General features: G+C 39.6%; 65 protein-coding genes and 1 riboswitch (2 of these 66 only partly in view). Of the genes, 14 read left to right on the top strand and 51 right to left on the bottom strand.

The features are described 5' to 3' along the window. From IHV12_RS18800 to IHV12_RS18830, 7 genes are all read right to left on the bottom strand, one after another. Positions 1-424 carry the 5' end (the start) of an ABC transporter ATP-binding protein gene (locus IHV12_RS18800; RefSeq protein WP_197191870.1) on the bottom strand. The gene continues 1,376 nt to the left of window position 1, outside the view, so only the first 424 of its 1,800 coding nucleotides appear in the window; the start codon lies at positions 422-424; its stop codon lies off the left edge, out of view. Further along, entirely contained in the window at positions 390-2,147 is a 1,758-nt protein-coding gene (locus IHV12_RS18805) for an ABC transporter ATP-binding protein (RefSeq protein WP_197191871.1), read from the bottom strand. The genes IHV12_RS18800 and IHV12_RS18805 overlap by 35 nt, the downstream gene beginning before the upstream one ends. A 134-nt stretch (positions 2,148-2,281) precedes the next feature. Next, complete coding sequence (locus IHV12_RS18810; protein WP_197191872.1) at positions 2,282-3,280, bottom strand: cation diffusion facilitator family transporter; 999 nt, start codon at positions 3,278-3,280, stop codon at positions 2,282-2,284. Positions 3,281-3,731: 451 nt separating this feature from the next. Further along, positions 3,732-5,153, bottom strand: a complete 1,422-nt coding sequence (locus IHV12_RS18815; RefSeq protein ID WP_197132714.1) for an alanine/glycine:cation symporter family protein — start codon at positions 5,151-5,153, stop codon at positions 3,732-3,734. Between the two features lie 365 nt (positions 5,154-5,518). Beyond that, entirely contained in the window at positions 5,519-5,974 is a 456-nt protein-coding gene (locus IHV12_RS18820) for a threonine/serine exporter family protein (RefSeq protein ID WP_137791495.1), read from the bottom strand. Positions 5,975-5,989: 15 nt separating this feature from the next. Beyond that, positions 5,990-6,751 (bottom strand): threonine/serine exporter family protein, encoded by a 762-nt coding sequence (locus tag IHV12_RS18825; protein WP_191754508.1) that lies wholly within the window; start codon positions 6,749-6,751, stop codon positions 5,990-5,992. A 142-nt stretch (positions 6,752-6,893) separates the two neighbouring features. After that, positions 6,894-7,055, bottom strand: a complete 162-nt coding sequence (locus IHV12_RS18830) for a hypothetical protein (RefSeq protein ID WP_197132532.1) — start codon at positions 7,053-7,055, stop codon at positions 6,894-6,896. Positions 7,056-7,146: 91 nt separating this feature from the next. Between IHV12_RS18830 and IHV12_RS18835 the strand changes: the two genes are divergently transcribed. Further along, positions 7,147-8,109 (top strand): LacI family DNA-binding transcriptional regulator, encoded by a 963-nt coding sequence (locus IHV12_RS18835; protein ID WP_197132529.1) that lies wholly within the window; start codon positions 7,147-7,149, stop codon positions 8,107-8,109. A 252-nt stretch (positions 8,110-8,361) separates the two neighbouring features. On the opposite strand, the gene IHV12_RS18840 is transcribed toward IHV12_RS18835, so the two are convergent. The 5 genes from IHV12_RS18840 to IHV12_RS18860 are packed head-to-tail and all read right to left on the bottom strand — an operon-like array spanning position 8,362 to position 11,921. Continuing rightward, the gene (locus IHV12_RS18840) at positions 8,362-8,784 is read right to left on the bottom strand and encodes a DUF6526 family protein (RefSeq protein ID WP_197191873.1); all 423 of its coding nucleotides are present in this window, start codon (positions 8,782-8,784) and stop codon (positions 8,362-8,364) included. Positions 8,785-8,810: 26 nt separating this feature from the next. Continuing rightward, positions 8,811-9,908, bottom strand: a complete 1,098-nt coding sequence (locus IHV12_RS18845) for an ABC transporter permease (RefSeq protein ID WP_197191874.1) — start codon at positions 9,906-9,908, stop codon at positions 8,811-8,813. Beyond that, a complete protein-coding gene (locus tag IHV12_RS18850) occupies positions 9,905-10,831 on the bottom strand; it encodes an ABC transporter ATP-binding protein (protein WP_197191875.1) in 927 nt (308 codons plus the stop codon). The genes IHV12_RS18845 and IHV12_RS18850 overlap by 4 nt, the downstream gene beginning before the upstream one ends. A gap of 23 nt (positions 10,832-10,854) precedes the next feature. Next, positions 10,855-11,184, bottom strand: a complete 330-nt coding sequence (locus IHV12_RS18855) for an ArsR/SmtB family transcription factor (protein ID WP_197191876.1) — start codon at positions 11,182-11,184, stop codon at positions 10,855-10,857. 53 nt (positions 11,185-11,237) lie between these two features. Further along, positions 11,238-11,921 (bottom strand): SIMPL domain-containing protein, encoded by a 684-nt coding sequence (locus tag IHV12_RS18860; RefSeq protein ID WP_197191877.1) that lies wholly within the window; start codon positions 11,919-11,921, stop codon positions 11,238-11,240. A 67-nt stretch (positions 11,922-11,988) separates the two neighbouring features. Between IHV12_RS18860 and IHV12_RS18865 the strand changes: the two genes are divergently transcribed. After that, complete coding sequence (locus IHV12_RS18865; RefSeq protein WP_197191878.1) at positions 11,989-12,201, top strand: hypothetical protein; 213 nt, start codon at positions 11,989-11,991, stop codon at positions 12,199-12,201. A 65-nt stretch (positions 12,202-12,266) separates the two neighbouring features. Here IHV12_RS18865 and IHV12_RS18870 read toward each other — a convergent pair whose 3' ends face one another. Further along, on the bottom strand, positions 12,267-13,196 hold the full coding sequence (locus IHV12_RS18870) for a dipeptidase (protein ID WP_197191879.1): 930 nt from the start codon (positions 13,194-13,196) through the stop codon (positions 12,267-12,269). A gap of 126 nt (positions 13,197-13,322) precedes the next feature. On the opposite strand from IHV12_RS18870, the gene IHV12_RS18875 reads away from it, so the two are divergent. Next, positions 13,323-14,984, top strand: a complete 1,662-nt coding sequence (locus IHV12_RS18875) for a glutamine--tRNA ligase/YqeY domain fusion protein (protein ID WP_197191880.1) — start codon at positions 13,323-13,325, stop codon at positions 14,982-14,984. Positions 14,985-15,188: 204 nt separating this feature from the next. Here IHV12_RS18875 and IHV12_RS18880 read toward each other — a convergent pair whose 3' ends face one another. From IHV12_RS18880 to IHV12_RS18960, 17 genes are all read right to left on the bottom strand, one after another. Further along, positions 15,189-15,725, bottom strand: a complete 537-nt coding sequence (locus IHV12_RS18880) for a M15 family metallopeptidase (protein WP_197191881.1) — start codon at positions 15,723-15,725, stop codon at positions 15,189-15,191. A 46-nt stretch (positions 15,726-15,771) separates the two neighbouring features. Beyond that, complete coding sequence (locus IHV12_RS18885) at positions 15,772-17,112, bottom strand: FAD-dependent oxidoreductase (protein ID WP_197191882.1); 1,341 nt, start codon at positions 17,110-17,112, stop codon at positions 15,772-15,774. 126 nt (positions 17,113-17,238) lie between these two features. Continuing rightward, on the bottom strand, positions 17,239-18,072 hold the full coding sequence (locus tag IHV12_RS18890) for an STAS domain-containing protein (protein WP_197132476.1): 834 nt from the start codon (positions 18,070-18,072) through the stop codon (positions 17,239-17,241). 41 nt (positions 18,073-18,113) lie between these two features. Continuing rightward, positions 18,114-18,344, bottom strand: coding sequence for an excisionase family DNA-binding protein (locus IHV12_RS18895; RefSeq protein WP_197132473.1), 231 nt, complete (start codon positions 18,342-18,344; stop codon positions 18,114-18,116). Positions 18,345-18,434: 90 nt separating this feature from the next. Beyond that, a complete protein-coding gene (locus IHV12_RS18900) occupies positions 18,435-19,607 on the bottom strand; it encodes an MFS transporter (RefSeq protein ID WP_197191883.1) in 1,173 nt (390 codons plus the stop codon). Positions 19,608-19,730: 123 nt separating this feature from the next. After that, positions 19,731-20,906 (bottom strand): hypothetical protein, encoded by a 1,176-nt coding sequence (locus IHV12_RS18905; protein WP_197191884.1) that lies wholly within the window; start codon positions 20,904-20,906, stop codon positions 19,731-19,733. A 14-nt stretch (positions 20,907-20,920) separates the two neighbouring features. Continuing rightward, entirely contained in the window at positions 20,921-21,880 is a 960-nt protein-coding gene (locus IHV12_RS18910) for a PDR/VanB family oxidoreductase (RefSeq protein WP_197191885.1), read from the bottom strand. 12 nt (positions 21,881-21,892) lie between these two features. After that, positions 21,893-22,348 (bottom strand): dimethylamine monooxygenase subunit DmmA family protein, encoded by a 456-nt coding sequence (locus IHV12_RS18915; protein WP_197191886.1) that lies wholly within the window; start codon positions 22,346-22,348, stop codon positions 21,893-21,895. Then, a complete protein-coding gene (locus IHV12_RS18920; RefSeq protein WP_197191887.1) occupies positions 22,345-23,301 on the bottom strand; it encodes a heme-dependent oxidative N-demethylase family protein in 957 nt (318 codons plus the stop codon). The genes IHV12_RS18915 and IHV12_RS18920 overlap by 4 nt, the downstream gene beginning before the upstream one ends. 91 nt (positions 23,302-23,392) lie before the next feature. Continuing rightward, positions 23,393-23,812: a VOC family protein gene (locus IHV12_RS18925; protein WP_153238175.1), complete on the bottom strand. Its 420-nt coding sequence runs from the start codon at positions 23,810-23,812 to the stop codon at positions 23,393-23,395. An 89-nt stretch (positions 23,813-23,901) separates the two neighbouring features. Beyond that, positions 23,902-25,212 carry a DUF4179 domain-containing protein gene (locus IHV12_RS18930; protein WP_197191888.1) on the bottom strand — a complete coding sequence of 437 codons (1,311 nt, stop codon included), beginning with the start codon at positions 25,210-25,212 and terminating at the stop codon, positions 23,902-23,904. After that, positions 25,205-25,726, bottom strand: a complete 522-nt coding sequence (locus tag IHV12_RS18935; protein WP_197191889.1) for a sigma-70 family RNA polymerase sigma factor — start codon at positions 25,724-25,726, stop codon at positions 25,205-25,207. Before IHV12_RS18935 ends, IHV12_RS18930 begins: the two co-directional genes overlap by 8 nt. Before the next feature lie 105 nt (positions 25,727-25,831). Further along, on the bottom strand, positions 25,832-26,839 hold the full coding sequence (locus IHV12_RS18940; RefSeq protein WP_197132451.1) for a FecCD family ABC transporter permease: 1,008 nt from the start codon (positions 26,837-26,839) through the stop codon (positions 25,832-25,834). Then, positions 26,836-27,879 carry a FecCD family ABC transporter permease gene (locus tag IHV12_RS18945; RefSeq protein WP_197191890.1) on the bottom strand — a complete coding sequence of 348 codons (1,044 nt, stop codon included), beginning with the start codon at positions 27,877-27,879 and terminating at the stop codon, positions 26,836-26,838. Before IHV12_RS18945 ends, IHV12_RS18940 begins: the two co-directional genes overlap by 4 nt. A gap of 29 nt (positions 27,880-27,908) precedes the next feature. Further along, positions 27,909-28,859: an iron-hydroxamate ABC transporter substrate-binding protein gene (locus tag IHV12_RS18950; RefSeq protein ID WP_197132447.1), complete on the bottom strand. Its 951-nt coding sequence runs from the start codon at positions 28,857-28,859 to the stop codon at positions 27,909-27,911. A 66-nt stretch (positions 28,860-28,925) separates the two neighbouring features. Beyond that, a complete protein-coding gene (locus IHV12_RS18955; protein ID WP_197191891.1) occupies positions 28,926-29,738 on the bottom strand; it encodes an ABC transporter ATP-binding protein in 813 nt (270 codons plus the stop codon). A gap of 173 nt (positions 29,739-29,911) precedes the next feature. Continuing rightward, complete coding sequence (locus tag IHV12_RS18960; RefSeq protein ID WP_197191892.1) at positions 29,912-30,658, bottom strand: L,D-transpeptidase family protein; 747 nt, start codon at positions 30,656-30,658, stop codon at positions 29,912-29,914. A gap of 144 nt (positions 30,659-30,802) precedes the next feature. Here IHV12_RS18960 and IHV12_RS18965 point away from each other — a divergent pair, with 144 nt between their 5' ends. Next, positions 30,803-31,372, top strand: a complete 570-nt coding sequence (locus tag IHV12_RS18965) for a GNAT family N-acetyltransferase (RefSeq protein ID WP_231620806.1) — start codon at positions 30,803-30,805, stop codon at positions 31,370-31,372. A gap of 38 nt (positions 31,373-31,410) precedes the next feature. On the opposite strand, the gene IHV12_RS18970 is transcribed toward IHV12_RS18965, so the two are convergent. From IHV12_RS18970 to IHV12_RS18980, 3 genes are all read right to left on the bottom strand, one after another. Then, complete coding sequence (locus IHV12_RS18970; RefSeq protein WP_197132441.1) at positions 31,411-32,583, bottom strand: toxic anion resistance protein; 1,173 nt, start codon at positions 32,581-32,583, stop codon at positions 31,411-31,413. Beyond that, positions 32,570-33,235: a 5-bromo-4-chloroindolyl phosphate hydrolysis family protein gene (locus IHV12_RS18975; RefSeq protein WP_197132439.1), complete on the bottom strand. Its 666-nt coding sequence runs from the start codon at positions 33,233-33,235 to the stop codon at positions 32,570-32,572. Before IHV12_RS18975 ends, IHV12_RS18970 begins: the two co-directional genes overlap by 14 nt. Positions 33,236-33,463: 228 nt before the next feature. Beyond that, complete coding sequence (locus tag IHV12_RS18980) at positions 33,464-34,255, bottom strand: DUF4240 domain-containing protein (RefSeq protein ID WP_197191893.1); 792 nt, start codon at positions 34,253-34,255, stop codon at positions 33,464-33,466. Positions 34,256-35,009: 754 nt separating this feature from the next. Between IHV12_RS18980 and IHV12_RS18985 the strand changes: the two genes are divergently transcribed. Together IHV12_RS18985 and IHV12_RS18990 are read left to right on the top strand one after the other, a co-directional pair. Further along, positions 35,010-36,113, top strand: coding sequence for a PRK06851 family protein (locus tag IHV12_RS18985; RefSeq protein WP_197191894.1), 1,104 nt, complete (start codon positions 35,010-35,012; stop codon positions 36,111-36,113). An 88-nt stretch (positions 36,114-36,201) separates the two neighbouring features. Then, positions 36,202-36,654, top strand: a complete 453-nt coding sequence (locus tag IHV12_RS18990; protein ID WP_197191964.1) for an SgcJ/EcaC family oxidoreductase — start codon at positions 36,202-36,204, stop codon at positions 36,652-36,654. 42 nt (positions 36,655-36,696) lie between these two features. Here IHV12_RS18990 and IHV12_RS18995 read toward each other — a convergent pair whose 3' ends face one another. The 5 genes from IHV12_RS18995 to recQ form a co-directional block, all read right to left on the bottom strand. Beyond that, positions 36,697-36,885: a hypothetical protein gene (locus IHV12_RS18995; RefSeq protein ID WP_066390930.1), complete on the bottom strand. Its 189-nt coding sequence runs from the start codon at positions 36,883-36,885 to the stop codon at positions 36,697-36,699. 211 nt (positions 36,886-37,096) lie between these two features. After that, complete coding sequence (locus IHV12_RS19000; RefSeq protein ID WP_197191965.1) at positions 37,097-37,936, bottom strand: 1,4-dihydroxy-6-naphthoate synthase; 840 nt, start codon at positions 37,934-37,936, stop codon at positions 37,097-37,099. A gap of 5 nt (positions 37,937-37,941) precedes the next feature. Beyond that, positions 37,942-38,604 carry a futalosine hydrolase gene (locus IHV12_RS19005; protein ID WP_197191895.1) on the bottom strand — a complete coding sequence of 221 codons (663 nt, stop codon included), beginning with the start codon at positions 38,602-38,604 and terminating at the stop codon, positions 37,942-37,944. A 19-nt stretch (positions 38,605-38,623) separates the two neighbouring features. Further along, on the bottom strand, positions 38,624-39,820 hold the full coding sequence (locus tag IHV12_RS19010; protein WP_197191896.1) for a class I SAM-dependent rRNA methyltransferase: 1,197 nt from the start codon (positions 39,818-39,820) through the stop codon (positions 38,624-38,626). Then, positions 39,817-41,958: a DNA helicase RecQ gene (gene recQ / locus IHV12_RS19015; protein WP_197191897.1), complete on the bottom strand. Its 2,142-nt coding sequence runs from the start codon at positions 41,956-41,958 to the stop codon at positions 39,817-39,819. Before recQ ends, IHV12_RS19010 begins: the two co-directional genes overlap by 4 nt. A gap of 165 nt (positions 41,959-42,123) precedes the next feature. On the opposite strand from recQ, the gene IHV12_RS19020 reads away from it, so the two are divergent. The 3 genes from IHV12_RS19020 (at position 42,124) to IHV12_RS19030 (ending at position 43,659) form a co-directional block, all read left to right on the top strand. After that, the gene (locus IHV12_RS19020) at positions 42,124-42,471 is read left to right on the top strand and encodes an ASCH domain-containing protein (RefSeq protein ID WP_197191898.1); all 348 of its coding nucleotides are present in this window, start codon (positions 42,124-42,126) and stop codon (positions 42,469-42,471) included. Positions 42,472-42,482: 11 nt separating this feature from the next. Next, a complete protein-coding gene (locus tag IHV12_RS19025; RefSeq protein WP_197191899.1) occupies positions 42,483-42,929 on the top strand; it encodes a DUF2269 family protein in 447 nt (148 codons plus the stop codon). Positions 42,930-43,230: 301 nt separating this feature from the next. Next, positions 43,231-43,659 (top strand): hypothetical protein, encoded by a 429-nt coding sequence (locus tag IHV12_RS19030; protein WP_197191900.1) that lies wholly within the window; start codon positions 43,231-43,233, stop codon positions 43,657-43,659. A 37-nt stretch (positions 43,660-43,696) separates the two neighbouring features. Here the strand turns inward: IHV12_RS19030 and IHV12_RS19035 are convergent, their stop codons facing one another. After that, a complete protein-coding gene (locus IHV12_RS19035; RefSeq protein ID WP_197191901.1) occupies positions 43,697-44,404 on the bottom strand; it encodes a proprotein convertase P-domain-containing protein in 708 nt (235 codons plus the stop codon). 225 nt (positions 44,405-44,629) lie between these two features. On the opposite strand from IHV12_RS19035, the gene IHV12_RS19040 reads away from it, so the two are divergent. Continuing rightward, positions 44,630-44,830: a DUF3311 domain-containing protein gene (locus IHV12_RS19040; RefSeq protein WP_137791444.1), complete on the top strand. Its 201-nt coding sequence runs from the start codon at positions 44,630-44,632 to the stop codon at positions 44,828-44,830. Continuing rightward, positions 44,831-46,333 carry a sodium:solute symporter family protein gene (locus IHV12_RS19045; RefSeq protein ID WP_197132414.1) on the top strand — a complete coding sequence of 501 codons (1,503 nt, stop codon included), beginning with the start codon at positions 44,831-44,833 and terminating at the stop codon, positions 46,331-46,333. It abuts the gene before it with no gap. A 45-nt stretch (positions 46,334-46,378) separates the two neighbouring features. Here the strand turns inward: IHV12_RS19045 and IHV12_RS19050 are convergent, their stop codons facing one another. The 8 genes from IHV12_RS19050 to IHV12_RS19085 form a co-directional block, all read right to left on the bottom strand. After that, positions 46,379-46,720, bottom strand: a complete 342-nt coding sequence (locus IHV12_RS19050; protein ID WP_197191902.1) for a DUF1801 domain-containing protein — start codon at positions 46,718-46,720, stop codon at positions 46,379-46,381. Next, the gene (locus IHV12_RS19055; RefSeq protein ID WP_197191903.1) at positions 46,713-46,883 is read right to left on the bottom strand and encodes a hypothetical protein; all 171 of its coding nucleotides are present in this window, start codon (positions 46,881-46,883) and stop codon (positions 46,713-46,715) included. The genes IHV12_RS19050 and IHV12_RS19055 overlap by 8 nt, the downstream gene beginning before the upstream one ends. A gap of 91 nt (positions 46,884-46,974) precedes the next feature. Further along, positions 46,975-48,222 carry an RNA polymerase sigma factor gene (locus IHV12_RS19060; RefSeq protein WP_231620807.1) on the bottom strand — a complete coding sequence of 416 codons (1,248 nt, stop codon included), beginning with the start codon at positions 48,220-48,222 and terminating at the stop codon, positions 46,975-46,977. A 2-nt stretch (positions 48,223-48,224) separates the two neighbouring features. Next, the gene (locus IHV12_RS19065) at positions 48,225-48,659 is read right to left on the bottom strand and encodes a YciI family protein (RefSeq protein ID WP_197191905.1); all 435 of its coding nucleotides are present in this window, start codon (positions 48,657-48,659) and stop codon (positions 48,225-48,227) included. Positions 48,660-48,767: 108 nt separating this feature from the next. Then, complete coding sequence (locus IHV12_RS19070; protein ID WP_197191906.1) at positions 48,768-49,577, bottom strand: alpha/beta fold hydrolase; 810 nt, start codon at positions 49,575-49,577, stop codon at positions 48,768-48,770. Positions 49,578-49,760: 183 nt separating this feature from the next. Then, positions 49,761-50,204 carry a hypothetical protein gene (locus IHV12_RS19075; protein WP_197132397.1) on the bottom strand — a complete coding sequence of 148 codons (444 nt, stop codon included), beginning with the start codon at positions 50,202-50,204 and terminating at the stop codon, positions 49,761-49,763. Between the two features lie 18 nt (positions 50,205-50,222). Continuing rightward, positions 50,223-50,660: a LytTR family DNA-binding domain-containing protein gene (locus IHV12_RS19080; protein ID WP_197132394.1), complete on the bottom strand. Its 438-nt coding sequence runs from the start codon at positions 50,658-50,660 to the stop codon at positions 50,223-50,225. A gap of 230 nt (positions 50,661-50,890) precedes the next feature. Then, a complete protein-coding gene (locus IHV12_RS19085) occupies positions 50,891-51,871 on the bottom strand; it encodes a spermidine synthase (RefSeq protein WP_197191907.1) in 981 nt (326 codons plus the stop codon). 144 nt (positions 51,872-52,015) lie between these two features. Here IHV12_RS19085 and IHV12_RS19090 point away from each other — a divergent pair, with 144 nt between their 5' ends. Continuing rightward, entirely contained in the window at positions 52,016-52,777 is a 762-nt protein-coding gene (locus IHV12_RS19090) for a ferritin-like domain-containing protein (RefSeq protein WP_197191908.1), read from the top strand. Between the two features lie 12 nt (positions 52,778-52,789). Continuing rightward, complete coding sequence (locus IHV12_RS19095; protein ID WP_197132385.1) at positions 52,790-53,467, top strand: peroxiredoxin; 678 nt, start codon at positions 52,790-52,792, stop codon at positions 53,465-53,467. Between the two features lie 47 nt (positions 53,468-53,514). On the opposite strand, the gene IHV12_RS19100 is transcribed toward IHV12_RS19095, so the two are convergent. Next, complete coding sequence (locus tag IHV12_RS19100) at positions 53,515-53,880, bottom strand: YbaN family protein (protein WP_197191909.1); 366 nt, start codon at positions 53,878-53,880, stop codon at positions 53,515-53,517. Between the two features lie 323 nt (positions 53,881-54,203). Beyond that, positions 54,204-54,683, bottom strand: coding sequence for an acyl-CoA thioesterase (locus tag IHV12_RS19105; protein WP_144704267.1), 480 nt, complete (start codon positions 54,681-54,683; stop codon positions 54,204-54,206). Between the two features lie 160 nt (positions 54,684-54,843). Beyond that, positions 54,844-55,023: riboswitch (cobalamin riboswitch) on the bottom strand. Between the two features lie 126 nt (positions 55,024-55,149). On the opposite strand from IHV12_RS19105, the gene IHV12_RS19110 reads away from it, so the two are divergent. Beyond that, positions 55,150-56,277, top strand: coding sequence for an MGDG synthase family glycosyltransferase (locus IHV12_RS19110; protein WP_197191910.1), 1,128 nt, complete (start codon positions 55,150-55,152; stop codon positions 56,275-56,277). Positions 56,278-56,541: 264 nt separating this feature from the next. Here the strand turns inward: IHV12_RS19110 and IHV12_RS19115 are convergent, their stop codons facing one another. After that, positions 56,542-56,754, bottom strand: a complete 213-nt coding sequence (locus tag IHV12_RS19115; protein ID WP_197191911.1) for a hypothetical protein — start codon at positions 56,752-56,754, stop codon at positions 56,542-56,544. Between the two features lie 114 nt (positions 56,755-56,868). Further along, on the bottom strand, positions 56,869-57,178 hold the 3' portion of the coding sequence (locus tag IHV12_RS19120; RefSeq protein ID WP_197191912.1) for a GH1 family beta-glucosidase. It continues 1,058 nt past the right edge of the window; the window shows 310 of its 1,368 coding nt (coding positions 1,059-1,368); its start codon lies beyond the right edge, outside the window; the stop codon is at positions 56,869-56,871.

Raw genomic sequence — 57,178 nt, forward strand, 5'->3', positions numbered from 1 at the left:
GGCTCATCAGTTCACCATGTTGCCGTTTATCAAAAAAGGAAATCGATAATCGGTGAAACTGGTTAAACAGATCGTTTCTCATTCTTAATACGGTATCTTGTGCGATGCCGATCATCCAATAGTTTTGCAGCCAAGTCGAAAGAGATTGACCTACAAATACAAAGATAAGACCGAATAAAAGTTTGTTTAATCCATCTATATTTTCTTTTACGATATACGAATCTATAGCCATCCCGATCAAAAAAGGACCGAGTAAGCTTAAAGCCGAGCTTATGATGACCATGAGCAACACTAGACTCAGAAGGAATTTTTGATCAGAAAAATAACTTCCGATCCGTTTGATCGTACTTGCCCAATTTTTAGGTTTTACTTTTTTTCCAAATAAATGATTATGTGGATGAGGTCTGTTTGAATCCTTTGACATGCTGAAAGTCCTCCTCCCCAAACTGTGATTGAACGATTTTTACATACAATGGTGAGGTATTCATCAATTCTGTATGTGTTCCCCATGCCTCAACTGCTCCATCGTCTAAGAGCAGAATATGATCCGCTTCCATCGCAGTACTGATTTTTTGCGTAATAATAAACGTTGTGCAAGAATACGTTTTTAGCGCTCTTAACAGCTTTGCTTCCGTTTTCAAATCCAATGCACTCGTACTATCATCCAGCATGAGTATCTTAGGTTTGCGAAGTAGTGCTCTTGCAATAGACAAACGCTGTTTCTGTCCGCCAGAGAGGTTGACACCGCGCTGCCCCACTCGAGTATCATAGTGATTCGGCAATTTTTGTACAGTCTCATGAATTTGTGCATCGACTGCCGCTGATACAACTTCATCAGAAGTGGCTCCCTCTTTTCCCCATCCAATATTCTCTGAGATGGACCCAGTAAAAAGAACGGCTTCTTGTGGGACAACACCGATTGCTTTTCGAAGCGTTTCAATCGGATAGTTCTTTACATTTATCCCATCAACAAGTACTTCACCTTCTGTTACATCATAAAGCCTAGGTACGAGTTGAAAGAGTGAAGTCTTACCAGAACCTGTTGAACCAAGAATCGCTAACGTCTGTCCTGGATTTACAGAAAAAGTGAGATTTCGAAGAACAGGTATATCACTTTCTGGATAGTGGAAAGAAACATTCTTAAATTCGACTGCTCCGTTACCTATCTTCAGAGAGTGATCTGTATCTTGAGATTCAACGAGGTCTATCTCTGTATCTAGGACTTCTCCAATTCGCTGTGCAGATGCTTTTGCACGGGAGAAAGCCATAATAATAAACGATATAATCGTCAGTACAGAGGAAATACGGAATGAGTAGTTTACGATTGCTACCACTTCTCCTACCTCAATTGACCCCATACTAACCTGTCTGCTGCCGAACCAAAGGATGAACAAAATTCCAATATTCATGACAAACAATAAGACAGGAATTGATACCTCAATTAAGCGAAGAGATGAGACTGTCTTTTCCTTCAATTCTCCGCTCACTTGTTCAAAGCGATTTTTCTCGAAATCTCTTCGTAAAAAGGCTTTAATCAGACGCATTCCCATCAGATTTTCACGCATCACACGATTCACGCCATCTAGCTTGTCTTGAACATCCCTAAACATACTGCCCGCAGTCTGGAGAACCCATTTTAAGAAAAATAACAAGAACGGTAATAAAACGACTAGCACTAGAGCCAGTTTCCAGTTCACGATTAAAGACATGATCACGCCACCTGCTAGTAACAGAGGTGCTCTAAGCATGATCCGCAAACTCATAAATACTGTATTCTGAAGCTGCGTCACATCATTTGTCATTCGTGTTATTAACGACGAGGCAGGGAACTTATTGAAATTCACAAAAGAAAAAGACTGCACCTTCTCAAAAACACGCCTTCTAATATCAAAACCATAGTTCTGACTAACATGTGCTGAGAAGAACGAATTCGCAATACCAGCTGCAAATGCGACTAGAGCAAGCCCAAACATGACTGCTCCCCAATACTTAACAACGCTTAAATCACTTTTTAAAATACCGTCATCAATAATTTTCGCCATAATTAACGGCTGCAGAAGTTCAACTCCAAGTTCAGTTAACGTTAAAAAAAGAGCAACACCTATCGCTACACGGTACGCTTTTAAATACGAAAATACTTTCCACATAATTTATCCCCCGAACATTACCGATGTTTAACAAACTTAACCATCTATCATTATATTATCCTTTTTCTTAAAAATATTTAACTATTTCGACTTCTTATCCTATTTTTTTCTAAATGAAAAACCCGCCAATATGCTTAGCGAGTCTTCTCCACCTTATCTTCTTTTCCGTTCACTTCAATTTCTGCTTTCTTTGGCCATGTTTTTACATGATCAGTTTCTAAGATCCCCATTGTAACATCACCAATGTCGGTATCTTCTAAAAGCTTATCTCTCACCCGATACTTAATATCATCAGCATCAGCCAGAGTAAATCCTTCTTTTAATTCAATATAGCTTTCTACGTGATACCTTCTACCTTCTTGTAGGATTCTTAGCTCTTTTATATCCACGACATCTTGGTCTGAAAGAATCACATTCGCAATTCGATCTTCAACTACTTTTGGTGCAGCAACACCAATCAGCCCTCGTGTGTTTTCAATTCCTAACTTAAATGCTACAACGACCAAAAGGATTCCGATCAATAACGTACCGATACCATCTAATATGTACGCTCCGGTTAGGTCGGCTAATACGATAGATATGAGAGCTAACAAAGCACCAGAAGTTGCGATTAAATCTTCGTAAAAGACTAAGCGTGTTGGTGGTGCAGCTAAAGCAACATTCTTAAAAGACTCCTTTACGATCCCGAATCCTTTTGCATCACTTCTAGTCTCGTGAACAATCTCCTTCATCGCCTTTATGAGGATAAAGCCATCAACTAAGATCGCAAGTATCATGATAGATATATTTAATAATAGATTCGTTGAAGATTGTGGATCCTGTATGAGTTTCCACCCTTTTAATATCGTTTCGTAAGCCATGATCGAAACTACGATTACAGCCACTAGAACGAACAGATTCACCACGCGGCCAAAACCTGCCGGAAAGCGTTTAGTCGGTTCTTTTTCAGAAAGAGCACTTCCGAAAAATACAAACGCCTGGTTTAATGCATCTGCAGCCGAGTGCAGAGTTGTTGCAAACATAGCACCACTTCCGCTGACTGCGGCAGCAATTCCTTTAGCAATAGCAAGTACTGTGTTTCCTAATGCGGCAATGCCAGACGACTTATTTCCTTTTTTAAGTAGTTCAATCAAAGGTCTGCCTCCACTCTTGTTTTGTTTTTTTAAGAATAAAAATAGCTTGTTAATCTTATTCTTTATGATTCCGTTATTGAAGCTTAGATTGCTTAGCCATACAACAGCTAATTTGGGTAAATAGCTTGAATGACTCTCCTTGGAAAGAAAGTGTAACGAAACATGGATATAAATTAATTACTTCCAAAAGCAAAAAAGAAGAAGAAAAGACTTGTTACGCACTTTTCTAAAAATTTTTCCTTCAGCTCATTGACTCCCTTGAAGTTTATTGGAGTGGAAGGTGTGAGACTCCTGCCCCGCGGAAAGCGAGTACTTGGAAAGGAAATGAACTACTTTCATAAAACATCAATGAACATGAAAACATCTTTTTAATAAGAATTCCTGTAATGCTTCTTATTTAAACCACAATAAAAAAACAGGCTGCTATAAACAGCCTGTTCATAATTGTTCACTATGATACTTTCTCTTCGTTATTACCTTGTGACTCTTTATATCCGCCTTCCCAATACTCAGCATTCTTAATGCCCAGTTTGGTTGAATCAAAAACTGGATCAAGCCCAGCTTTCTTTTGCTCCTCGTAATCTTTTAATACACGAAGTGCTGGCTTAGCTAAAATCAGGATAGCGATCAAGTTCAGCCAAACCATGATACCTAAGCCGAGGTCTCCTAGTGCCCAAGCTAAGTCTGCTGTTTTCACTGCTCCGTAATACGTCGTTCCTAACATTACAATCTTAAGCAAGAACATAGGAATTTTGTTGTTACGGCCTCTCATAAGGTATGCGATATTCGTTTCTGCAATATAGTAGTACGCCATAATCGTTGTGAATGCAAAGAAGAATAATGATATAGCAACAAATCCAGAACCGAACCCAGGAAGAACAGATTCAATCGCCTCTTGAGTAAAAGCAGTTCCCGCTTCTACGTTAGGAAGGTTCTCAACAATAAACGACTTGTCTGCTTCATTTTGAACATTGTACATTCCTGTAAAAAGAATCATGAAAGCTGTTGCTGTACATACAAGCCATGTATCAATATATACAGAGAACGCTTGTACAAGTCCTTGTTTAGCAGGATGAGATACTTCAGCTGCTGCAGCTGGATGAGGCCCTGTACCTTGCCCCGCTTCGTTTGAATAGATTCCTCGCTTAACGCCCCACATGATCGCAGAACCTACAATTCCACCAAATGCAGAATCAAAAGAGAACGCACTCCTAAAAATTAAAGAAAGTACTTCAGGAATCTGAGGGATATGGAAAGCAACAATGATTAATGAAACAAGCACATAGCCAATTGCCATAAATGGAACCACATATTGCGCTACATTGGCAATCCTTTTAACACCACCAAAAATGATAGCGGCTAAAATAACAATTAAGAAAATACCCGTTACGGACGGATTGATGTTAAAAGCATTATCAAGTCCAGCAGCAATCGAGTTAGACTGGATACCCGGCATCAGTAGTGCCATAGCAGCTAAAGCTGATATGGCGAAAATAATCCCGTACCATTTCCAACCTATACCCTTTTCAATATAATACGCAGGGCCACCACGATATTCCCCGTCCTGTTTCACTTTATACACTTGAGCAAGTGCTGATTCAACAAAAGCACTAGAAGCACCGATAAATGCGATCATCCACATCCAGAAAACCGCACCAGGGCCACCAAATCCGATCGCAGTTGCTGTTCCTGCGATGTTACCCGTTCCTACTCGGCCTGATAACGCAATCGCCAAAGCTTGGAAAGAGGAAACTCCCGCTTTCGAACTTTTTCCTTCTAACATGAGTTTGATCATTTCTTTAAAATGACGAACTTGCAAAAATCTCGTTAAAATTGAGAATAATAGCCCTACGCCTAAACAAAAATAAATCATCGGCTGACTCCACAGAATCGCCACTGCATCTCCTACAAACGTTTCAAAGCTGTTCAAAAACTTTACCCCCTTGTATTTGACTGAAAATTTTCTCTATTTGTAATTATATGATAAATCATATATGATTACAAATTGTGACCAGAAACGCCAAAATTATTTACGGTTTTTTACCTATTATGAAGTTAGTCATGGTAAGAAAACAAGATAAAATTCTTTCCAGTATGGACATTTGTATCTTTTGTCGTGTACAGTTCCTAGTTGAATCTCAAATATTCAGAAAAAAATAGTAGAATATAAGCATAAATAAATGTGCAATAAAAAAAACCACCTGATCATCAGATGGTTTTACATAACTATTATTAGGGTTAGTGTGTTTTGTTTACAATCGTCTTAAGCTTTGATTTCCGAATAATCTGGTTGATGACTTCAGAGAAAACAAGACCGATCGCAATAGAACCTGAAATCATAAAGGCTTTAGCAGCTAGATTAATTGCAAGATTATAATCATTCTCCACGAAGCTTCTCATTGCATTGTATGCAATACCGCCTGGTACTAAAGGAATGATGCCAGCTACGCTATATATGATAACGGGTGTCTTGTACTTTTTGGCAAAGTATTGTGAAGCGATAGCGATCGTAAACGATGCGATAACCGTTGCTAATACCATATCTACACCATTTGTTTCTAATAAAAAATAGAAAATCCATCCGATCATTCCTACTAATCCACAGTGAAACAGGGAGCGCTTCGGACCGTTAAAAATGATAACAAACGCTGCTGACGCTATAAAACTTGTAATGATCTGTTCAACAATTGTCATCGTGAACGCTCCTTCTTAAAAAAATGAAAAGATAACAGCGATTCCTGCACCTATTGCAAAAGCTGTTAAAAAAGCATCTGCGCCTTTAGCCAGGCCCGAGATAAGGTGTCCTGCCATTAAATCACGAACAGCATTCGTAATCAGCAAACCCGGTACCAAAGGCATAACGGACCCAATAATAATTTTGTCCAACTCACCACCAATTCCTGTCGAAACAAAGAAGAGAGCTTGTAATCCAATTAAAAGGGAAGCAGAAAACTCCGAGAAAAATTTTATAGGAACTAGCTGGTGAAAATAAAGCAGGGACAAGAACCCTAGTCCACCTGTGATAAAAGCGGGCAAAAAGTCTCTCCATTCCCCTTGAAACATGATTAGAAAACAGCCTGAAGAGACAGCTGCTGCTAATACGTGAATCCACAAAGAATAAGGAGAACCTGATGCACTAATCATTTTTAGCTCTTTATATGCTTCTTCGATCGTAAATTCACCAGCGCTGATTCTACGCGATATACCATTCACTTGTGCGACCTTCTCTAGATCTGTTGTTCGTTCGACAATTCGAATCAGCTTCGTCTTTGTAGGCTCATCACCTTCTACAGAAAAAAGAATTCCTGTTGGTGTTACGTAAGGGTGCGACTGATAAGCACCAAAAGAAGAAGCGATACGCATCATCGTATCCTCCACACGGTACGTTTCAGCTCCGCTTTGCAGCATAATTTTGCCTGCTAGTAGACAAACTGCCATTATGTCGTAGGTTTCTTGTTTCTCCATTTCCATTTAGCATACTCTCCAATTAATTACTTACCTTCATTCTACCCAAAAGTAGAGCGTTAATATTTTTACAGTTTAACTGATTGTGACTAATTTCGGCAATGGAGTTGAACAAGTTTACAGATGTTACTACAATAAATTTAATAGGTTAGTCACCATACACATCAAACAAATAACTGAACTGATCCTTTTTATCCCTTTTCTTTTGGGGCAGTCCGCTTTTTTCCTGAAGTGAAACTGTAAATGAAGACAGGGACAGGACTGAGAAGCACATAAAACTAAGACTAACGATGCCAGTTAAAATCACCATACGGCATACCTCCTTTTGGATATATACAAAGGGTATGGTATGAAACGCGTTTCAGAGCAAGAAAAACTTTTTTAAAAGAAAAGGTGAAGGCATGACCAACATAAGAGATATAGCAAAGATGGCCGGTGTTTCTGTTACGACAGTCTCCCGCGTGATCAATAATCATCCGTATGTAAGTGAGGAAAAAGTATCAGCCGTTAAAGCTGCTATGAAAAAGTTCAATTATCACCGTAACATCAACGCCGTTCATCTGAGCAGAGGAAAGACGCACTTGATAGGTGTAGTCGTCCCTTTCTCTAACCACCCTTATTTTGGTTTATTGATCGAGGGAATCGCGAACGCAGCATTGAACCACAACTATAAGCTTGCTCTTATTCAAACCAATTATGAAGAAGCGAAAGAAATGGAAGCTTTAAGGATGCTTGAAGATAAGCAGATTGATGCACTGATCATCTGCTCTAGGATCTGTGAGTGGGACGTCATTGAAAGTTACAGAAAGTATGGACCAATCGTCCTTTGTGAAGATTCAAGAAACGATAAGATCTCTACTACATTTATTGATCACTATAAAACATTTACAATGGCTCTAGATTATCTGTACAAAAAAGGGCATCACCATATTGGCTACACGATTGGGAGACAGACTGGAACTAACAGCAAGCAACGAGATGCTGCTTATAAAGAATTTCTAACAAGGTATTCCTTACGTTATGAACCAAATTATATTTTCACAAGCCGTTTCGATGTAGAAGATGGGGTCAGTGTGGTAGAGAATTTATTGGATATGAAAAATCGTCCGACCGCTTTACTTGTCACGAGTGATCAAGTAGCTGCAGGAATCTTAACAGCATGCAGAGAAAACGGTTTGTTTGTACCTGACGACGTCGCAATCATGAGCTTTGATAATCAACCCATCTCAAAAGTAATGCATATTACAACACTTGAAATACCTTTTGTTGAAGTCGGCAAAAAACTTTTTCAGCAAGCATTGAACGGTCAGGAAGTTTCGCATGAAGAGATCCAGGTACGATTGATCGAGAGGAAGACGGTTTAAAGGGAATAATTCTCCATGCTTTTATTCTTTCTATTGTAATAGTACTTTTATCGGTGAAAGATCAGTTCGATTTTCTCTATTCATTGAAACAACTTCTGGATATACCATTTAGTAGTTTACATCATCGGCAATTTTTCCTAACTGTAATTCTCTATATTGCTAAACGTCTTCTGAGTGTTCAATCCTATTCACTACACCATTACTCAAATAGAAAAACCTGCAGAAGTTATACAACTTCTGCAGGTTTTTCTACTAGATTCTATAATAATCGGCTTTCCAGTTCGAAATCGCTTCTTTTATTTCCTTTGGTTTCATGTTCTCAGCTGCTGCTTTCTCAGCCAGAAGTGGAAGTTCCTCGTCTGGTGCGAATCGAAGGGCTACGATCTGCCCTGCAGTAAGTCTTACATCCAACAACTTTCCTGTTAAAACATAATAGCGCAAGTTCTCTTCTGCACGGATTGCTCGATCTTGAGCTTTTAATGGGTACATGCGAAGTAAAGCAAACGTCACTAACAGGCTGAGAGACATCACGATTAATATTACGCCTAGGAACTTATCTTCTGCTTTAACCAGATAAACAATGCTTGTAATTAGTCCTCCAAGCACAAGCAATGAAAGTACATAATGATAGATGGGATGCATCCGTGCATGATTGTTATAATTTTGTGTATTCATTTCGTTCTCCTCTTTCTGTTATTTATCTATTCCCACTTAAACGTAAAACTTGCTACGATAAACGCTCCGATTAACCAGCCTCCTAGAATCAGCGCTTCCATACCGAGATCTAAGAACGAAGCTCCAACGTTCATCGTCTCACGAAGAGCATGGCTTAAGTGAGCGATCGGTAGAATTTGTACAAACGGCTGCAAAAACTCGGGCATGTCTCGTATCGGAAAGAATACTCCTCCTAAAAACAGCATCGGAAACGATAGAAAACCAGCAATCGGTCCAGCACTCTCAGGAGTCTTGGCAATACCTGCGATGATAAAACCGATTGCCATAAAGGCTAACGTCCCAAGGGTTACAAACGCAATTACGGTTAACCACGAACCTCTCACTTCAATGCCGAACGCCGCCCAAGCGACAGCTAATACAATCATCGCTTGCAAACCGTTCAGCATAAAACGAGCGGTAATTTGCGCCGCAATAAATGTAGATGCTTTTAGTGTTGTTCCTTGCATACGCCGTAAGATTCCTCGTTCACGCCATGACGAGATCTGGCCTGCCACACCATTCATGTTGTTGCTCATGATCATCATCGCCACGATTCCCGGTACTAGGAAGTCGATGTAACGAAGGTTCAGTGCTTCTACACCTTTTGACTCTGTTACAACAACAGGCTCGTAATTCAAAGATTTTTTACTGATCGTATCAACTGCATTATCAACAAGCTGAAGTCCGACTTGGGACATCGCCATGTTCGTTTCATTATAGTAAACAGGCAGTTTGAACGGATCTGCTTTATTTTCTGCAGAAAGATTTTCACCATAGCCTTTTGGAATAGTAACTACGAGCGTTAGGTCACCTTGTTTTAGCTGACTTAACACATCTTTTTCGTTTGAACTTTTTTCAAGAGATACCGCTTCGTTTTTTTCTATTTCTTTCACTAAGTTCTTTGATTGTTCACTCTTATCCTGATCAACAACAGCTGCCGTAATGGAAACGCCATTACCGTTTCCTAAGAATGAACCTAACATAACCATCAGTACGATCGGAAAGGCAAGGGTCCAGAACAGTACTTGTCTGTTTCTAAGGAAGATGCGAAGCTGCGCGAGTGTTAGTAAGTAGTATGATTTCATCCTTCTCTTAACCTTCTTCCTGTCATGTGGATAAACACATCTTCAAGTGTTGCCGTTCTCGTTTGGAGATCGACAAGCTTCAACTGTTTTTCAGAAGCAATAGCGATTAAACTCGTTAAAGTCTTCTGTAGATCATCTGTATAGAGAACGTGTACATCTTTCTGACTGCCCACCTGCTTCACTCCATCAATCTCTGATAAAACAATATCTACTTCATCGTTAAACTTAAATTCAACTGCGCTATCCGACTGAAGATTTCTCACAAGTTCACTAGGCGTATCGAGAGCTATTAGCTTTCCTTGGTCCATAATGGCGATACGATCGCATAGCACGTGTGCCTCATCCATGTAATGAGTCGTCAGTACAACGGTTTTGCCACGTTCCTTCAATCGTAAAATAATGTCCCATAACGTACGGCGTGCTTGTGGGTCGAGTCCAGTCGTAGGTTCGTCCAAGAAAATAATCTGCGGATCGTGCACGAGTGCAAGCGCGATCGCAAGTCTCTGCTTTTGGCCACCAGACAAACCTTTTATTCTGCTATTCTTTTTCTCTGTTAAAAGCATGTCATCAATTAGTTCAGGAATCGAAATATGTTCGCGGTAAAAACTGCCGTAAAGATGAAGAATCTCATCTACGGTCAATAGCTCAAAAAGAGTTGTAGATTGAAGCTGTACACCGATTACTTCTTTTACTTTATCAAGCTCTTTTGTAATATCGAATCCACCAACGATCGCTGTTCCTTCATCTGGTTTACGAAGACCTACTAACATCTCAAGTGTTGTCGTCTTCCCCGCTCCGTTCGGGCCCAGCAAACCAAACACCTCTCCATTATGTACAGAGAATTCACTTCCATCCACGGCAGTGAAATCTCCATATCGTTTCACAATCTTTTGCACCTTTATTATTTCATCCTGCGTTTCCATTGTTCACTCTCCAAGCATACGTTTCACTGCTTTTTTTGCTTGCTGCAGCAAAACATACCTTCAAATTTTGTCCAAAGCTCTTTAAGCGTAGAAATCCATTCACATGCTTCATCCATTGAATCCGGTTTTATCGCGTAATAGCGAAAACGTCCCTCTTTTCGGTGTGTGACAAGACCTGCATTCTCTAAAACTTTCAAATGCTTTGAGATCGCAGGCAGCGACATATCAAAAGGCTGGGCTAACTCTTGCACACTCCTTTCTCCTTTTGATAGCTGCTCGATGATCGTACGCCGAGTCGAATCAGATAGAACTGAAAATACATCATTTAAATTATCCGCGTTATATTTAACCATTTGGTTAAGTATAATGTGACACATATTCACCTGTCAATTTACACCTGTCCTTCCTAACTATACGTGTATTGGATCTTGACAGAGGCTGTGATCTTATTCTCGCCTGGCTGTATAGGGGTTTCCGTACTTTGTGCATACATTACGGCTTGAAACGGAACAGGTCTAGGAGGTAAGGATTGAGATACCTCTTGAACGTTGAGCGGTACCGGCCGAAGTGTAACTTGTAATGCCCTTGCCATCGAAATAGCTTTTTGTTGAGCATTCTGAATTGCTAGTGACATCGCTTGATTATAAAAGGCATCTGGGTTTGAAACGGTGAATTGAATGGACGATACAGAGTTAGCTCCGTTCGCTACCGCTTGATCGATTGCCTGACCTGTTTGCCGAATATCTTTTACCGTGACCTGCAGCTGGTGCTCTACACGATATCCTCTAAATTGTTGCTGTCCATTTTCATAGTTATATTGAGGTTCAATTCGAAAACTAGAGGTTTGAATATCGCTTTGAGAAATACCTAGTGATATTAGTGTTCGAATAACAGAAGACGTTTTATCAGCGTTATCCTTTTGAGCCACACTTAAATTTTGGTTTTCTGTAATGACTCCTATTGTAAGCAGAGCTCGATCTGGCACAGCAGAAACAGAGCCTTCACCCGATACAATTAGGCGATTCATCATTGTGAGGTCGTCTTGGTGCCTCATTCCTGTATTTTGAAAACCTGGATGATTGTAATACATATACAGACTCCTTCCGCTTACTTGTTCTATATAAGCTATGAGAGTTTATAGGAGAAAAGAAGAGCATATGAAGTGGGCTTTTGTGGGAGTTTTGCTAGGTAAAGATGACTTATGCTCGGTCGTGTGGTTTTATGATCGTTCACGGGACGGTTATGCTCGTTCACGTGGTTTTATGATCGTTCGTGAAGATTTATGCTCGGTGACGGACTTTTATAATCGTTCCCGAAGACTTATGCTCGCTTATAAATCGTTCGCGGCAATTACGCTCGTTCGCAGCTAGCACTACTATCCTTCTCCATAGAAAAAAGCTGACATCCCAGGAGAAAGCCAGCCTTACCTTACAAACTATATTTTAGAAATAAAATTCAAGAAGTTTTGAGACGCAAATCCACGGACTTCTTCTTCAGAATAATGCTTCAATAACTCATTGATTAAGTTTTGAGTCATAGATGCATCTTCTAAACCTGTAATAAGTTGCGAGATGCCGTCAAAATCAGAGCCGAGCCCAATTTGTCTTACCCCGCCAAGTCCACAAAAATGGTCGATGTGCTTAATTAAGTCAACAATACTTGCTGATCCTTCATTGTTCGTAAATGGCGGGTTATACACAACGTGCACCACTCCACCTTTACCAAACATCTCTTTTGCCATCTCATCCGTCATGTTACGCGGATGGTCACACAATACGCGTGAATTAGAATGGCTGGCAAGCGGATAATCGGCAATTTCCATCACATCCCAAAAAGCGCGATCACATAAATGAGATACATCGGTTAAAATTTTATTTTTATTATTGAACGCTACAATTTCTTTTCCAAACACCGTCAGACCAGCTCCACGCGGTTCTTGTGCACCATCAGCTGCAAGATTTGCGTGATTCCATGTTAGACCGATCAAAAGAACACCGAGTTGATGCAGGATGCTTAACTTCGTGAGATCGTCCCCAATCGCGTCCACTCCTTCAAGCGTAAGCACTGCTCCAATTTCTCCATCCTTCAATGCTTGAAAGTCATTCCAGTTCTTCAAATGCTTCATCTCTGGATTTTTACCAAGAACCTCTTTATAAAAATAATCCACTTGTTGAAGAGCAGATTGGAACTTTTGATCACTAGGAATAAAAGGCTCAATAAAAATCGCAAAGAACTGAACGTTCACTTTTCCTTTTTGCAGTCGTTTCTTATTTGTCGCAAGCTGTGGCGCATCTGCATAACTCAGCCTGCCGTCCGTTTCCCATAGTTTTAATAATGCATCGCAATGCAAGTCAATGACATTCATGTTGATCCCACCATTTCTTTGTTAAATAATCTCCATATCCCTAAAAGAATACGTTTAGTTAAAATTTATTTTTGTTATAATGTAAAGTATATCTTAGTTTACATATAAGGAAAGGCTTGATACGGGATGGAGAATAGTTCTTCTAATTTTATTAAAACAATCATCCAAAACGATCTGGAATCCGGAAAGCATAAGAAAATCATTACTCGTTTTCCTCCAGAACCAAATGGATATCTTCATATTGGACATGCAAAATCAATCGTAATCAATTTTGGACTTGCGGACGAGTTTGGCGGAGAAACAAATCTGCGCTTTGATGATACGAACCCATTAAAAGAAGACCAAGAATACGTTGATGCGATTAAGAACGACGTCGAGTGGCTTGGGTTTGAATGGGAGAACCTTCGCTTTGCTTCTGATTACTTTGAAGAAATGTATGCGCGTGCTGTGCTTTTAATTAAAAAAGGAAAAGCATATGTTGATGACCTTACTGCTGATGAGATTCGTGAGTACCGCGGAACGTTGACAGAGCCAGGTAAAGAAAGTCCTTATCGCAACCGTTCTGTTGAAGAGAACTTAGATCTATTCGATCGCATGCGTAAAGGCGAGTTCGAGAACGGTCAAAAAGTACTTCGTGCGAAGATCGACATGAGTTCACCTAATATTAACTTACGTGACCCAGTCATTTATCGTGTCTCTCACGCAACTCATCACAATACAGGTGATACGTGGTGCATCTATCCAATGTATGCATTTGCTCATCCGATTGAGGATGCGATCGAAGGCGTTACACATTCGCTTTGTACAACAGAATTTGAAGATCAACGCCCTCTTTACAACTGGGTTGTGGAAGAGTGTGAGATGAATAGCCAGCCACAGCAGATCGAATTCGGCCGCCTAGGATTGACGAATACGGTAATGAGTAAACGTAAGCTTAAGCAGCTGGTAGACGAAGGCTATGTAGATGGATGGGATGATCCACGTATGCCGACAATCTCTGGATTACGCCGTAAAGGCTACACGCCTGAGTCAATTGTTGAGTTTGTAAAAGCAGCTGGTGTTTCTAAAGGGTCTGGTGTAACCGACACAGCGATGCTTGAACACTTTATCCGCGAAGATCTTAAAGTAAAAGCACCTCGTACGATGGGTATTGTTGATCCATTAAAAGTGGTCATCACAAACTACCCTGAAGGACAGGTTGAAATGTTAGATGCTGAGATCAACCCAGAGAATCCTGAAATGGGATCACGTCAGATTCCGTTCTCGCGTGAAATCTATATCGAGCGTGAAGACTTTATGGAAGATCCTCCGAAAAAGTATTTCCGTCTCTTCCCTGGTAACGAAGTACGCTTAAAGCATGCTTACTTCATTAAATGCGAAGATTTCATAAAAGATGAAAACGGTCATGTCGTTGAACTACATTGTACGTATGATGTGGAGACGAAATCCGGCTCAGGTTTTACAGGCCGTAAAGTAAAAGGTACACTTCACTGGGTTGAAGCGACACAAGCCGTACCTGCAGAATTCCGTATTTATGAGCCACTCATCTCTGATGAAGATATGGAAAAGGAAGAAGATAGCGAGGGCAAGACATTCTTGGATTACGTGAACAAAGATTCTCTTATCGTAAAACAAGGATTTATTGAAGCAAACATGAAGGACGCGAAACCTCAAGATAAGTTCCAGTTCTTCCGTCATGGCTACTTCAATGTTGATCCGAAGCATACAACTGATGAAAAAATTGTGTTTAACGAAATTGTTTCACTGAAGAGTTCGTTTAAGCTTTAAATCATAATAATGAAAGAAGGGCTTCCAGCTGTGGAGACCCTTCTTTTCTTATTAGGCCCTAAAAATGAGTTTATAGGCCCTTCAAATCCATTTATAGGCCTTCATAAATTTTTATAGACCGTTACAAGATATTTATAGTCCTTGAAATTAATTTATAGGCTTTTCGACAAATAACCTCAATTATTACTTAATTCCCAGCTTAGCTCATTGAACTTTTTTATTGTTGGGTGGTCTTTCCCCATACCGCAACTCCCGAATACTCAACCCAAAGTCCATCTCGAGGTGCGGGTAATCCTTAAAACCAGCCCAATCTCCACCCCACTCGAAACCTAAATCTTTGGCAATCGCAACCACTTCCATCCAATCCGACTGTCCATTCCCATTGTCATCTCGTTCAAGATCCCAGACGACAGAATCATCATCCAGTTTAAGAGCAAAATCAATCGCTAGACCGTAGTTATGATAAGATTCGCCACCTTCTACATGAGTCACAATGGTTCCTTCTCTTGAACGGCCTTGTTCATACAGCCGATCCTGTTCTGCTGCGGATCGAAAATCATCTGTTATTACAATATTAATTCCTTTTTCGGACGCTTTTTGTATTAAAAGATCACGGTTCTCTGCCACGATCGGATGCAATTCAGTAGGCAGTGGTGTGTTCCTCTTTTTCCATTCCAATGTGATCAGATAAAAGATAGATGCAAGGATCGCGAGAAACAGTATACTTTTGAATATTTTCAATGAAACAAACTCCTTTTGTCATGCAGCACTCTACCTACATTTTATATCAACGAATGGATTGCGGAAAAGCAAACACTCTTTTAGGATCGTATTTTTGATTGATCCGCTGAAGTTTCTCCACATTTCTGCCAAAGTACTCTATTTCATAGTCTTTCAATTCGTTGTATGGAAAATTAACAAATGACCCTTTCGTGATCGTCTTCAAATATCTGAACCTTTTTTCCACCCATCTTCTATTTTCTTCTGCGACGGCCGGATCTTCCCATACGGATTGAATGCCTAAGATATAACGTGCTTTTCGGTAATAAAAAGCAGACTCTGTTTTACCAACATTTCGAATCTGACCTCCCATCGCATACACAGTGAGTGCTGCAAACACGGAACCTTCCGCACGCTTTTTCACAAGATTCACGATTGCTTCCACTTCTTCTCGATCGTATTCCTTGTATACGAAGCGTCCGGTCGATTTAAACTTTTCATATGGCGGATAGGTAGACTGTACCTCCGTGACAGCTTCTAAAAATGTTAAAGATTTAGCATTGATTTGAAATCCGTCTATTTTTCTATATACATCTAACAGTTTCAATGCTTCTTCCTTCGTTCCATAAAAAAATCCCCTACCAAAGATAGCAAGTCCCTCAGACACAGCGTTATACATGCTAGCATTCAAACACATTCGTTCATCTAAATTTACAAGCCACTTCTGCCATATTCGCAAGAACTTGCCTAGCTCTTTTGTTGTGGCACTGGGCTTATATAGCTCAAACAATGTCACTTGTTCAATTTTAGGTGGCAGTTTGAACGTCATAGAAACGACAACTCCAAAGTTACCTCCTCCTGCACCTTTGCATGCCCAAAACAGATCACTATTTTCTGTTTCATTCACTTTTAAAATTTCACCTCTGTAGTTGATTAACTCTAGTTCCACCAAGCTGTCACAACCTAAACCGAATAATCGACTAGAAAAACCCCATCCTGCACCAAGTACAAAACCACTTACGCCTACAGTCGGACACGTTCCTCCTGGAAAAGGGTATCCTCTAGAACCTACCGCTTGATAGAGATCTTTGTTCTGAATCCCTCCTTGAACGGTAACAGTTCCTTCCTCTTCATTAAAAGCCACACCATTTAATCGACTGATATCTATGACCAAAACACCATTACCCGTCGAATAACCTTCATAGTGATGACCTCCTGATCGGATTCGAATATCTTTACAATACTTTTGTGCCCAAAGAATGGCAGAGCTCACATCTCCATATTCAGAACAATAGACAATAACACTAGGGAATTTTTGAATGGCTCTGTTCCATTCTTGACGTGCAGTGTCATATTGCGGATCATTCGGTAAAATTATTTCCCCCGTTAAACCTTGAAAGATATCCATCCTCAACACCCTTTTAAGAAAATGAATTACATTTTTAAGTTTATGAGAAGGTGGCATGGCCCAATTCTGATATACGAAAATAATAAAAGACCAGGTTCCCCTGGTCTTCATTCACTCATGTATTCGTTATTGTTGTGAACCGATCGCTTGAGCGAGGTTCGATTTAATGGAAACTTTCTCAAAGGATAAACCTAATTGAATAGCGGTCATTGCAATTTCAGGTCGGATGCCAGACAAGGTTGACTTTACTCCGATCAGACCAAGCGTTTCAATAAGAGAGAAAATCTGCTGAGCGACCATCGTATCAATAATTAGTACACCAGAGAGATCGATAAAAAGATGTGTGATCTCTTTTTCGGTACACTGCTCGAGCGTATTTTCAACAATGTACTTTGCTCTTTGTGTATCGATCACACCAATTAAAGGCAACAGGCCCATATGATTATTCAGTGCGATGACAGGTGAGCTTAGCTCGTTGATCATCTCTTGCTGCGCGATTAATTTCTCTTCGCTATACTTTTGGTTTTCTTCAACAAACCATGTCACAATTTTATTAAATGTTTCAATAATAATCTCGTTCCAAGCATCGATGATGGTTTGAGGATATTCACCTTGATGAATATTAACAAATTCTTGAACCAGATTTAAATACTGTTTTTGTACATTGAAGAATTCTTTCATGATCACTGTAACAGGTGTGTTTAAATGCTCATCATCTTGAGCAATCATAAGCACCCATCTTTCAAAGTCTTTTAGAAATTTACTTTCTTCTGTAACAAAAACCTCACAAAAATGTTCATGAAATTCATGATTTTGCTGTTTAAGCGTTTCGATCGTCTTGGGATTTGTGGAAGCGTATACCCCCGTGGCCTTTGATTTATCAATTGATTGGTACCAATCTTCCGTCAACTGCCATGTTTTTTCAATTAAAAAAGAATGCAGTGCCTTATCTCTATGCATCTCTTTTCCACTCTCCCCATCTACCCTAATTTATCATTGCTCTAATCTTCGTCTTTTGCATCCCAATCTTCTGGAATGGGTTCACTCAAGTACTCCTCAACCATTTTCTTATATTTTTCTAACTGTTCAAAATGAGTATTGAACTGTTCTTTGTTAATAAGATGCTGGTTACCGTCAAAAATGGTACGGATTTTATTCTGCTGAACTAAGCTTTCAACTGCCGCTTCAGGCATCGATAAGTATTCAGCCGTTTCTTTTATTGTAAGATACATACTCATACATCCTGTCTAACTTTTGTTTAATCTTAGCTTACAGCAAGTACGGTATGGATTCAATATACCCTAAATAATAGCTTCTAAAATCTAATTGAAGGATTTTTTATTTTGTATTAAATGTTTTCTCATTAAAATGATAAAAAGGAGTAGGAGTACATCTACAAATCCATATACCAAACCGTAACTACCAAGATGATAGAGAAAACTGCCTAACAGGGGTCCGATCGACATCCCCATGTATCTGAAAAAGTTATAAGCACCAATTGCTGTAGCACGATTGGCTTGGAACTCTTGTGTAAGGAGAGCTGTCTGTACGGGTAATGACATACCTAAGAATAGACCAAAGAATGAGATCGAAATGATCAATAAGATGAGCGAGACGTTTGAGACTAGGATAAACAACAATAAAGAAATGACGTTTAAAAAGGCAGAGTATACGATCACTTTTCGTTCATTGTATTTTCTCATTTTGCCGCCAATAAAGCTGCCCACTACGATGCCGAGAGATAATGGTAGAAATACTAGACCTTTTTGTTCTACAGACAATTCGTACCTTTCACTCATAATAGCAGGTAGGAACACTAGGAAGTTATACAGAGCGTAATACTGAATGAATCCTAAGCCGATCACAGTGTAACCGATACGGTTTTGCAAAATAGTAAGGAAATCTGAAAACCTAAAGTTCTGTTTCTTCGATGTACTTGGTTTTGTTTCGTGCAAAAAGATAAAATTTCCTGCAAAGATAATAAATCCAACACACATTAACGCAATAAAAATCATATGAAAATCGAACGAAGCACTTAAAAAGCCACCAACTACAGGACCTAAAACAGGGCCAAGCGAAACCATCATCTGAAATGTTCCCATCGGCTGAATCCGATCTTTCCCTTCGAACAGATCCCCAATAACAGTTACTGCTACAACAGAACCCGCAGCAATTCCGATGGCTTGCATAGAGCGAAACACTAAAAGAAATTCAATGGATGAAGAAAAATAACATCCGATCGTAGCCGCTAAGTAAATCAGGATACCTGTTAGCATCACTTTACGCCGTCCGATCGAATCCGTAAGTGGTCCATAGACCATCTGCATCAAAGCCAGGAAAATCGTATAGATCGAGATCGAAAAATTAACCAAGAAAGATGTTGTATGAAGTTCTTTCGTCACTTCAGGAATAAGAGGTACGTAGATCGTTTGAGAAAAAGGACCGAGAAACGCAGCAAGTGCAACAAGGTAGACTAACAATCTGCGGTGCTTCACAAATAAAAACTCCTAACATTTATAAAATAAAAAAGTCTGCTGAAAAAATTCAGTCAGACTTCCCTTACATTAACTTTTTAAATTATACACCTTGTGAAGCACTTTTAATAAGATTTAGCTTATTCAGGGTGTTAGCGTATCTTGTTCTTCCGATTCATTCATCTTTTCAATATCTTTTCGGTGTTTTTCATGATAAATGGCCGGTTTAAGTTCTCTAAGAATTACTGGCAAGAAGATAAGTACCGGTGACAGAAAACTGAAAAAGAAAATTTCAAACGATAAAGCCAGTGTAAACTTCTCTGAAACCTTACTAATAAGACCATCTACTGTATATGTTGCCACTATCCATGAAAAGATTGTAACAAACGCATATTGAATACAATGCTTAATATTGATGTGAGAAATCATGTAGATATAAATTGAGAAAAACAGTATGAATCCTGTGTAGAAATAAATACGAGAAGTTAATGTCAACATTTCATCCGATGTATATTCATTATGTAAGAAATAAATAAATAACGTCATCGCTAGAAATTGAACACTATAGATTGCCACTATGGGGATTCTAAATTTCACCAATTTGTTAGAAGCTAGTTTTTCCTTTGTTTCTGGTAAAGTATAATCATTAGGTTTTTCCCTAGTTACCCCTACATTTAAATCTTCTATAGAATATCTATAAAAATACGGTCTTCTATCTACTTCATCCATAACAACACTAAGATAGTCTTTTTGAGATACATACCTTAAATCATAATCCGTGATTTCAAGGGGAATTTCGTTCTCCCTCAAAGTTCTAAGCCATAAATGTATTTCCTCTTCGTCATGATGCGTAAATTTCATCACTTCCAACTTGCCCTTACCCGTTCGAAACAAAATATTAAAAGTTATATGCTTATTGTAAATCGTTTCAAATGATTCTATTGCAGACGGGCGAATGATGGAATGAGGCGAAAGTAAACACTTTTCCATATCTGAATATAGAATTTCTACTTTTAATGATTTTAGTGTATTGGTGTCGATAAAAGTTGTCACATACCCTGTGTCTGTAAGCTCTGAATCACTAACAATACTGGTTTGTGACTTTGTTTCCTTAATAATAAAAACTATGAGTGCAGTTAATATGACAACTGGTACAAGCATTACAAACGATACGACAGGATCTTCTTTTAAATTACGAATTACAAAATACAAACAAATGATTAAAAAGAAGGAAAGAAATACCGTTAGATGGATAGTCGTTTCTTTCCCCGCCTGACTCAATCTTGTCGTATATTTCCCATTCTTACCGTTAACCTCCATTGCTACCTCCTATACTATTTAATCTCAATGACCAGTTTATCTGATTTCGCACGTGATACACAGGGAATCAAACAATTATTTGCGACTTTTTGTTCATCACTGAGAAATGAATCATAATGATGAACTTCTCCCTCTATCATAGAGAGTTCACAAGTGCCACAACGACCAATTTGGCAGGAATATGGAGCATTGATACCATGTTTATGGAGCGCTTCTAGTATCGTTTCCGTTTTGGATACGTTTATCGTAGCTCCATTAAGAACCTTAACTTGAAATGCATTTAAGACCTTAGGCTTTGGCGGGCTAAAACGTTCAAAATGAACACATGAATGCGGATAGCCCATCTCTATTGCGGATGTCCTAAACTGCTCAATAAAGCCTTCAGGTCCACAAAGATAAACATGCGTTCCGATCGGATGGTTTTCTAAGGAGGCGGTTTGCAAACGTTGTTGTTGATCGGAAAAATAAAAGTGGCTTTGATTAGGATAGTGTTTTTTTATGTATGTATAAAATGCACAGTTATCCTCAGATTTAAAGGCGTAATGAAGTTCAAAGGTTTGTCCGTTAACTGAGAAATCCTGCATCATAGAAAGGAATGGGGTAATCCCGATGCCTGCCGCGTAAAATACGTGATGTCTCGCTTTAAAGCTAAGAGAAAAATGATTCTTGGGGTAACTGATTTGAAGTCGATCACCGACTTTCATTCCCTGATGCCAGTAGAGTGAACCACCTTTAGAATCCTCACATAATCGCACAGCAATTTCATATTTCGTACGATCGTCGGGATGACTCACTAAAGAGTATTGCCTTACAACAAGTCCTGACGGTGTTTTTAAGTAAGTAGAAACATGTGCACCTCCACTAAATCTTGGAAGTCCCTTTCCCGTTTCTTGGGACAGCGTAAACTTCTTAACCTGCTTCGTTATCTTTTCTATAGATGAAACCCGTACAAATAAATTAGGTTCAATAGACAAATAGACTCCCTCCTAACTTGTAGCTGGATAGCCTAAAAATGCATGGTGTAGTTCAGAATAGTGGTCTGACACTTCAAGCTTTAATTCACATTGATGGCAAGTTAATTCGGTAAGTTGTTCTTCTGCTCTGTTCAGTTCATGACAACGGCAACAGAAAACGCGAATCCACTTCTCGCCATAACCAATAAATTGTGACTCATCCCTCGAAAAACCGATACGAGCTGCCATCGTTTGTACGATATGAAGTTCAGAATACGGTAACACTACATAAAGGAAGGTTCCCATTTTTTGCTTTCTTAGAAAATCTTCTAGGAACGGCCAAGTTTTAGTAGAAAGGTGATACCACTCATAAGCCAACTTCTCTTTCTTCACATGTTCGAACACACTGCTTAAAACTCTTAATCCATGTTCATCTGAACAAAATATATATTTTCTTTTTCCTTCAATGAAGACCGCATCCATACTCATAACGTCTTCAGCTGTTGGAGCTGACCTTGTAAATACTCCAACACAGCTTTTTTATAAGTAGAGATTCCTTTGTATTCAACAATATGTGTGGGAAGTTCGGACAGGATTTCGTAAAATTGCTGCAGCCATTCTCTGTTTGTTGATAGTTGTTCAAGGGACAGCAAATGTGTGTGAATGGAAAAGAGAATGCTATTCGTTCTTGGCAGTCTGAATAACTTCTGCACCTCTACGCGTATATGAACAAGCTCACCTGCGTTCTCACTTGTGACCTGTTTACGGAGACGCCCCCACTGATCAAAGGTTTCAAGAGATGTATCAAGTCGATCACCTGCCATAAGCGACCAATTCAAACGTTCCCAAGGTGTTCCGGCTTCAAGCCTCATTAGAAATTGTAGAATTCGTTGATCTAGCCCCTCTTCCTTAAACCGAGGGATGGGATGATGAATGTTTTTAAATTTCATTCCTATGTTAAAAGCGAGAGACCAGTTAGCAGGAAAACAAAGCTGTCCTGCATCCAAATACAGATCATCGTCACGCTGTCTCATATAAATAAGATCTTCTTGCACATGATGACTAATAAAGAATAACGGTTCACATGAAAGAGAGTTTTCATCACCAAAGATAAATTCTACTTTTTCGTCCAATATCTTATTGAAAAAAATCCAACTATTATTCTCTTTCTCTACTGAAAAATGTTGTGGGTATTGTGAAACTAAGTGATCGATCACGAGCTCAACAATCTCCCACTGCCCTATAATAGAATGTGGCAGCGATTGATAACAACGCTCGGGGTGATCACTTAATAATTTCCGCTTTAATAGCATCTCTTTTTTGTAGCTCGGGGTAACTTCTATGCAAAAAGGCTGTTTCATGGGGATTGAATTGTTGGAATAACGATACGTTGAATCTTTAAACGGATAAGGAAAATGTGCAAGATCACCTGTCCATTTCATACCTTCACCCTTTACAGAATATTCTTATAATTAATTGTAAAGAAAATCTATTGTTTTGGAAAGACAAAAAAGAGAACCGACTTTTAACAAGTCAGCTCTCCTTCTTCTTGTCCGGATAATCACACAGCTCAATAATCTGCCCTTGTGAATGTGCGGGGTTCATATAAATTAACCTTCTGCCAAAAGGATTTGTCCGATACGTATCTTTTAAAAAGGTATACCCTCTAGCTTCAAAGTCATCAATCGTTTGAAGAAGATCGTCCACTTCATAAGCCAGGTGATGCACACCCTTTCCCTTCTGCCTAATGAACCGCTCGATTGGAGATGTCTTACTCGTAGGTTCAAGAAGTTCAATTACCTGATTTTCAAGCTCAATCACGGCAATGTGGGTCTCTACTCCAGGCTTTTCACTTGTATATCGTTCAGTTAGCTTTCCGCCTAGTACATTCGTATAAAATTCAATGGCTTCATCTATTCGTCTCACGGCAATTCCGGTATGGTCTAGTCTCATCACGTTCACCTCATTTAACTAGCATTATAGAGGGTAGTAGGGATTTAAGCAAAAAGATAGCCCTTTATTGAAAGGACCACCTTCATAGATTATTTAATTCTAATTTTTTCGTTACCTTTGATCCACTCTGGATAAAAACTTAAGTCAATGGTTAGAGGATTTTGGGAGGGATCTATTTGAGGCAGCTCTATTCCTAGTCGGGTTGTGCCTTTTTCTTCTTCAGTACTCATGGACTGTGAGCTCACTTCAATTTCTTTACCTTGTGCATCAGTTATTGTGCTAAAGATCGCCGAATGGAAAGGTTTTTTCGTATGCAGATCAAAGACGAGCTGCCCATCTTCTTTCCTTAGATTTCTTAACTTGTTTCCATTAGGTTGTTTTAGAATCTTCATTTTTTCTGTATCCACCACAATGACTGCATTCTCTTTATCTATGGCTTGAGCACTATTTAAGACTAGATACAATTCTTTCGGTTCTTTAAAATAGTTACTTTGCAGATAAACTTCCCTCTCAGTGTCTTTATCGCCCGAACCGGTAATACCATTTGTTATATTACCCCAGACTTCATTATTTTCATCAACTAATCGTAGGTCATCAAGTTGCAGGATGTATTTTTCATTTTCATCGTTCATCTTTAATTTCACAACAGCTCGTAATGGATAGATGGTTACCTTCTCAATATTGATTTTTTGACCTTCTAAGTCCATCGTTTGTTGGACTGCATATTCTTTTTTCTTCTTAAATTCATTAAGTTTTAAATTGATTGTAAAATTCTTATCCTTTATTTTGAGATCTACAATATATTCTTTTGCTTCAATAGGAACTTCAAAGAAATATTCAATTTCGCCGCTAAACTTGGTCTCGCCTTTTTCTGATGAATGGACATCTCCGAACGAATTATATGCTTCATCCAGTGCGGTTCCATCTTTTGCTCTGATCTTTACATCATCAAACATAACCTCTTTTATTTTTTCTTTGGATTCAATCGAATAAAAAAGCACCATGCCCATTTCATCTGCTATCGTTCCATCGATAGTAACTTTCAACCCATCTTTTTCATCTGATACGCCTTGTTTTTGATAATATTTTTTTTCAACAGCTGCTATTCTTCCTTTATCATCACGGATCATACTCACTATTTTTTCCATGCCTGGTAACTCAGAAATGTAATTAGCTAAAGCCGGTGACATCTTAATAGAAGAAAATAATCCAATGAGTAAAAGAGCTGCCGCTATAAAACCAAAAGCACTTCTCTTCTTCTTAATTCTAGATTTTCGTTCTTCTGTTTTTGCCTTCTGAAATCCACTTAATATCGCCTGATCAATTGAATCTAGTGAAATCGGTATATTTTCATATTCTTTCTTCAAATCGTTTAGTTGTGCTTTCTCTCTTTCAAACATGTAGATTACCTCCTTTCTCATCTAGCTTTTCTCTTAATGCTCGTAATGCCTTATTCAGCCACGTTTTAACTGTACCTTCTGGACACTGCATCATGATCGCTATATCTTTAATCTTTACGTCATTAAAATATTTCAAGGTAAGGATTTCGCGTGACCTGTCGTCTAAATCTAACATCGCGTCCTTCAGCTCTAATTGTGTATGGTCCTCTGAAACACCTAACGAATTTAACATTTCATCATTCATGACGACTCGCTTTTTTAGTTTCAACTGATCATTACAATAGTTGATCATAATTCGAATCAACCACGTTTTGAAATAGAACTCGTTCTTTAACTTTTTTATGTTTTTGTAAGCACGATACGTAACTTCTTGAATTGCCTCGAGTGCTTCTTCTTCATTACGCAAAAAAGATAGAGCTGTCTTATATAAATCGACTTTATACGTTTGAATCAATTTCAAAAACGCCTCGTCGTTTCCTTTTATCGCTTCCTTCACTAGCTGTTCTGTCTCCAATTTCTAGCCTCCTGACCCTTACCTATATATTAGACCGTGGAAAGTAAAAAAAGTTTTATAAAAAATAAAAAAATCAGCCTTTTTAACAAAGACTGATTTCATGAGCTATTTTTTTGCAAGCAGGTACATAAAGTACGGTGCACCAATGATGGTCACAATGATTCCTGCTGGTATCCCACTTGGATCTAATACTACTCTTCCGATCGTGTCAGCTGCCAGGAGTAAGATGCCTCCGATTAATGCTGCAACGGGAAGGAAGACTTGGTGTCTCGGGCCGACTAGTGAGCGTGCGATATGAGGAGCCATCAATCCTACAAAAGCAATTCCTCCACTGACTGCAACAGAGGCTGACGCAAGTGCTACCGAGATCATGATCAAAGAAATTCGTTCTCTACTTACATTCACACCTACACCGACAGATACGTTCTCGTGCAAATTCAACGTATTTAATACATTGGATTTAAACATCGTATAAGGGATAAGCAACAAGATCCATGGCAGCAATGATAAGACAAACGTCCAATCATCGCCCCAAATCCTGCCTGCCATCCAGTTCGCCATGAACGAATAATCTTCCATATCTAATCTCGTAGATAGTGTCAATGTTGCTCCATATAAGGCGGCTGCTAAACCTACACCGACTAAGACGAGCCGGGTCGGTTCAACACCTTCACCTTTTATGTAAGACATGATGTAGATCACAAACGCTGTTAGCATACCGCCAAATAGGGCAAATAACGGCAGTACGTATAAAAAGCTTGTGGTTTCCACTGTAAAAAACATGATATACACCACAACCATCAGACCAGCACCAGCATTTATTCCTAAAATGCCAGGGTCTGAAAGCGGGTTCTTCGTGATACTTTGGAGGATGGCACCAGATACAGCGAGCCCCATCCCCGCAAGAATAGCAACGATGATACGTGGTAAACGGAACTCAAAAAGAATAAGATTCTCTCTCGGTGTTCCTTGCCCCATTATGGTTCGAAATAATTCTGAAGGTGTTAATGAAGCAAAACCAGTTGCAACACTTATAATAAAAACGGCTATCAGCAACAAGATCGCCGCAATCGTCGTTACTCTTACTCTCTTCATCTGGTGTGCATTCATCATGATAGTTTTCTCCCTCCCTTTCTTGCAAGGTAGAGGAAGAACGGTACCCCGATCATAGCGACTACTGCACCAACTGGTGTTTCATAAGGAGCGTTTACCGTTCGGGCAAACGTATCTGCTAGCACCATGAGCACACTCCCGAATATCGCGGAACATGGAATGATCCACCGATAGTCCGTTCCAACTAAGAACCGCACGATATGCGGAACCATAAGACCTACAAATGCAATAGCACCAACGAGTGAAACGGCAGCACCCGCTAAGATCAACACCACCGTCATGAGAACGATTTTCGTAAATAGAGTTCGTTGACCAAGGCCGCGTGCTACTTCTTCACCAAAGCTTAATATAGTTAACTGCCTTGAGAACATGACAGCTACAATGATTCCAACCAATACGACAGGTACGATAATTTTCAGCTGTGCCCAGTTTGTGCCTGATACACCACCTGCCGTCCAAAACGCAAGGTCCTGAGAAAGCTTAAAATATAACGCAATGCCTTCTCCTAAGGAAGAAAGCAGTGCAGAAACCGCTGCACCTGCTAACGTAATCCGGATTGGAGTCAATCCACCTCGGCTCATAGAGCCAAGCCCGAATACTAGCATCGCACCTATTCCTGCACCTATAAAAGATAGAATCATCACGGTAAGATAGTTCGCTCCTGTATTAAAAGCGAACACACAAGCGAGAGCAAGGCTTGCTCCCGCGTTCAAACCAAGTAGACCAGGGTCTGCTAACGGGTTTCTAGTCATCCCTTGCATGATTGCTCCACTTACAGCAAACGCCGCACCGACGATTGCTGCACCAAGCTCTCTCGGTAATCGTAGACTCATAATGATACGGTCAGCTTCCCTAGTAGGATCATAGTTGATCACAGCGTTCCAAACTGTCAGAAACTGAATCTTAGCGGCTCCCACAGATATCGCAAGAACGATACTCAACAAAAGAAGTGCGAACCCTAGCAATAAAATCGCTGTCCCTACCGCTGGCCTAGAATACACTTTATTCTCTTTTATAAGCTTGGTTTTTGTTTTGAACATAGCGTTTGTCCCTTTTTATAAAGTGCTTATTATTTCTTTTTCGTTAACTCTTCAACGATAATATCTAATTCTTTTTCTAGTGAAATCGGGTCATTGAAATAGAATGACTCTGAATCAAACTTAATTGCGTTACCGTTCTTCACAGCTGGCAATTCTTTCCACACATCTGACTCCATAAATGAGTTATCTGGATTTCCTGCTCCTGTTCCTACAAAGATATAATCTCCAGCGTATGTTGGGATCACTTCGGTTGAAATGGCTTTCCAGCCTGGGCCAAATACATCTTCTTCTAACTTCTTAGGAGCTTTAAGTTCTAGCGCTTGATAGATAACTTCTGTACCACGGCCCCAGTTCTCACCGTATACATACATGTCTTTTCCGTATGCTTCCATTACCATGAACGTCTTGTCTTCACCGATTGCCGATTTTACTTTTTCACGAGCATCAGCGGCTTTCTTCTTCCACTCTTCTACCCATGATTTTGCTTCTTTTTCTTTGTTAACCATCTTTCCGATCTCTACGTGCTGTTCCATGTAGTCATACTTGTCATACGTCATTGTAACCGTTGGAGCAATCTCTTCATATTTCTTAATATTTTTGTCATCAGAATACGTAATGATTAGATCTGGATCTAATTCTAGTAGTTTTTCATATGAATCAGCAGTTACCACTTCAGCTTTGTCTAATTTGTTTCCATAAAACTTGTTTGCTTTTGGGTATTCATTTACTGCTACTGGTGTGATCCCTAAGTCTAGCAAGTTACCTGCATACGTTGCAGCCATCATCGCAACACGTTTCGGTTCAGCTGGCACTTCAATCTCTTTACCTTTTTCATCTTTATAGATTCTCGTTTCTTTTTTCGACGATTCCTTCTCACCAGTGCTTGCGCCTTCTTCTGATTTATTTCCGCATGCCGCTAGTACAAACACTAAAAGTAATGTCATAAAGCTAACGAGTAATTGTTTTGATGTTCTTTTCATTTTTTTATCCCCCTATATTTGACAATAAAAATCATTCTCAATTAACTGTAAAAAAGAAAGGCGAATTTACGCCAAGTTCTCAACTAACTTTACATTCTTAATCAGATCATACGTAAGACACACTGGTTTTCTCGTCCTCGGGTCAACACCGATCTCTGCATCAATATGAAATACATTGCGTAGGACCGTACGTGTCATTACCTCTTCAGCCGTACCTTCTTTTAAAATAGATCCGTCTTTCATCGCGACCATATGATGAGCAAAGCGAGCGGCATGGTTCAAATCATGAATGACCATTACGATCGTTCTCTTCTCGTCCCGGTTCAACTGGTATAACAACTCTAGAACTTCCAATTGATGAGACAAATCCAAGTATGTAGTCGGTTCATCCAACAAGATAATATCCGTTTCCTGAGCCAATGCCATCGCGATCCATACCCGCTGGCGTTGCCCACCTGAAAGCGCGTCTACAGAACGATCTTTGAACTCAAGGACACCTGTAACGTCTAATGCCCAATCTATTACTTCAAAATCTTTTTTCGTAAGCTTTCCGAAGCCTTTTTGATAAGGAAATCTTCCGTAAGAAACAAGTTCACCGACCGTAAGTCCTTCTGGTGAATCTGGTGACTGAGGAAGAATCGCCATCTTTTGAGCAATCTTTTTCGTAGATTCTTTGCTGACGGCTTTACCATCTAGATAAACCACACCGGATTTAGGATTTAGAATGCGCGACAACGTTTTCAAAACCGTTGACTTCCCACACCCGTTAGGTCCAATGATTGTCGTGATTTTACCGTCTGGAATGGAAATGTTAAGATCCTTTACGATGTCTCGTTCACCATATGAGATTTGCAAATGCTCAGCATACAGTCTAGACACTTTATTCGCCCTCCTCTATAACAGTAATTTGAAATATATTTAAAGCATCGAACTTAATTGAAAATGATTATCAATCTCGTTCTCATTTTATTGGATATCGAGGAGTGTGTCAACGGGAATTTCATTTTAATAAAAAAATCAGCCCTTTGTCTTTCAAGGCTGATCTCCCATTATTAAAACATTCCGAGCGCTTTTTTAGTCGCTGGACCTACCACACCATCAACTGTGAGCTTCTTAGCTTTTTGAAATTTACGAACGGCAGCATCAGTGTTGGCGCCAAATATACCGTCGATTCCTTTTGTGCTGTACCCTAGATTCGTAAGCCTACGTTGAAGCTCCATGACTTCAGCTCCACGGCTGCCCTTTTTTAGATTAACGACTGAGAATACAGGCACCGTCGAACTGTTTGTTACCTTGTATCCATTCGCTGCTGCTAGAGCAGGGAATGATTTACCTGAAGTTGTGATCACAACAGGGGTATTAACCGAAATCCTAGCATATAACCACTGCACCTCGTTGTTGTACATACGGATACAGCCTGCACTTACATACTTACCTATGGAACTTGCATTATTGTTTCCATGGATGGCATACGTTGTGCCCCATGTTCCGTTTGCGTTTAAGCCTAACCATCTGTTTCCTAAGGGATTGCGCGGATCTCCACCTGGGATATTACCTGTATAATAAGGCCGATTCGTGATCTTGTTTACAATTTTAAACTTACCTTCTGGTGTGTAAGATGGCAGTTTACCTGTAGCCACTTTGAAAACCTTCGATAATTTATTATTCTCAAAATACGCTAACTGGTTTGTCGATTTATTTATGACGATAAATGATGAAGCTGCTGCCTTTGCAGGTTGAACAAGTAAGAACATGAAACCAAACATCAGTAATGCAATCAGTACTTTTTTCGTTTTCATTCTTTCTCTCCTATTCTTTATTGAAATAACAAATCCTCATATTCTATGCGAGGGTATAGGAGAAGCATTACTAATTTTGTTAAAAATTTAATCAAAAAAACATGAATAATAAGCTTGCACGATGAATAGACTGGTAGGTTATATTTGTCTTATACATATGAACAGAAAGAAGGTGGAATGATGCGAAATGTTATGTTAAAGAACACTCATAGAGTGGAAATTCGCGAAGCTGTAAGTGATGATGCAGTGAACATCATCGATTTTTATAATGTGGTTGGCGGTGAAAGTGATTTTTTATCCTTTGGAGCTGGTGAATTCAAACGAGAAATAGAGGATTATAGTAATTACATTGTCTCTGTCTCAAATGAATCGAACTCTATCATGCTGCTTGCGACAATCGGTTCAGAGATTATTGCGATTGCAACCATTAACTCATCGCAGAAGGAAAGAACCAAACATGTTGGAACATTGGGGATTGTTGTTTCTAAGTACTATGCGGGGTTGGGTTTAGGCAAAGCATTGATGAATGAACTTATAGTGTGGGCAAGACAAAATGGAATCACTAGAAAGATTAGTCTCGTAACAAACGAGCATAATACTAAGGCAATCGACCTTTATAAAAAGTTCGGTTTTGACGAGGAAGGTTTGCTGAAGCAAGATAACTTTATTAATGGAACCTATCAGAACACGGTAATGATGGGGTTGATTTTATAGTAAAAGGTACCTGCATTTAAACAGGTACCTTCTTTTGTTTATTCACCTTTAATCTCAAGCAGCTTCTGCCTTAAACCGATTTCCATCGTAGCTAGCTCTTCTTCTGCAAGACGTCGCTTTACTCGTCCCTCTTCTTGAATACGGAGTGTCTCTTCTAATGTTGAAAGAAGATTCTCCTGCGTTTTCTTTAACGTTTCAATATCAATCAAGCCGCGTTCGTTTTCTTTTGCGGTTTCAATCGTATTGGTTTTTAACATCTCTGCATTTTTTAGTAAAAGCTCGTTCGTCGTTTTGGAAACTTGTTTTTGAGCTTCTACTGCATTACGCTGCCTGATTAACGTTAATGCAATAGCGACTTGGTTCTTCCATAATGGAATAGCTGTCATGATGGACGACTGAATTTTTTCTACCAGCGCTTGGTTCGTGTTTTGAATAAGGCGAATTTGTGGTGCACTTTGAATCGTAATCTCACGACTTAGTTTTAAGTCATGTACACGTTTATCTAAACGATCGGCAAACTGAACCATATCATTTACTTCTTGGAACTTCATCTGATCGTTCGTCTGTTCAGCTACTCTTCTCATCTCAGGAATCGTAACCTGGTTTAGCTCATCCAGCTTAAGTTCTCCCGCCGCTATATATACGTTCAACGCTTGAAAATACTCTTTGTTGTTTTCATACAATTTTTCAAGCATGACGATATCGGACATAAGAACATTCTTGCTGCCGTCTAGCTTTACCGAAATACGATCAATCTGAGCTCCTGTTTTTTGATATTTTGATAGGACCTCCTGAACAGAGCCTGAGATCTTTCCGAACATGCGGCCGATCAATGTTGGTTTGTTTGACTTTAATTCTTCAGGATTCACATCTTGAAGCTTTCTCATCAAATCACCAATGATCTCACCAATCTGTCCTGTGTCTTTCTTTTTCACATGATCAAGCATCGTGTTCGAAAAGGAATGAAGCTTTGCCTGTGCAGGTGCCCCGTACGTGATCATCGTCTGGTGATTCGTCGGATCGATCTGTTTCGCCAGCTGATACGCTTTTTCTTTATTTTCTTCTGGCAGAACATCGATTAATCGTACCTGCTTGTTTTCACTAGAAGGCACAGTAGATTCTTGCTGTTCGCCAAAAGGATTTGCCAACAAGTCATCCATTAGATTTGTCGGTTCATCTGAATGGTTAAGTGGTGCATTATTTTCTTTCATTTATATCTCCTGCCTTTTTTATGGATTGGGAGTCATTTTGAGATTTAATTGAGTACTTCGCTACATCGATCTCATAATGTAAGTCATCTATATCATTTGACAATACTTGGTATAAATCCTTTTCGATCTGAACGATCAGTTCGTCTAGAGTTCTTCTCGTTTCTACTAAAGAATGTGTCAATTCCCTCGATTTTCTTGGCTGTGAGGATAGAAACATATATTTTTCAGTGAGCTCTACGGCTGAATCCAAATGAGAAAAATAGAACTGTTCAGCTTGATAAAAACGTCTTGGCTCTTTTTGGGTTAAACTCTGGATCTTTCTAACTACACGTACAAGATCCGCTCTTTGTTTTAAAGTTGGCAGGTCACGGACTGAAAACATTGCTTTTTGTAGTCTGTAAATTTTAGGTTTTGCTTCATCTAAATTTTTTCTGATGTATTTATACTCTCTTCTAGATAAGTGATGTTCACTTAGAAATCTCTGTTTTTGAAGAAGTCCTGTTGCTGTGTATGCGGCAGCTCCTCCAGCTACTGCGATTCCTGACGACAAAAGGTAGGTCTGGTCATACCCGATAATACTTGCCAGCCATACTCCTACTGAAGCTGGGATAGCAACAAACATGCGGATAAAAAAAGCTAAAAATCCGTTCATTGTAATCGACTCCTGACATAAACTCTTTACTATTCATACGGATGTAACGGTTTCTGAGTTTCGTTTAAATAAAAATTCATCTATACTATGTTTCTATTATTACCTTATCGAAACCTTCCTAAAATCACCATGGCTTTAAGAAGTAATGTGTTCTAAGACTTGAGGCGTATATAAAAAAACCCACCCCCATAATTTTAAGGGTGAGTTTTGATTTATTATGTATTTGAATTAGTATTCGATTGGAGTTTCTCCATATGCTTCCCATAAAAGCGGAAACTTTTTTCTCAATCCCTCTTCATCATCTTCGTCCCAGTCAAATTCAATTTCTGATTGAATATATTGGTTGTTTGTTAACTTATCATATACATCTTGGTACTCTTCATACTCTTGACCTGTCTTTTCTTCATACGCTTCACACGCTACAGACAATAACTCTTCAAGTTGAGGCATTTCATCTTGCTCTTCTATTAATTTTAAATAGGGTAACAGTGACTCAGGATCTTTAATAGCTGTTTCATAAGGTTCTTTTCCTAGGTATAGAAGAAACGCTCTAAAATAATCAAAACAATCGTCAGAACAACCTCCCATTATGATGTATGCTGCTGCCCATAAATCTGATGTGTATGACTTTAAATAATAGGTATTGAATATGAAATCAAACATGATGATGTCTTTAACAGGTCTCTTTGACAGCTGATATATAACCCATTCCATTTGCTCTTCAGCATCATCACCCTTTTCTTTGCATTTATCGATCAGTTCCCAGAATAGGGTTTCTGTCATGGTGGTATCTTTTAAAACTATGCTGCTTGAATCAGCGGGTACGTAGCCTTTTTTCATCTTTGAAGAAATGAGTTTATCGATTTCTTTACGACACTTCTCTTCAGATTCAAATGTTTTTGTTTTTATCGCTCCAACTGTTCCTACTTTTCCGTATGTAACCACATAGGCATTTCCTGTTTGGTTAATTTTCCAAAACTTATTAGAAGAATCATCTTGATAAGTAAGTAACACTTCCATAAGAATAACTCCCTCTTCTCGTATGTATTTTTAATTAATGCTTATAATTTTATGTTATAACAAAACAAAGACGCTGAATATGTATACATCACATAAACAGCGCCTTTAGCTTAAAATCACTTTATTCACTTAAACGTTCTTTCCTTTCTTACTAATACACAAATGCTAGTTATTGTCCCTAACTAGACTTCAATTAATTGTTCGTTCAATCAATTGCCTTGCATTAGATCTTATTTTTCCTCTACTTCTGGTAAATTCCCACACGCCCACATGCTGCGAAAATAGTTTTCACCGGCTATTTCCATCTGCAACACGATCTTAGCATGCTTCGCTCACATACGTCATTGGAATCATCCTCTTTCGTTATGTGTATTTGCGCGTTCCCACATACCCACACATCTCGAAATCAGTTTTCACTGGCTGATCTCTAACTGGATGTGATTTGATATGCTTCGCTTCCTTATTTCATTGGAATCACGCCTTCCTTTATTTGAAGTAGTGTTTCTTTGTTAACTACATATTAACCCATTCTAAATATTAATTAAATATTCAGAATAATCAATATTATGTGATTTAGGGTGTATTTATTCCACATTTTTAAGCCATGCTCCTTCATTCGTAAAATTTCTTTTTATTTCATCATATTTCAACAATTTAATTAATAAATGTGTTTTTTAGGCTTTCACCTATTCCAGCTTCCCTACATAACATGCATGTAGAAACACAACTACAAAAAAGAGGAGTGTTTTGAACCTTGACTGGAAAAATTCTGAATTATTATGCTGGCGGCAATACAGCTAGAGGTTTTCACAACTTATTTACATCAAATCTTAATGGTCTTGATCGCCTCTTTATTTTAAAAGGCGGACCTGGTACTGGTAAGTCGACACTCATGAAAGCGGTCGGGGAAAAGTGGAACAAGGAAGGCTACGATATCGAATACATCCATTGCGCTTCAGACAACGGATCCATTGATGGCGTGATTATCCGAGAACTAGGAATAGGAATAGTGGATGGTACTTCTCCACATGTTATTGAACCGAAAGCTCCAGGAGCGATCGAGGAATACGTAAATTTAGGTGAAGCGTGGGATTCTAAAAAGCTGGCCAACAAAAAGGCGGAAATTTTAAAGATTACTGATTCCATTTCTGCTGATTATCAAAAAGCATATGCGACTTACCATGAAGCGCTCCTTATCCATGATGAATGGGAAGAAATTTATATTATGAACATGAATTATGAAAAAGCAAACGACATTACGGATGAACTGATGCATCAATTTTTTTCTAAGAAAGTAAATAAAGCCGCCAACGTTTATCACCGTTTTCTAGGCGCAGCTACCCCTAAAGGTGCTGTCGATTTTGTACCTAACTTAACTGAAGGTCTGGAAAAGAGATATTTTATTAAGGGAAGACCTGGGTCTGGAAAATCAACTTTATTAAAAAAGCTGGCCGCAAATGCAGAAGCTTCAGGTTATGATGTTGAGATTTATCATTGTGGGTTCGATCCCAACAGCTTGGATATGGTGATCGTGAGAGAGCTCGGCTTTGCGATTTTTGACAGTACAGCACCTCATGAGTATTTCCCTGAACGTAAAGGTGACTCCATCATAGACATGTATGAAAAGACGATCAAAAAGGGTACGGATGAAAAATTCTTTGATAATTTAAAAGAGATCAGTGGGCGTTATTCAAAAAAGATGAAAGAAGCGATCGGATATCTAGCAGACGCAAAAAGTAAGCACGATGATTTAGAAAAGATTTATATTGCCGCGATGAATTTTTCAAGAATCGACAAAATTCATAAGAAGATTGATCTAGAAATCGAAAAACTAACCGCTGCACAACAACAAAAATAATATTTGATGCAGCCACTATTTTGAGGATGGTGGCTGTTTTGTTATGATGAACATAAGACACTTTTACATATGGAGGACAGGTTTAGTGATGCAAACAGAACATACAAAAGCTGTTGAAGATTTATATTTTAACTTCTTACATGCGTGGAACGAGCGGAATTCACGTGCAATGGCTGATTATTTTACCGAAGACGGTGAGATGGTTGGATATGATGGAAGTCAGGCATTCGGTCCTGAAGAGATTCATGCTCATCTCGAGCCCATTTTTAGCAGCTTCCCAACTCCACCTTATTACGCAAAAGTGAAGAACGTATCTTTCTTAAGCGATGAGGCTGTCATGGTTCGCGCTATTGCTGGCATGATACCAGTAGGGAAAAAGGAACTATCTCAAGAGTTAAACACACATCATACGGTAATTGCCGTTAGAGTTGAGGGGAAATGGTTCATTAAACTTTTTCAAAACACACCTGCTCAATTTCACGGACGTCCTGAGCTTTTAGATCAGATGACAGAAGAGCTTCGTGATTTGCTTCCTAAATAAAAACAAGGAAACCCGCTTAAGTTTCAGCGGGTTTCTTCATGTCTATTTTCTTAATATTTCCTTGAGCCCTTTATAAATTAATACAGCTCCAAAAACAAGAACCGTTAAAATCGCGATAATTTTAACAGCTGGACCGAATGCAGCTAAAAACGTGCCGCCTAGTGGAAGTGCAAGTAGAAAATAACCAGCTAACAAAGCCCCAATCAGTGTTAATACATTTGTATTAGACATATTGCGCCTCCTTATAACAATTTCTCTTCTCGTTATAAGGTATGCGCTGATGTGGAGAGTGGTTAATTCCTTATCATGCAGGTTTTATTAGGTAATCTGTCCAATCTAGGAGTTAATCTGTCCAATGTTCACTTTAATCTGTCCGATTCCCAAGATAATCTGTCCAATGTCCCTAAAAATCTATCCAATCTAAGAATTAATTTGTCCACTCTTAAATTTTCAGTAGTTTCGTATAATCCTTCTTCGGTACGATGCCTTCTTCTCCAGCTCGGTTCAATAGAGTCGTAATGGCCTCGAAGCCCTTCTCTCCAAGATCAGCGGTAAAATCATTCACATACAGATCGATGTGGGATTTCGCTACATCCTCAGAGAGTTCGCTCGCATGCTGCATCACATAATCTCTAGATGCCTTAGGATTTCGCCATGCGTACTCTACTGATTCACGTATCCAAGCTGTAATAGACTCTAAATCTAGTGAACGGCGCGCGATGATCGCTCCGAGGGGAATGGGCAGTCCCGTATCTTCTTCCCACCAGCTTCCCATATCCGCCAACAGATTTAACCCGTAATTTTGATACGTAAAGCGAGCTTCATGGATTACAAGACCTGCATCAATCTTGCCGTCTTTTACAGCAGGCATGATTTCATTAAACGGCATAACGATGATCTCGCCCACTCCGCCTGGTACATTTTGAGCCGCCCATAAACGGAACAGCATGTAAGCGGTAGAGCGTTCACTTGGAACAGCCACCTTTGCTCCTGATAGCATGTCAGGCGTAACATCACCTGGCTCCTTCACAAGAACTAACGGACCACATCCACGACCAAGTGCACCTCCGCATGGAAGCAGAGCATATTTATCCAAAACATAAGGAAGCGCTGCGTATGAGATCTTTAATATATCAAGTTCATCTGACTCAGCAGCTAATCCGTTTGTGATATCTATATCTGCATATGTAACATCAAGTTCTGGAGCACCAGGAATAAGCCCATGAACCAATGCATGAAAAACAAACGTATCATTGGGACAAGGTGAAAACGCAATACTCATTTTACTCATAACAAAACCTCCGCGATAACTTTACTAGCTCTCTCTAGTGTATCGAACGCTTCCTTCATACGCCAAGCAGAACGATCTCGCGGACCAATCGGATTTGATATGGAACGTATCTCAAGTACCGGCTTTCCAAATTCTTGTGCCGCAAACGCTACACCATAGCCTTCCATCGCTTCTGCTAGGGCATCAGGCTCACGATCCTGAAGATTCTTCGTTGTTTCAGAAGTTCCTGTCACAGTAGATAGCGTTAGAACGTGACCGAGTTGAACAGGTACTTCTGCGAGCTTTAATGACGTTAAACAGTGCATGACCAGTTCGCTGTCTGCTTTTATGCGCGTTGAAGCACCAAAACCAAGCTCATCTAATGTGATGAACCCTTCAGGAGATTCTGCCCCAAGATCTCCTGAAATCATCTCATCTGCAATGACCAATGTCCCAACATCTGCTTTATTCTGAAAGCCTCCAGCAATCCCCATGTTAATGACAAGGTCATAGTCTTTTGTTAAAAGTGCCTTTGTTGTTTGGATACCCGCTGATATCGGACCAACTCCAGCTAATACGACATCAATTGAAGATGTTTGGCCAATTCCTTTTAAGATTGCCTCTTTTTCAGCAGCTACAGAAGTCATGATTAAAATACGGCGTTCGTTATTCATCGACATGAAGATCCCCTTTCGCCGGTTAGCTTAATTTTTCAATGAACACTACTTTTAAATAGTTACCCTCTTTGAACTCTTTGTGTGTTTTAAAATCTTGTGGAAGCTTAAATTCTTCCAAAATGTTATACGTTCCGCCTGTTTGTTTAAAAGCTGATGATATCATCTCTTTAAACTTTTTCATCCCAAACGTTGAGCAGTTAGAAGAGGCTACGATTACACCGTTTCTTTCTGTAATCTGGATCGCTTGTGCTAATAAATCAGGATAATCTTTCCCAGCACTGAACGTATGTTTCTTAGAACGTGCAAAGCTCGGAGGATCTAAGATTACTAGGTCGAACGACAGCTCTTTTCGAACAGCATATTTAAAGTAGTTGAATACATCTTCTACAATGATGTCGTGGTCCTCATAGTTCAGACCGTTCACACTGAACTGTTCTTGTGTCTTGCTTCGACTTCTATTCGCTAAATCAACGCTTGTCGTTTTCAGAGCACCGCCAAGAGCAGCCGCAACTGAAAACGCACCTGTATAAGAGAACGTATTCAGAACGGTTTTCCCTTTCGCATATTGATCACGAATGGTTCTGCGCACATCACGCTGATCTAAGAACACACCGACCATTGCACCATCATTTAGATAAACGGCAAAGTGGATGCCGTTCTCTCTTACGATTAGTGGACTTGGTGCTTGTTCACCTTCAACAAAATCGTTATCATCAATATATTTTCCTTTTACAGCAAAACGCTTCTTTTCATAAATCCCTTTTACTTTAACAAGTTCTTTAAGAGAGGCGATCACTTCCTCTTTAAAAGAGTAGATGCCTTCACTATACCAAGTTAGAACGTAGTAGCCGTTATAGTGGTCGATCGTCAGCCCACCAATTCCGTCTCCCTCACCGTTAAAAACCCGGAATGCTGTTGTTTCATAATTGTTAAAAAGATCTTGGCGATGGTTGATCGCTTTTTTTATTTTCTTTTCAAAAAATTCTTGATCGATGAGTTCTTGTGAATTTTGCGTGAGTACCCATCCACGGCCTTTGTTCTGTTTACCGTAGTATCCCTTACCGAGGAACACATTCTTTTCATCAAACAGTTCAATGATCGTTCCTTCTTCTTTTACGTTGCTTATATTTTGAACAGCATCTTCCGTGATCAATGGAAAACCTGTTTTTAAACCTTTAACATAAGATGGTTTTACTTTTAATCGGACATTCTTCTTCATCTTGTCACCCGTTTCTTATTTTCGTTTTGCAGCAAGTACACTTTAATCATAAAGTAACTTACTTCATCAGGAAGTAATTCTTTGATCGGCTTTAACTTTTCTCCGCCAGCTTGTTGAATGGCATGTTCGATTTCTGAGACATATTCATCTGGAATGAGATCCTCCATATGAACGTCCATTCCATCTTGTATGCATTGAACGAGATGACTCTCGACCGTACTCACGGCTAGATTGCGGTGTTCAGCGATCTCATCGACTGACATCTTCTCTTTATAGAGAGTGTATGTTTCAAGATGAGAATCAGGCGTTGTCTTTTTTACAGGCTCTTTTGCAACGGTGCTCTGATCCGTATTTTCTCTTCGCTCTGGATGCTCAGCCAAATAAGTAGAAATAGCAGAGATAAACTGCTCTCCGTACTTCTCAAGCTTATTTTGACCAACACCCGTCACACTCAAAAATTCAGTTCTTGACTCAGGCAGCTTCACACACATATCTTTTAACGCGGTATCTGCGAAAATAACGAACGGTGGAACGTTCTCCTGTTCAGCTATCGTCTTTCGCACGATTCGAAGCTCTTCAAATAACGGATCATCTGCAGCCACTTGTTTCGTTACGACCGCTTCTTTACGCATGATTTGTTCTTTTCCGAGCAGGATGTCTTTCCCTTTTTCTTTTATATAAAGAGTTGGGAACGTCCCATGCTCAACAGCGATGATCTCTTGTGAGATAAAAAACTCGATGAGATCTGTAATTTCTTTCGTGCTTTTATTTTTCAGCATGCCGTATGTTGGCAGCTTATTAAATCTCATCTCTAAAACCTTTTTATTCTTGGACCCGGTCAGTACTTGCGCAATCAACGTCTTACCGAACCGCTTCTGTCCCATCCGCACGATACAGGACAATACGATCTGCGCTTCTCTTGTTACATCGATGCTATCGCGATTATCCGTACAGTTGCCGCACCGGCCGCATGGTGGTATTTCTTCATCACTAAAATAACGGACGATTGATTGCTGCAAACAACTTTCTGTGTAGCAATAGTCCACCATGAGCTGAAGCTTCTCCAGCTCTTGCGCCATTCGATCCTGCTCACTAGACTGGTCGATCAGAAAACGCTGTACCTGAACGTCTTGCGAAGAATATAGCTGGATACATTCACTTGGAAGTCCATCACGACCAGCACGACCGGCTTCTTGATAATAACTCTCCATGTTTTTAGGAAGCTGAAAATGGATAACATATCTGATATTCGATTTATCGATACCCATCCCAAACGCAGAAGTAGCCACCATAACCGATGATTCATCTTGAAGAAATTGTTCTTGTTGTTCCATACGCTCGTTGTCATTCATTCCTGCATGATAACGAGAAACGTTGATACCATTTTTTTGGAGTGTTTCATAAAGCTGATCAACCGTTTTACGTGTTGCTGCGTATATGATTCCCGCTTCTTTCTCGTTCTTTCTGAGAAAATCTTTTAAGTAAGAAAGACGATCTTGTCCCTTAATCACAGAAAAAGATAAGTTTTCACGTTCAAATCCTGTTAATACTGTCTTGTTCTCATCAATATCGAGCGACCAACAGATGTCCTGGCGAACACGCGGTGTAGCTGTTGCCGTTAACGCGAGCACTACCGGACGATTCGGCAGATTTCCGATCATTCTTTGAATACGTTGGTAGCTCGGTCTGAAGTCGTGTCCCCATTGCGAGATACAGTGGGCTTCGTCTACCGCGATTAAAGGTATATCGATCTGTCTCAAATGATCCATAAAGTCATAGGATTCTAAGCGTTCTGGTGCAATATATAAAAGTTTATACTCACCGCTTTTCGCCTTTTCAATTCGTTCTCTCGCCTCTGCTGCTGTAAGTGAAGAATTGATGAAGGCCGCGGAAATACCCAACTGCAATAATGTATCAACCTGATCTTTCATTAATGAAATTAAAGGAGAAATAACAATTGTTGTTCCTTCAAAAACAAGGGCAGGTATTTGATAGCAGATCGATTTTCCGCCACCAGTAGGCATAACACAAAGTGTATCGTCACCCGCTAAAACCGATTGTATCGCTTGCTCTTGTCCGTTCCGGAATGAAGAATAACCGTAATGCAAATTCAGCATTTGCTTTGCTTTTTCTATCAAAACTTAAATTAGCCTCCCTCAGGTAGAGTCATCTCTTGATTATAAAGGTACTGACTCAACATAGCAAAGACACATCTTACCGTTTTCTTCCGATAAAAATAGACAGACTACTTAATAAAGTGTGATACATTAGGAATTGGAGAAATGGAAAAGGAGTTTTTACATATGACAATTCAAGAAAACAACAATTTGCCACCAAAAACATGTTCAATTGAAAGACTCGTAACGATGCCAGCTGATGTTGCTAAAGTTCTAGAAGGCAAGAAAACGGCAACTCGCCGAAACGGACGCTATGCTGACATTGGGGAAATCATGGAATTAGAAGGGCATTCGTTCGTAGTGAACAACGTATACCGACAATCTCTTGGTGAACTAACTGACCAACACGCCCAAGACGAAGGCTTTGCAACGGTTGAAGAGTATAAGAACGCTATTCTTTCATACCACCCTGGTATGCCGTGGCTTCCTCATATGCAAGTATGGGTTCACGAATTCAGTCCTGCTAAAGGCTAGATCTTAACTCCATGGATGTTTTGTATCCTATTTTCTTGTATATCCATATTTTAAGCGTGATTATTTCAGTTGGACCGTTTTTTATCCTGTTCCCACTGATCAAAAAACTGAGAACCGCTAGTGGAGATGAGATGCAGGCTCACCTCGGCACATTTCGGTTTGTCGTTTGGCTCGCCAAACACGCGGGTCACGTCTTAGTATTGTCAGGTTTATTGCTCGTGTTCACAGGACCTTGGACGTGGGACACACCATGGATCCTCATGACTTTAATCATCTTGTTCTGCTCACTGTTCTTTTTAGCGCGCGCCTTTTCACCGACGCTTCGAAAGTTTGATGATGAAACGCATGATAAAACGGCGCTAGCTCAGAAACTCCAGCGTGCCGTTTGGATATACCTCGGATTATTGATGATTATGCTTTGGTTTATGGTCGGAAAACCATATTTGTGGTTTGGATAGGTTGGCGGAAGCTGCTCCCTTTTGTTGTGAGGGTGCAGCTTTTTTAGTTGCGTCCATATGGAGTGGACAAATTTAAATTGGTAGGCAAAAAATGTGGATTGGAGCCTAAAACTCGTGGATTAAACAGCTAAACTTTTGGATTAAGCATGCAAATTTCTGGATTCAGAAGCTATTTTTGTGGATTCATTATCTCGGTGTCCAGCTGGCATAGAAATGGCCGCCTATGTAAGAAGAAATTCGCCTCTCTATATAGAATAAACTATGTATGAAACTCCATTTTTTGAACAGGGGGCACATACTCATGGATTTGCATCCGATCACAGTCATTGAAATTATATTCACTGTAACTTTGATCAACACACTTTTCATTATTGCTTTCTTAATACCAAAAACAAAGCGAAAAACCGGCTTATACACAGCTACTAGCATTACAGCTCTCATTTTACTATTTTTCATCATACGTCCCTTTTGGATTAACTATCACGTTTCCGTAAAAAAAGAACAGCTCACCTTTTATTTAGAGAAACAATTTCCTAATGAAAAGTGGCAGATTACACAAAACGTCGGACGGCAATACAATCCTTATATTTTTTTAGTAGAGTTTCATAACGAAAAGGGTTGGAAGTATCACTTTTATGTAAAGAATGCAGACCATATTAGGCAAAACGGCTATTCTCAACCAGATAGTGTTGAACAAATAGAAGGTAAACATCAGCGAAAAGATTGGTAACAAAAAAGAAAACCTCCTTTGGTTGGAGGCCTTACGGTTACAGTGAATCTCTTGTTGTTATAGTCAGTTCCCAACCCCTATTGATGGCTCCTTGATCTAGAGCAAATTGATCATATACATACAGTTGCCATGTACCATTTGGATTCGTTCCATTCAAAACGCTAAGCGTCGTTCCATATGGAAGTCCTGGCGCACCTGGTAATGCTGTAACTGGAGGAAAAGTGCTTGGTTTATAAATGCCTGGTGGAGGAATTGTATTTTCTGTCATTGAATTTACTGCTGTATCACTGAACGTATACGTAACATTTACAACTCCAGGATTAGTGCCTCCAACAGTAGACATTAAGATGACATTCTGTCCTTGAGGACCGACAAGTAGTACCTGCAGATCTGATAGATATGAATGTGTAAGGTTACGAAGAATTACCGTTACATTTGTAATTGTCCCACTTAAACCTGATACATTAATAATCGATGGATACGGTGTTGCTGCTCCGCTATCAGGAATTGTAATGACGTTAGGATTAGCAAACTGATTTGTGTTTACTGCAGTCCTACCACAGATAACTGCTGTTATACATCCGCAGTCTAAAGCTAGCACTTGATTACCACTCGTGATTCCTACGACGCAATTCCCTCTAATCTCTTGAAAAATAAAAGGAACTTGTCTACCACCCACTACTAACACAACGACTTGTCCGTATATTAAGCATTTTAACGTGTGACAAACACATGAATGAATCATTGTTTCCCACCTCCCTCTTATACGGTTACTTCTAATATATGCTAGTCTCCGATTTTCGCTTAGGTAACACAGTATTTAATTTCACAGATAATGAAAACCCTTTCATTATCTAATAATATTAAATATTTTAAAAATTTATATAATTCCCCTTGTCCCTATCTTTTTAAGCTGTTATGATTGTGAACATTATCTTTCTAAAAACACCACAGAAGGGACACATGCAGCATGAAGAAATTATTATTGATCGTATTGATTTCCGCTCCATTTATCGCACAACTGGTCGTTCTACCGTTCGTAAACAGGATCGATCCTATCATTTTCGGGCTACCGTTTCTTCAGTTTTGGTTGTTTTTGTGGATTGTGCTAACTCCTTTTTGCACATTAGGAATCTATCAACTTCAGAAATCAGAAGGGAGCCTGGACTAAATGCAGCAAGGTAATCTTACAGCACTATCTATCACGATTTTTATTATCTTAACAGTCGTTTTGATCGGCTTTCTTGCCGGAAGGGACAAAGCTACCCGAAGCTCAGTTGAAGAATGGTCTGTTGGCGGAAGACGCTTTGGCGGCTTACTCGTTTGGTTTCTAGTCGGTGCAGATCTTTACACAGCTTATACGTTCCTAGGTTTAACGAGTACCGCTTACACAGCAGGAAGTCTCGCCTTCTTCGCGATTCCCTACTCGGTTCTGGCGTATTTTATCTCTTATTTTTTCCTTCCGAAGTTATGGAAAGTGGCGAATGAGCATAAGTTAACCACTCTAGCAGACTATGCTCGCGAACGTTTTGACTCTAAGTTATTATCTTCACTCATCGCCATCGTCGGCGTACTTATGCTGATTCCGTATATCTGTTTGCAGCTGAGTGGTATTCAAGATACGCTTCAGGTTGCTGGGACAGGCTTTATCAATGTAAAAGTGGTCGTGATCACCTCTTTCTTGCTTGTTGCACTTTATACATTTTTCAGTGGGATCAAAGGACCGACTTATACAGCGATTATTAAGGATGTTTTAGTGTGGGCAATCATGTTATTCATGGTCGTGTCTCTTCCAATCATGCACTTTGGTGGCTGGAATCCTATGGTTGATAAAATCGTAACGGAAGCTCCTCACCTCTTAACGATTCCAGACTCTGGGCCAAAAGGTGTTACATGGTTCATTACAGCAGCTTTTGTATCATCACTCGCTCTTTTTATGTGGGCACATGCGGCAACAGGCGTTTTCACAGCAAAAAGTGCAGATGCCATTCGAAAAAATGCACTGTTTCTGCCGCTTTATAATATCGTTTTAATTCTTGTTGTTTTCCTTGGATTCATCGCTTTTCTTGTTTTACCAGATGGGACGGATCCTAGGTTTGCTCTTCTTGCATTGATTCAAACGTCTTATGGTGGAATCGGTCAGGGTTTAGCGTACTCAACAATCGCACTGGCTTCACTCATTCCTTGTTCCATCATGGCGATCGGTGCATCGAACCTATTTGCAAACAACATCTATCGTGACCTCATCAATCCGAAAGTAAAAGGACCGAAACTAACGATGATCACTCGCGGCATGGTTTTCGTTGTTATCGGACTTGCGTTATTGTTCGGTCTTGTGTTTCCACAAGCGCTCGTTTCCCTACAGTTGCTTGGTGTATCAGGAATGGTGCAGATTTTCCCTGCAATCGTTATCAGCTTGTTCTGGAGAAATCAATCTAGAGAAGCTACCATTATTGGCCTGATTGTCGGACTCGTGGTTACCTTCACAGTCTACTCAACAGGTACAAGCCTTGGAATCTATGAAGGTTTCTGGGGATTGATGGCTAACTTTATAACGGTAGTTGGGTTGAACCCTTTCTTTGTTAAAAAAGCGAAGCATTCCTCAAACGCTGTAAAGAAATACTTGTTTGATCAGTCATCAAAAGAAGAACAACTTGTACGAAAAGGAGCATAACAAAAAAGCGTGAGTCCAAATCGTTTGGACTCACGCTTTTTTAGCTCATAGAGAACTTGATGCTTCACTGACGAAAGAAGCCAGTTGTTCGGAATCAATCGTGTCACCTTTCCGCAGCTTAATAGTTTTACGTTCTGGCGGGCCACTGAAGAGACCTTCTGGAAGTTTTAATGAATTTGCATTAAAAATCGTAAAACTTACGGCATCTTTGGATGTCGAGATCACTGCAGCGTATTTTCCGTTTTTTAAGAAGTGAGGCTTTTTATACTGAATCCGCTCATGAACGTCAGGTATCGCTTGGTGAACAACTCCGCGTAGATTCGTAGATAACTCTACCTGCCAGGAGTCTTTTAATTCGTCAATAAATTGGGTCACATCGTTATTCATCGTTTACTGTCTCCTTTATTTTTGTCCTATCGGCCTTTTGCAACATAAATATATGTTCTTCTAAGTCCTTTTTCAGACTTTCTTTACTTGGACTCGAAAGTGGTGGCTTTCGACGTAATGAATGATGTCCCTTGATTTCTACTTTACCTCTCTGATATCGCATCCATCGTTTCCTCCTTTGGATTGTGATCAGCTTTCCTACCTTTACTACGAAACTGAACATCTATAATCGACTAGGTTTGAAAAAACTTCGTTCAAGACTCACATTCTTTTACTCTGGTCATCAGAAGGCTTTTCTCTTTTTCATTCTTAGTCATAGATGCAGCGCGTTTAAATTCTATACGCGCGTCATCAAATCTTTTCAATTTAAAAAGAAGATTTCCACGCACGCTATAAAGGAGGTAATACTCCTGTAAAGAAGATTCCCCACTTAATTCATCTACAAGTTGAAGTCCTATAGAAGGACCAAATGCCATTGAGATGGCAACAGCGTGGTTTAATTCAACGATAGGTGAAGGAGATACCCTGTATAACGCCTCATAAAGCGCAGCTATTTTTACCCAGTTCGTTTCTTCAACGGAATGAGCCTCTGCATGACAAGCAGAGATTTTCGCTTGAATCGCATATTGTCCGAGTGGTACACCTATCCTTTCACTTCGCTCGAGTGCAGCTAATCCACGACGAATCAGTAAACGATCCCATTGTGCTCGATTTTGATTCATGAGTAAGATTGGTTCCCCTTTTGCATTTATCCTAGTCTTCAACCGTGAAGATTGTATTTCCATTAATGCTACTAGACCATGTACTTCTGATTCACTTTGGGCGAGCTCAGCAAGAACGCGCCCTAATCTCAATGCCTCCTGACACAATAAAGGACGAACCCAATGATCGCCTGATGTTGCCGCATACCCTTCGTTATACATCAGATAAATAACTTCAAGCACCGTTGATAGACGTTCTTTTCGATCTTCTTTTGCTGGAACTTCAAAAGGTATATTTTCAGATTTAAGTGTCCTTTTGGCACGTACAATTCGTTGCGCTACAGTAGATTCTGACAGAAGAAAAGAACGGGCGATCTCATCAGTAGTTAAACCACATAATAAACGCAATGTTAGTGCAACCCGAGCTTCTTGTGATAACACCGGATGACAGGTCATAAAGATTAAACGAAGAAGTTCATCTCCAATTTCTTCGTTTATCACATGATCAACATCTTCTTCCGTGTAAAGATCAGTTCCTCTGGCCAGCTCGGAATATTTTTGTTCACGTTTTTTTGTACGCCTTATTAAGTCAATCGCACGCCGTTTGGCCACAGTCATCAGCCATGCCCCCGGATTATCTGGAATACCGATATTTGGCCATTTTTCTAATGCGACGATTAATGCATCATGAGCAATATCTTCAGCGATACTTACATCTCGCAGCATGTGCGTTAAGCTTGCGACCAACTTCGCAGATTCTATTCTCCATATCTCTTCGATCGCTCGATTTACATCGACCATTGTCACGCTTTTTGCTGCTCCTCAGCCTTTTTTCGAATTTCTCTTTCTTTCATTAAATGAATAGGGTTTTCCATTATTTCCTCCGCTTCAAAAACCTGTCGCAGTTCAATCTCACCATGCCCATACCCATGTGGATCCGGCATACGCAGAGCCCACTGGATTGCTTCTTCTCTTGACTTCACTTCAATGAGCGTATAGCCTGCAATTAGTTCTTTTACTTCTGTAAACGGGCCGTCAATTACTTTAGGACGACCGCCCCGTTCCGTGTAAGAAATTCGTATACCACTTGAACTAGGTTGTAAGCCGTCTGCAGCAAGTAGCACACCTGCCTTTACTAATTCCTCGTTATATTTTTGCATGGCATCTATTAATTCCTGGCTCGGCATAACCCCAGCCTCTGAATCTGCTGTCGCTTTAACGATCATCATAAATCTCATGTGTAGTTGCCTCCTCATTTTTAACTCTTCATTTTAATGATCTGCACGATAAATCTATAAAAAGGTTTCGGTATTTGTTAAAAAAATCCTTTAGTAATTTTCTCTAGTTTATACAGCAGAAAAAAATAAGACGAGCTCAGAAGAAATACTTTTAACATTAAGCTGTTTCGTATGTCCAAGCCCCTTCTTACTTATTAATTCAGCATTAGGAAGCACTTTTACTAAAGCATCTGCTCCGTCACGAAGCATTAAAGGACTTTCTGTGCCTTTAAGTACAATTGTTGGCACTGTAACGTTATTCCAAAAATCTTCAGGCAATGACTTTCCCTCCATATATCCTTCTAATAATGTCGCATCGTACGGAAGGGTATGTGCAACCGCCATAAGCTTGGACCAAACACCAGGCATCATACGCATCATAGTTACAACGAATGAAGGAGCCCCCATGCCCTTCTTCATGAAATATTTAATCGTATCGGCACTGCGATCATCAGAAACAAGTTCACTAACCTTTTTTGAAAAATCCCTTGGTGGTACATGATCTTTGTCATTGACGATAAATGGCGGTTCGTGGAGCGCTAATTTTGCAATGCTCGCTCCATGAGCAGCTGCTTGTAAAGCAAGAACAGCTCCTGATGATAACCCCCAAACGAATGCCGTTCCTCCTGCTTTTGAGATAATTGCATCCAGATCTTCATACTCTCGTACGGGTTCATACTGTTCTGCGTCACCACTATCACCACGGCCACGTCGGTCGTATGTGTAAACTGTAAAATGGTCTGATAATAATTTTGCAAGTTTAACCATGCCTGGGAACTTTCGATAACTGAATGCGCCTCCGATTAAGATGAGTGAAGGTCCATTTCCTACCTTGTCATAAACAATTTTTGTTCCATCTTTTGAAATTACAGTATTCATATGAATCTCTCCTTAGCATTTCAATTGTTTTTTAAGCTGATTTACTTATACGACGAAGAGGAGACGATAATATCGACACACTTTTTTAATACTTTTCAGTTTTTTTACAGAAAAGAATAATCGCAACGAAGTCGCTGCGATTATGATTGTTACCCCACTATACTCTTAAAAAAATTTTATAAACTAGCGAACTTGATTCTGCTTTCGATAATGCTGCATCTTCTGATTGAATTGAAATCCTAGCACTTTAAAATAGATAGTGAACCCAAGTATGCCGCCCAGATAAAGAATGTGAAACAGAACCAACATCATATAAAATGTTTTACTTCCCCACTCGAACCAGTTAAATACTTGGGACATCCCTATTAAAACGAAGCCGAGAATAAAATATTGTATGATCAGTTTCCAACTATTTGTTAACTTTACTTTAGTGTCCTCCGTCCAAAATAAGTAATGCAAACCAGTAACCAGAATACTGATAAAAAAGATTTGAACGATCATCTCGAAGGCGATCTCCCTTTTTCCGAGCATATAGCCGAACACAACATAGATGATGATTCCTGCCGAAAAGAATAAGCTCATAATCGTTTTAAATGCTACCGTATACGCCATTACTTTTTTAAACATATCATCGCCTCCTTTAATTTAAAAACCTAACTTTGCCTTTAAAACAGGCACATACTGACGGGACACTAATAGGTTCTCTCCGTTCTCCATTTTCACTTCTAACCTGCCTCCAATTCGTGGGGAAATGGATTGTAATCGATCGAGATTCAATATACTTGCTTTTGTAGCACGAAAAAAATTCACATCACCGAAGAGCTCTTCAATTTGATACAACCTTAATGACACCTCATAGACCGATTTTTCGGTATAAGCAAATGTCTTTTTATCAACTGACTCAAAATAATAAATATCATTTGGTAAAAGAAGATAGACCTTTCCATCCTTTGTACCCAATACTTTTCTTTCAAGGGACCTCAACGAAGTTAGAACTTTAATAACTTCATCATTTAACATTTTGCATTTCACAATGATTTCCAAGCCTTCATGATCATCACTTTCAAGTATTGTAAGCTTCATCTCACGCCCCCTTTATGTGTTTCACTTTATTTTTAACCAGTATATGTCATGATCTTCTCATCGTAAATCCACTTCTGACCAACCTGTCACAAGCCGTTACCAAGTTGCACACTCAGCTTCATGAATAACAAAAATAATTAACGTTCAGTTTATTAGAAATGCTAGTTACTCCTAATCCATAATATTAATCATTAAAAAAACACTTGTAAGTTACACAAGTGCTATCTATGTCAATTATTCAATTCTCTTCTTACAATATCTAAGAGGACGGTGTTCTGATCGGTCTGGATATCACCTTTGTTTTCAAGGTTTTTCAAGTAGTAAGGTAGTTCCAACACATCCTTCAGTCTTCCTTCTGTTAAGAATGGAACGGTAACTTTTAATCGGATGTCTTCTCGCTTTACCGGTAATGTCGAAGCGAGGACATAACCCCAATCCACACCCGTCTTGTTAGAGAAATTATGAAAGGGAATTGTGAAAAGTCCACATTCTTTTAACGTCTTTTCGATGCTCCACATATATTCTGGCATCAGGTTGACGGTTGAACAAGCAATGGATACAACACCACCCGGGTTTAAGTGTTCTTTTAATTGATGATAAAACTCTAAAGAAAACAATTGGGATAGACTTGGACATCTTTCAGTCGGTTCTGGTATGTCTACAATGATCACATCCCACGTTTCTAGGCTTTCTTCTACAAAATGTCTGCCATCTTCAATCACCGTTCTCACTCTGTGATGATTTAATGAACCCTCATTGAATGTAACTAAACGATCGAAGTTCTTTCCAAGATCCATCATCTCCGCATCAACATCTACAGCGATAATTTCCTCAACGTTCTCATAACGCAAAACCTCTCGCACACTGATTCCGCCTCCGCCACCGATGATTAAGATGCGTTTAGTCTCTTTCGCTGCGGCCATCGGAACATGTACGATCACTTCTGCATACTCATTTTCATCTTGTTTCGTGCCAAACATGATTTCACCATTGCTGTAGACCCATACTTCTCCTGAGACATCGATTAGTGCAATTCTTTGTGTCAACGTTTTGAACGTCTGAATCAGTTTGAAGTCTCTTTCGGGTCTCTGACCATCATTTATATAGAGTTTAAGTGAGCCACTTCCCAAAAACCTCCAATATAAATAACCACCCGCTTCTATTATAAAAACTGCGGCTGCACCAATCGCTAGCCACATGAGTTCATCCACTATAAACACTCCTTATTTTTCAACGAGCTATATGCTCATTCTTATTCATGCATCGGACATGTGGTGTTTAAATCTTTGTGTATAAACAAAATTTAGGCGTGTGCATATACTAATGCGACAATCATTTTTTTGGAGGTTATCTTGATGAGCTATATGAACCCACAACAACAGCAACAAGACACCGGACAACAGCAGAGTGATGGGCAGCAGCAAGCACTTCAACTATCTCTTCAACTCATTAGAGAAGCTGTTGCTGGTGAAAGGGAAGATGAATTATTTTACGACTATTTAATTTCTGAGGCACCCACAAACGAACAAAAATTAATCATCGCATCTATTCGAGATGATGAGAAAAGGCATAACAAACTCTTTAGAATGATCTACAAAGATCTTACCGGCCAAGAAGTTCCACCAATGAACGGAGAAGAGTTTCTGAAACCGAAAACCTATAAAGACGGACTTGTAAAAGCGCTGTTTGGCGAACTTGCTGCCGTAGAGAAATATCGCGTTATTCGCCAAGGACTTCCTAATACGTATTATCGAGATATTCTCTTTAACATCATTACAGATGAGATCAAGCACAGCGCTAAGTACAACTATTTATTCACGTTAAACAGTACATCAAGTGCTCCTCGTTCTTTTCATCAAGAACACAGAATGCCTCAAACGGAGAGCTTAGCAGACCAATGGGTTTCGTACATTGATCCGTTAGTACAAAGAGCATTAAAAGAGACCGAAGAAGGCATTAACTTAACTCATCTCTATCAGGAATTTATTTTATCTGGTGTTCTTGTTGGTCAAGGATTTACACCTCAACAAGCTATTGAACAGGTAGAAGAGTGGGAAAAAACAGGAGAGTCTCAGCTGTTGAAAAAGAGCAAGATGATGGGAAACCAAGGAAGATAGGAGAAGAGAGGGATGGAATCTACACAAACATTTTCAAAGCCTTTTATTGGCGATCAATTTCCGGAGATGACGGTTCATACAACCCTTGGGGAACTTGTCCTCCCAACAAGCTATCAAGGTCATTGGTTTGTCCTCTTTAGCCATCCGGGTGACTTTACACCCGTATGCACAACAGAGTTTGTTGCGTTTCAAAAGCTCATGCCTGAGTTTACAAAGCTCAACACTTACTTAATCGGATTATCTGTAGAACAAGTATACTCACACTTAAAATGGATCGAATGGATACAGCAGAATTTAAAAGTAGAGATTACTTTTCCGATCATCGCGGATAGTCTAGGCCGGATTGCTACTAGACTAGGAATGATACACCCTACGATGGGAACAAGAACAGTACGGAGTGTTTATATCGTAGATCCGACAGGCAAGATTCGTCTTATCCTTACGTATCCTGAAAATGTTGGCCGTAATATCAACGAGATCCTAAGAGCGGTTAAGGCGCTGCAGACAGCAGATAGAAATAAAGCAGCAACACCTGCAAACTGGCCGAAAAACGAGCTTGTTGGAGACCGTCTTATCGTTCCTCCAGCTGCCACAGTACAAGAAGCTAAAAAACGGGCAGAACAAGCACAAGCAGGAGAGATCGAGTGCTACGATTGGTGGTTATGTACAAAGCCTCTTCATGATAGATAAAGAGAGCAGCCTTTGATTAGGCTGCTCTCTTTATCTCCACACATTCTCTATGCCGTTTTAATTTTAACGATAAAATAATAATATTTATACATCACCACAAGAATCAAAATCACTCTTGCGATCATACTGTCTGTAAGGATAAAAGTAATCAAGATCATCGAATCTGAAAACAGGCTGATCATGATCTTTTTCTTTTTAGTGAGCGAACGATTCCTAACAAAATCATCTAGATGTTTTTTATAAATGTCGGTTCCTTTAAACCACACTTCAAACTTTTTTGAACCTTTTACGAAGAAATAAGATGCGAGTAGTAAGAGTGGTGTTGTAGGAAGCAACGGCAAGACGATACCGATAACGCCTAAACCTAGGAAAAAGAACCCCAATGCTACAAATATTATATTTTTAATTTTCATTGGGATTCTCACTTCCTTTTCCTTTTAAAATAGGTTTATTTGTATACATTGTTGCTTTTGTTAGTTGTTGGTTTCCGCTCCAGGTTGCACGCTTTCCACGGGGCGAACGGTGAGCCTCCTGCCGCTTTGCGCCATTAGGAGTCTCCACCTGACCGCTTCAAAGTTGTCTCTTTGCTCCTGCGTCTACAAGTTTATGCTAGAAAGTGGACTTCCTCGTCGCATGCCTTGCGAGAAGCTTCTCATGTAGCAGGCAGGCAACCTTCCGCTACAACCAACTTACAAAGAAGAAAGAAAAAACTACAACTATAACTTTTAAAGAAACCTTAAATTTTGTTTACATTTTTATATAACAAACGCCTTTCTTTCCTTAGTGGAGCACCTTTAAAGAGTGCTTCTTCCTCTTCTGTCTCAGGAATGACACTCGGTACCGGAAACGGCTTACCGTTTTGATCAATGGCCACCATCGTTAAGATTGACGTGGTGTTCAACGTCCTGTTCCCCGTCTCTAGATTTTGACACTCCACTTTTACGTATACTTCCATAGACGTTCTTCCCGTTGAGATTACTACACCTTCTAATATGAGGATGTCTCCCACTTTAGCCGACGATAAGAAGTTTACATTATCAATGGATGCGGTGACAACCACTTTCTTGCTGTGCTTCATGGCGGCAATCGCTGCGATTTCATCAATGTACGATAAAACGGTACCACCGAATATCGTTCCCATGTGATTCGTGTCAGGCGGCAATACCAACTTTGTTTGAATCGTTCTTGAGATGTTTGCTGATAACTGCTGTTCCATACCATACCCTCTTTTCTGAAGCTTGAAAGCTCCTCTTATTTTGAGGGAGTTAGTGAACAAAGAAAAATACCCATCACGAAAGACGGGTACGTAAGAATACATAACAGAAAGAATGATCTATTAAATATCCCTCGTCCTATCTTCCCAACTCCCGAAGAAGATCAACGCTATAAAGATGGCAGGTCTCCTGACTCGTGCATCAGCCTACTCTAAGCCCTTCCCGTCAGATAGACAGTGGTTTTGCTTATTTCGTCAGCACTTACAGTTGCGGGTACAGTCCTGGCCTCACACCAGATTCCCTATTAAGTCTGCAACAGACACCATAATTATCGGATCTTATGAAATTTTGAATCTATCTTATTGTACCACTAACAATTTTTACTTTTTACAAAACCTTTTAATCTTCTTCATATCACGTTTAAAATCTCCTGCTATTCTTATCTCAAAAGACTGGGGAGGTTTTCTAATGATACGTCCAACAGCATTAATCCTTACAGCTAACTATGGCAGCGGTCATGTTCAAGTGGCTAATGTCCTCGCTGAAGAAATGAAGAGTAAAGGATTTCAACCTGTCATATCTGATTTATTTGGTGAAGCTCACCCCATCATGTCCCAAGTTACGCAATCCATATTTATCAAAAGCTTTTCACACGGCTCTTCTTTTTATAAATGGTTTTATTATGGAACAAACAAATTGAATGCCAATACGATTACACAATTCTCTCGTTATTTAGGAAGAAAAAGATTTCTAGAATTGATTAAAGAACATCAACCCCGTTTTGTAATAACAACCTTTCCCCTTCACGCTGCGCCATTTCTTATTAAAAAATCACGGTTTAACATCCCCATCTATACCGTGATCACTGATTATTTCGCTCATCCATTTTGGATCAATCCAGCGATTGATCATTATTTTGTTGCGTCTGATTCAGTCAAAAACGGACTGATCAAACATGGTGTGGCAGAAAATAGAATTACTGTTAGCGGTATTCCCATTCGTTCAGACTTTTATCGCCCAATTCATAAAGAGAAAGTGTTTACTAAATACGGAGTTACGCCAAGTAAACGTGTCGTGACGCTCCTAGCTGGTGCTCAAGGTGTGCTAAGGAATGTTAAGGTTCTTACTCAGCTTTTATTAAAAGATCCTTCTCTGCGAGTAATTGTAGTATGTGGCAAGAATAAAACGTTGTATGAGAAATTAACACCACTAGCCGAACAACATCCAGGTTCATTCCGATTATTCGCTTACGTAGACGAACTTCATGAAGTCTTAAAGATTTCCCATTGCGTAGTAACCAAGCCAGGTGGCATCTCCATTACTGAAGCTGCTGCTGTAAGAGTGCCACTTATTCTATATAAGCCCGTTCCTGGCCAAGAAGGAGAAAATGCTAAGTATTTTGAAGAAAAAGGTGCTGCAATAGTTGTTCATACCGCAGACGAAATTGTGGAGAATGTTCAGAGGCTATTTAATAACGAAGCTTTATTATGTAACATGCAGAAAAGTTTAGAACTCATTCATAAATCTCACTCTTCCTCATTGATTGCTGATTATGCTGTTGAAGATATACAACAGCTAACTCAAATTACACGTTAAGTAGCTATTGATGGATATAGCTTCTGATAAAACTGGGCGGGGTTTGCGACTACTATCTTGAGAAATTTTTGAAATAATACTAGAAATTTCGGATTTATTCCGGCGAGTTTTGGTCATAAACCGGCGAGTCGTCACACTTCGACAAGACACACTAGCCCTATACCCCCTACCTCAACATAGCAGTGCAAACTTAACTTATTCGCGCACTCCAAAAAATAGACTGGCAGAATCGCTATCATCAGCGTTTCTGCCAGTTTTAAAACTTTAATCTTCCTTAGCACAGTCTTCCGCAATGGCTCGAAGGTCCGCATAGAAAAAATCATCATTGCATAACGGGGAGTGTTCCTTTTTATTATCATATTTCTCAACGATTTCCTTCAATTCACCGGTGTCACCTTTTGCGTTGATGATTTCTACTAACTCATTCATTCCGTCTGATGTTTCTTCATCGATACGTTCTTCATTTTTATCCTTCATGTCTAACCCTCCTATACGCTTTTAGCTTCCCCACTCAAGAAAATTTTACACAAAACAAAAAAGTCCCTAACCTATGTCAGGGACTTCAATGGTTATTATTATCTTAGAAATAAATTAGCTTACTGTAATAGCATCTGTTTCTTTGTTGCTGTTATTGGTTCCTCTGTTCTTCACGATTTCTGCATAACGGTATGCGCTATCTTTCCAGATTCGCTCTTGAGAATCAAAATCTACGTAGATGATTCCAAATCGTTTGTCATATCCGAAGCTCCACTCAAAATTATCCATGAGAGACCATAGGTAGTACCCTTCAATATTCATGCCTTCATCGTTCAGATCAGAAACTGCTTGAAGATGCTTTTCGATATAATCCACACGGCCAGAGTCGTGGACGCGTCCGTTCTCTAGCACGTCATCAAAGGCT

The organism is Fictibacillus sp. 7GRE50 (assembly GCF_015903875.1).
Classification (GTDB): domain Bacteria; phylum Bacillota; class Bacilli; order Bacillales; family Fictibacillaceae; genus Fictibacillus; species Fictibacillus phosphorivorans.

Excerpts from the sequence above, each read along its gene's own strand:
- IHV12_RS18805 (WP_197191871.1), bottom strand. The coding sequence starts at position 2,147 with ATGTGGAAAGTATTTTCGTATTTAAAAGCGTACCGTGTAGCGATAGGT.
- IHV12_RS18815 (WP_197132714.1), bottom strand. The coding sequence starts at position 5,153 with ATGATTTATTTTTGTTTAGGCGTAGGGCTATTATTCTCAATTTTAACG.
- IHV12_RS18820 (WP_137791495.1), bottom strand. The coding sequence starts at position 5,974 with ATGACAATTGTTGAACAGATCATTACAAGTTTTATAGCGTCAGCAGCG.
- IHV12_RS18825 (WP_191754508.1), bottom strand. The coding sequence starts at position 6,751 with ATGGAAATGGAGAAACAAGAAACCTACGACATAATGGCAGTTTGTCTA.
- IHV12_RS18830 (WP_197132532.1), bottom strand. The coding sequence starts at position 7,055 with ATGGTGATTTTAACTGGCATCGTTAGTCTTAGTTTTATGTGCTTCTCA.
- IHV12_RS18835 (WP_197132529.1), top strand. The coding sequence starts at position 7,147 with ATGACCAACATAAGAGATATAGCAAAGATGGCCGGTGTTTCTGTTACG.
- IHV12_RS18840 (WP_197191873.1), bottom strand. The coding sequence starts at position 8,784 with ATGAATACACAAAATTATAACAATCATGCACGGATGCATCCCATCTAT.
- IHV12_RS18845 (WP_197191874.1), bottom strand. The coding sequence starts at position 9,908 with ATGAAATCATACTACTTACTAACACTCGCGCAGCTTCGCATCTTCCTT.
- IHV12_RS18850 (WP_197191875.1), bottom strand. The coding sequence starts at position 10,831 with ATGGAAACGCAGGATGAAATAATAAAGGTGCAAAAGATTGTGAAACGA.
- IHV12_RS18855 (WP_197191876.1), bottom strand. The coding sequence starts at position 11,184 with ATGGTTAAATATAACGCGGATAATTTAAATGATGTATTTTCAGTTCTA.
- IHV12_RS18860 (WP_197191877.1), bottom strand. The coding sequence starts at position 11,921 with ATGTATTACAATCATCCAGGTTTTCAAAATACAGGAATGAGGCACCAA.
- IHV12_RS18865 (WP_197191878.1), top strand. The coding sequence starts at position 11,989 with ATGAAGTGGGCTTTTGTGGGAGTTTTGCTAGGTAAAGATGACTTATGC.
- IHV12_RS18870 (WP_197191879.1), bottom strand. The coding sequence starts at position 13,196 with ATGAATGTCATTGACTTGCATTGCGATGCATTATTAAAACTATGGGAA.
- IHV12_RS18875 (WP_197191880.1), top strand. The coding sequence starts at position 13,323 with ATGGAGAATAGTTCTTCTAATTTTATTAAAACAATCATCCAAAACGAT.
- IHV12_RS18885 (WP_197191882.1), bottom strand. The coding sequence starts at position 17,112 with ATGGATATCTTTCAAGGTTTAACGGGGGAAATAATTTTACCGAATGAT.
- IHV12_RS18890 (WP_197132476.1), bottom strand. The coding sequence starts at position 18,072 with ATGCATAGAGATAAGGCACTGCATTCTTTTTTAATTGAAAAAACATGG.
- IHV12_RS18895 (WP_197132473.1), bottom strand. The coding sequence starts at position 18,344 with ATGTATCTTACAATAAAAGAAACGGCTGAATACTTATCGATGCCTGAA.
- IHV12_RS18905 (WP_197191884.1), bottom strand. The coding sequence starts at position 20,906 with ATGGAGGTTAACGGTAAGAATGGGAAATATACGACAAGATTGAGTCAG.
- IHV12_RS18915 (WP_197191886.1), bottom strand. The coding sequence starts at position 22,348 with ATGAGTATGGATGCGGTCTTCATTGAAGGAAAAAGAAAATATATATTT.
- IHV12_RS18920 (WP_197191887.1), bottom strand. The coding sequence starts at position 23,301 with ATGAAATGGACAGGTGATCTTGCACATTTTCCTTATCCGTTTAAAGAT.
- IHV12_RS18925 (WP_153238175.1), bottom strand. The coding sequence starts at position 23,812 with ATGAGACTAGACCATACCGGAATTGCCGTGAGACGAATAGATGAAGCC.
- IHV12_RS18930 (WP_197191888.1), bottom strand. The coding sequence starts at position 25,212 with ATGTTTGAAAGAGAGAAAGCACAACTAAACGATTTGAAGAAAGAATAT.
- IHV12_RS18940 (WP_197132451.1), bottom strand. The coding sequence starts at position 26,839 with ATGATGAATGCACACCAGATGAAGAGAGTAAGAGTAACGACGATTGCG.
- IHV12_RS18945 (WP_197191890.1), bottom strand. The coding sequence starts at position 27,879 with ATGTTCAAAACAAAAACCAAGCTTATAAAAGAGAATAAAGTGTATTCT.
- IHV12_RS18950 (WP_197132447.1), bottom strand. The coding sequence starts at position 28,859 with ATGAAAAGAACATCAAAACAATTACTCGTTAGCTTTATGACATTACTT.
- IHV12_RS18960 (WP_197191892.1), bottom strand. The coding sequence starts at position 30,658 with ATGAAAACGAAAAAAGTACTGATTGCATTACTGATGTTTGGTTTCATG.
- IHV12_RS18970 (WP_197132441.1), bottom strand. The coding sequence starts at position 32,583 with ATGAAAGAAAATAATGCACCACTTAACCATTCAGATGAACCGACAAAT.
- IHV12_RS18975 (WP_197132439.1), bottom strand. The coding sequence starts at position 33,235 with ATGAACGGATTTTTAGCTTTTTTTATCCGCATGTTTGTTGCTATCCCA.
- IHV12_RS18980 (WP_197191893.1), bottom strand. The coding sequence starts at position 34,255 with ATGGAAGTGTTACTTACTTATCAAGATGATTCTTCTAATAAGTTTTGG.
- IHV12_RS18990 (WP_197191964.1), top strand. The coding sequence starts at position 36,202 with ATGCAAACAGAACATACAAAAGCTGTTGAAGATTTATATTTTAACTTC.
- IHV12_RS18995 (WP_066390930.1), bottom strand. The coding sequence starts at position 36,885 with ATGTCTAATACAAATGTATTAACACTGATTGGGGCTTTGTTAGCTGGT.
- IHV12_RS19000 (WP_197191965.1), bottom strand. The coding sequence starts at position 37,936 with ATGAGTATTGCGTTTTCACCTTGTCCCAATGATACGTTTGTTTTTCAT.
- IHV12_RS19005 (WP_197191895.1), bottom strand. The coding sequence starts at position 38,604 with ATGTCGATGAATAACGAACGCCGTATTTTAATCATGACTTCTGTAGCT.
- IHV12_RS19010 (WP_197191896.1), bottom strand. The coding sequence starts at position 39,820 with ATGAAGAAGAATGTCCGATTAAAAGTAAAACCATCTTATGTTAAAGGT.
- IHV12_RS19020 (WP_197191898.1), top strand. The coding sequence starts at position 42,124 with ATGACAATTCAAGAAAACAACAATTTGCCACCAAAAACATGTTCAATT.
- IHV12_RS19025 (WP_197191899.1), top strand. The coding sequence starts at position 42,483 with ATGGATGTTTTGTATCCTATTTTCTTGTATATCCATATTTTAAGCGTG.
- IHV12_RS19030 (WP_197191900.1), top strand. The coding sequence starts at position 43,231 with ATGGATTTGCATCCGATCACAGTCATTGAAATTATATTCACTGTAACT.
- IHV12_RS19035 (WP_197191901.1), bottom strand. The coding sequence starts at position 44,404 with ATGATTCATTCATGTGTTTGTCACACGTTAAAATGCTTAATATACGGA.
- IHV12_RS19040 (WP_137791444.1), top strand. The coding sequence starts at position 44,630 with ATGAAGAAATTATTATTGATCGTATTGATTTCCGCTCCATTTATCGCA.
- IHV12_RS19045 (WP_197132414.1), top strand. The coding sequence starts at position 44,831 with ATGCAGCAAGGTAATCTTACAGCACTATCTATCACGATTTTTATTATC.
- IHV12_RS19050 (WP_197191902.1), bottom strand. The coding sequence starts at position 46,720 with ATGAATAACGATGTGACCCAATTTATTGACGAATTAAAAGACTCCTGG.
- IHV12_RS19055 (WP_197191903.1), bottom strand. The coding sequence starts at position 46,883 with ATGCGATATCAGAGAGGTAAAGTAGAAATCAAGGGACATCATTCATTA.
- IHV12_RS19060 (WP_231620807.1), bottom strand. The coding sequence starts at position 48,222 with ATGGTCGATGTAAATCGAGCGATCGAAGAGATATGGAGAATAGAATCT.
- IHV12_RS19065 (WP_197191905.1), bottom strand. The coding sequence starts at position 48,659 with ATGAGATTTATGATGATCGTTAAAGCGACAGCAGATTCAGAGGCTGGG.
- IHV12_RS19070 (WP_197191906.1), bottom strand. The coding sequence starts at position 49,577 with ATGAATACTGTAATTTCAAAAGATGGAACAAAAATTGTTTATGACAAG.
- IHV12_RS19075 (WP_197132397.1), bottom strand. The coding sequence starts at position 50,204 with ATGTTTAAAAAAGTAATGGCGTATACGGTAGCATTTAAAACGATTATG.
- IHV12_RS19080 (WP_197132394.1), bottom strand. The coding sequence starts at position 50,660 with ATGAAGCTTACAATACTTGAAAGTGATGATCATGAAGGCTTGGAAATC.
- IHV12_RS19090 (WP_197191908.1), top strand. The coding sequence starts at position 52,016 with ATGAGCTATATGAACCCACAACAACAGCAACAAGACACCGGACAACAG.
- IHV12_RS19095 (WP_197132385.1), top strand. The coding sequence starts at position 52,790 with ATGGAATCTACACAAACATTTTCAAAGCCTTTTATTGGCGATCAATTT.
- IHV12_RS19100 (WP_197191909.1), bottom strand. The coding sequence starts at position 53,880 with ATGAAAATTAAAAATATAATATTTGTAGCATTGGGGTTCTTTTTCCTA.
- IHV12_RS19105 (WP_144704267.1), bottom strand. The coding sequence starts at position 54,683 with ATGGAACAGCAGTTATCAGCAAACATCTCAAGAACGATTCAAACAAAG.
- IHV12_RS19110 (WP_197191910.1), top strand. The coding sequence starts at position 55,150 with ATGATACGTCCAACAGCATTAATCCTTACAGCTAACTATGGCAGCGGT.
- IHV12_RS19115 (WP_197191911.1), bottom strand. The coding sequence starts at position 56,754 with ATGAAGGATAAAAATGAAGAACGTATCGATGAAGAAACATCAGACGGA.